Origin of the sequence: Lysinibacillus sp. NPDC047702 (genome assembly GCF_050272555.1) — a bacterium.
Lineage (GTDB): Bacteria > Bacillota > Bacilli > Bacillales_A > Planococcaceae > Lysinibacillus.
In genome coordinates, this window is the sequence record NZ_JBNNMG010000023.1 from 1 (window position 1) to 57,671 (window position 57,671).

Below are 57,671 nucleotides of genomic sequence, written 5' to 3' on the forward strand. Positions count from 1 at the left end.
ATCCCCTTTCGTACGAAGTCGGTTGACCAGACCTGATTTCATTGTACGGCTGGGGGTTTTTTCTTGTCCATAGCTAGAAGCTCTTTAGAACCCCTCGCATAGCAAGGGGTTTTCAAAAGATACAAAAAAAACCCTTTTAGCAATGGACTAAAAGGGATTTTAACATTTATTTCTGCCAATGATTCAGTTCTTTTAATAGCTCCGGTAGCTGCAATTTCTTTACATCAATCGGTGGTAAAGCTTTGATAAATTCCTTACCATACGATTTTGTCGTAACGCGACGATCCAGCACGATAAAGGCTCCTTTATCTTGAGACGAGCGTATCAGACGGCCAAAACCCTGTTTAAAGCGCATGATGGCTTCAGGTAATGATAACTCATTGAAGGAATTGCGACCTTGTGCGGTAATATGTTTTGCCCGTGCCTTAAATATAGGCTCTTCTGGAGAGGAAAATGGCAAACGTACCACAATAACTGATGCGAGCGCGTCTCCAGGTACATCCACGCCTTCCCAGAAGCTGTTGGTGCCAAAGAGCACAGCATGACTAAACTTTTGGAATGATTTCAGGATTCGCATGCGACTGCCTCCTGTTACGCCTTGTGCAAAAAGCATATAATCATCAAGAAGTTCACTGTCCTGAATCAACTCTACAGTTTTACGAAGCATATCTTGTGCAGTAAAGAGCACAAAGCATCGCCCCTCTGTCATACGTACTGTTCGAGTAATCGCGTGGGCAACCGCTTCAATATATTCATCCTGTGATACATGTTGAATATCAGGCATATCCGTGACAATATAGGCTTTGGCACCAGCATAATAAGCTGGAGGTGCTTGTAGCTTTGTGACTTCAACGCTATCAGTAATACCAAGCTGCCTTGTCACAAATCGCTCATTACCTGGCACCGTTAACGTTCCTGAAGTCCAAATTATACTTGCTTGCTTACGAAGCGGTGCAAGCACTTTTTGGATAATTGGCGTAACATTTACTGGCTTCTTAAAGGCATGAAGACTGCCTGGAACACTTCGTACATCAAATTCCAGCCATACAGAATTTTCAGTCTGAGAGGATAGGAAAATTTCTTCCCATTCAGCAATTTTCACCTTCATCTCACGAATCCAATAATGCCACTCCGATAATAGATAAAGCTCATTATTGTCCAATTGCTCAATATTATTCTCAAATATCTGACCAACTTCTGTCGCTAAATCAAGCCACTGCTGCGTAAGCTTGATCACCTTTAACAGTGGTTCTTTGGTTAGTGGCACATCCTCTAAAAATAAGGTGTATTTGCTACTTGCCTGTTTCCTTTTGATTTGCTGCTGTATTTGTAGAGCAGCTCGCTGGATTGTTTCATCAAATGTACGTTGCAGGCGTATAAATTGCGTATCTAATCGCTGTAAGCTTTGCATTGGTACTCGTTGTCTTTTCTTAGCAGCTTGACTAAATTGCTGAAATAATGCAGTTTCCTCCATTGTGCCAATTTGACCAAAAATATACTTCCACTGTGTATAGGAGAAGACAATTTCATCCTGCTGCATTGTAGCTTGTATAAATTGATGAGCTTCATCAATAATCCACCCATCAATTTGAGTAAAAATTGGTGTTTGCCGTACTAAATCACTGAGCACCATAGAATGATTGGTCACAATGCAATCAGCAGTTTCACTATTTTTTAATGCTTGCTCATAGAAATCAAAGCCCCTTGCTATTTTCTCATCAGGCATTTTACGGATTTTCTCGATAAATAATTGCCCTCCACCTGAAACATTGAGCTCACTCAGGACGCCAGTTTCGGTTTTAGTAAGCCAAACTAAAATCTGTAAAATCGTAAAAGTATCATCATAGGATTCATCTGCGTAGGCCATACATTGCTCAAAGCGTGCAACATCAATATAATGCTGCATCCCCTTTAAAACAGCAATATTGACTTTTGTACCAAGAATTTTTTCAATCTTTGGTAGCTCCTCCTCTACAAGCTGCTCCTGTAAGTGTGATGTATATGTGCTTATAGCGATTTTTTTATTCACTGCTTGCGCATATAAAATCGCAGGTAATAAATAGCCCACTGTTTTACCAATACCTGTGGAGGCTTCAATGACACATTCTTTTTTTGCATTCAAAGCCTGCCAAATTGTATCCATCATGCCAAATTGTGCAGGCCTTTCCTCAAAGTTTGGCATAGTCTTTGCCATTAACAATGTTTTTTCAGCTGCTGTTTGTGGAAAAGATACAATTTTCGCATTGCTAGTTTGCTGTTTTCGTCCAGCGCATATCGCTAAATTTCGGTAGTAGGAAACATTTTCATTACTCGTTACATGCTGCCGTTTAATTTGAAGAGCCTCAAAAAACAGTTGGGATATATTTGATTTTAATCTAAATGATCGTTTATGCATTTGCTCTAGGGTTAGCTGTGGAAGTGCGAGTAGCTCCTTCCAGCAACATTTAAAAAGTTCGGCTGTTGCCAGAGCATCATCATCCGCCCGATGTGCATTCGCTAATGGTATATTTAAATCTGCTGCTAAATCACCTAGCTTAAAGCTTAGTGACGTTGGAAACAAGATTTTGGCAAGCTCAACCGTATCCATCTTTTTGCCCTGCCATTTCGATAAGCCAGCACGCTTAAATTCTGCTTGTAAAAAGGATAAGTCAAAATCTGCATTATGCGCGACAAACACACATTCAGCAAGCAGTTCATATATGTAGTCGGCATGTGCCTCAAACGGCAATGCATCCTTTACATCCTTATCCGTAATATGCGTTAAATCCTGAATAAAAGGCGGAATAGCTTTACCAGGATTAATAAACTTTGTAAAGGTACGCTCAATTTGCCAATCTTTCATAATTACAATGGCGATTTGAATCATTCGGTCCCCATTTGCTGGAGAATGACCTGTTGTCTCCAAATCAACAATTGCATATTTTTGACTTTCCATCATACATCTCAACTCACAGTTCACATTAGATAGATGAATTTTATCATATTTTTGGTTTAGCAGCATCCCTTTGCCTTTTACAAGTAAACATAAAAAAGAAGCATGCACAATTTGTACACGCTCCCTTTTATACTACAGTATTGTTGCCTCTGGCTCATGGGTAATCATTTCTTTTATCGAATTGCCCTCACCCATAATTGCCACAGTTGGCTTATGCTCTTTGGCCTCTTTATGATCTACATACACATAAGAAATAATAATGACAATATCTCCACGCTGTACTAGACGTGCTGCTGCCCCATTGACACAAATAACGCCTGATCCACGCTCTCCTGCAATAATATAAGTTTCAAAGCGTGCTCCATTGTTATTATTGACAACATGCACTTTTTCATTTGGAAGCATACCTACTGCATCTAAAATATCCTCATCAATTGTAATAGAACCAACATAATTTAAATCTGCTTGTGTCACTGTTGCACGGTGGATTTTACTGTTCATCATCATTCTCAACATTTTATAATCCCTCTTTCACATTAAAGATACAATTATCAATTAAACGAGTGCTACCAATATAGACAGCCGCAGCCAATAATACTTGCCCAGTGTTAGCAGTGACTGGTGTTAAATCTGGATACGCTAATAGCTCCAGATAATCTATTTTGCCACTTGTCTTTGCAGCAATATGTGCTTTTGCCTTCGTAAGAGCGGTCTCTGCATCTCCATTCGTTAAGAAGCTATCGCGGGCCAGCTGTAGTGCTTCATAAATGGCAGGTGCCTCCAAACGTTCTGCCCCATTTAAATAGACATTACGCGAGGATTTTGCTAAACCATCCTCCTCACGTACAATTGGAACGACTTGCATTTCTAACGGATAGTTAAAATCACGAACCATTGTAGCAATTAGAGCAACTTGCTGTGCATCCTTCTGGCCGAAATATGCTTTTGTTGGTTGTACTAGGTGAAATAATTTTGATACAACCTGTAAAACGCCATCAAAATGCCCAGGGCGACTCGCGCCACAAAGAATGGTTGCTTGTTTACCCGCATGAATACGAATGCCGCCATCATAAGGATACATTTCCTCAACACTTGGTGCGAAAACGATATCTACCCCTGCTGAAGCTGCCAATTCCGTATCTCGCGGCAGGTCTCGTGGATAGCTTTCAAAGTCTTCGTTTGGTCCAAATTGCGTTGGATTAACAAAAATACTCATTACAACTACATCATTTTCAGCACGAGCTGTCTTTGCAAGAGTTAAATGTCCCTCATGTAAGTAACCCATCGTTGGAACTAGGCCAATTGATTGTTGATCTCGTTTTATTGCTTGGATTTCAGCCCTTAGTGCTTGAATTGTTGTGACTACTTTCATTACTTTACGCCCCCATATAGCTGATCCAATGCTTCCTCTTTCATCGTGAAGAAATGCTTCGGCGCTGGGAATGTTCCAGCTTTCACTGCAGTTACATAATCTGCAATTCCACGACTTGCCTCGTTCCCCATATCACCAAAACGCTCTACAAATTTTGGTACATGATGGGAGCCGTAGCCAAGCATGTCATGATAAACCAATACTTGCCCATCAGCCTCTACTCCTGCACCAATGCCAATCGTTGGAATGATTAGATTAGCAGATAGCAACTCTGTAAGCTGATGTGGAATACATTCGACAACAACAGCACAAGCTCCAGCCTCTTGGCATTTTTTTGCATCTTCTAGTAGCTTCGTTGCCTGCTCTGCGGTTTTACCCTGCACCTTATAGCCGCCTAGTACTCCTGCCGATTGTGGAAGTAACCCTAAATGAGCTACCACTGGAATACCAGCTGACGTTAATTTACGTATCGCTGGTATAACTTCATCAGCCCCTTCTAACTTTAGTGCATCCGCACCCGTTTCCTGCATCATGAATACAGCTGTTTTCAACGTCTCGTTTACATCACCGTGATAGGAACCAAACGGCATATCCACAACGACAAATGTATCCTTTGCACCACGGCGCACTGCTTTTGCGTGATGAACCATATCTGCTACAGTTACTGGCATTGTAGAGTTATAGCCCAGCACCACCATTCCTAGTGAATCGCCCACTAGAATCATATCAACATCCGCTTCCTCCGCGAATCTTGCAGCAGGATAATCATATGCAGTCAGCATGACAATTTTCTCACCTGCTCCCTTCATCTTTAAAAAATCTGAAGTAGTTTTCATCATGTAGTCCTCCTTTTTTTAAGGAAAGAAAACAGAAAAAACCCTTCTGGTCCTAAATTGGACAGAAGGATAGTGTTTCGTTCATGGTCAAAATTACCTCCTACATTGCAATTTCCATAAGAGGCAGTAACTTGATTATTTTATAGGCATACTTAATAGCCTATATCTGAATCAGGTTCCATTTTAGAACGTTCGTTTTCTTCCGTCCCTGTCTCTAAAAGATCAAGGCAGATATTTATTAGAAATAAGTCTTACGCTTTTGAAGGTGCCGTTCACAAAGGATACTGCCCTTCAGCACATACTATAACAGATTTCCCTACTAATCTTCAATTATTATTTTCTTATAATTACATCTACTTTATGATTTCAGTGTAAGAATCTTTATGTTCTTACTATGAGAAAACTCTTTTTTCGATAGGCTTCAAAAATTGTGAAAAGAAGGAAGGCCAATAAAAAAGTCCATAAGCCAGATGTCATATTTGTAACTGGAATAAAAACATCCCAAAGGGAATTAATGAAAGCATGGAAAATAATACAGAGAAAAATACTTTTAGTGGAAAGATAAATAATGGTTAATAAAAAGGATAACGCCAAAGCAGTTAAAGTGAACCAAAGGAAATTCATATTTATTTGATTAGAGCCCACGACAAACCATAATGGTAAATGCCAAATTGTCCAAATGGCGCCTACCATAAATGTACTGAGTAATGGAGACCATCTTTTTTGCAAAGTTGGCTGTAAAAATCCACGCCAGCCTATTTCCTCTAAACCTCCTCCAATGATCATAATTGGAAGTTCTATTAATGCTAGATATAGTGGTTTTTCCATTACAGCTCCACCCCAGAGAGTTGGTAAAAAGCAAGCGATAAATGCCAAGCTAATAACAAATATGTACCACGATAAAGGGTGTTTAGCATTTTTTATATTATGGACAAAAGATTGAAACTCTTCTTTCGTTGAATATTTCTTTTTCAACCAAATCTCACAAAATGCTGGCGTGACACCTCCTAGAATAAATAATATCATCGAAATCGCATTACCAAATTTTAAAAGATTTAGCTGTGTTAAGATGGCTAAGCCTCCCCATAAGAACCATGATGTAGCAAAGGTAAGTACTAAAAATCTTCTTATCTCTACTCTCAATGCTCTGTCCTCCCTTCTTTTGCACCTAGTAGTAATAACACAGATTTACATAGTGTATTCATCAATTTAATTTCATCAAACTGCATTTGATCAATCGGTAAAACGCCATAACATTTTTGCAATAAAACATCCCTAACAATGCCATCAATTGAGGTGACCATAAAGGTAGATAGGTCCTCAATCGAAATCGTTGGCTGAAAGTAGCCTGTAGTTATTCCCTTATGAATGACATTAGAAATATTGTGCATTAAATATTGGCCACTTTCATTCTCAGTGATGTTTGACAAAATTTTCTCCTGCCTTGCTGGATTGTTTGCAAATAAAATGGTGAGCTCAAATTGGAATTTTCCCACTGTTGATAAGTTTTCCTTTATATACTCTCCAAGAAAATTAAATAATTGAATCATTGATGTTTTGGGTGAATCGTTAGTTTCCATTATTTCATCAACAACATGTTTATAATCTGCGTTAGCATTAGATTGGTTTATGACCTCAACAAGTATTTCATCTAAGTCTGAATAATAACGGTAGATTCCCCCTTGACTCATACCTGAGGCTTTAATAATATCTCTCATCGTAATATCGTAGAGTGGCTTCGTTTTACAAACAGTTAAGGCAGATTCTAAAATCCCCATTTTCTTTTCCTTTACATATTCTTTGCTTACCTTTGGCACCCTATTATCCTCCTTTTCACAAAAATGACACTAGTATCATTTTTAGATTACTTTAACCAATTTTTTATTTCAAGTAAAATGACAGTATTGTCATTTATTTTTTATAAAATTTGACAAATCAATACTATACATCATATAATATCCACATACTATATGATATATAATATAGAACCTTGTATAAGTAAACATCGAGAGGTGGGAAAAGATGACATTTCAGCTTGGCTCAGCTTTGCTTGATGCTTGTGTGCTTGCTATTGTCGATAAAGAGGATGCATATGGCTATTTATTAACACAGCAAGTTCAGTCTGTGATGGATATTTCAGAATCAACGTTATATCCAGTGTTACGTCGATTACAAAAAGCAAACTACCTAACAACCTACGATCAGCCGTATCAAGGTAGAAATAGACGGTATTACCAAATTACTGAACAAGGTCGAATACGATTACTAGAGCTTTTAAAAGAATGGAAACTCTATAAGGAAAAGGTTGATTGTGTACTTTTAGGAGGTAATGTAAATGGATAGAGTAAGCTATTTAAAAAAGCTTCGAGGAAAATTACGTCGGCTTCCTGCCCATGAATTAGACGCTGCACTTGCCTATTATGAAGAATACTTTGAAGAGGCGGGAGAGGAGAATGAACAAAGGGTAATCACAGAACTCGGCTCCCCTTCACAAGTTTCCTCACAAATATTAGCTGATTTTGCACTGAAAGATTTAGAGACTTCTTCAGAAAAGTCAGCTAAAAAGAATATGACAGCCCTTTGGCTTATTATTCTAGCTATACTATCAGCACCACTTTCTCTGCCATTACTTGCAACGGCTATTGCACTTATTTTTTCATTAGGTGCGGTCATTATCAGTTTTATCTTTGCTATTGGAGCTGGCATCATCAGTATTTTTTTCGGTGGAATTGCGGCCCTTGTTTCAGGCTTCTTCATTTTAACAGAGGATTGGCCCACTGCTTTGCTCTTTATGGGGGTTGGCTTTATCATAACAGGCTTGGGTGTTTTACTCTTCCCAATCGTCGCTCGTTTTATCAAGAAAATCGTCCTTATTTCGGTTGAGACATTGGGGAGATTATTCCACAAAATAACGAAAAAACGAAAAGGAGGTTTGTAAATGACTTCCAAAAATACCCTTTTAGCGATGACAATGATTGCGTTAGGTATATTATTAGCAGTAGTCGGCTATTTTTCAGGTGGTCGATGGTTCTTTATCAAAGATGAGGATGGTCTGCATTTACCAGACAATAATACATTAGTCAGTCAATCATATGATTTGGATGCATTTACGAGTATAAATATAGTGAATGACTATGGCGATATTAACATTATCGCGAGTGATAGCGACTATAAATTAGAAGCAAATGTACTTGAGCAACAAGATATAACGTATCATATTGAAAATGGAACCTTGACGATTGAAGCAAAAGCGAAGAAAAAGAATCGCATGCAATTTGGTTTTGCTAGCTTTTCTACTCCTTCTATCAAACTCTATGTTCCAGCAGATAAACAACTAGATTTGATTGTGATAGACAGTAAATTCGGAGATACTTCCCTTCATGATTTACATTATCAACAGCTTAATCTTATTCAAGATTATGGTGATATTACATTTGCTAATACCACTGGTGAGAAAACCGAGATTACCCAGGATTTTGGTGATTTAACGCTCCAACAATATTTTAGTAACGGCACCAGCATTAACAGCAAGCATGGTGATATAAATATGGATGGAACTTTAAATGGTCAAACCACTATTACCTCTAGCTTTGGAGATGCAACGCTTCACTTACTGAATAAACAAAGTGAAATAGGTTATGAATTAAAAACAAGTTTTGGTGATGTTTCGATCAATGACGAAGAACAAAGTGGCACAGTTACTCAATTGAACAAAGGTGATCATCAATTGAATGTTTCCTTGTCACATGGTGATTTAGATGTGTCTTTAAAATAATGACATTAAAATAAGCTGCAAGAATGAACTTGCAGCTTATTTTTATTTTATTTTTATATCGCCTGCATAAATTGTTCGGATTGTACCATCATCTTGGGTAAGCTGTAGTACTCCATCGTCTGTAATTCCACTAGCAATACCTTCAAAACGTTCACGTATTGTCGTAACCTCAATACGTTGACCAATTGTACAGGACATTTGCTCCCATAGCGCTTTTATACTCGTAAAGCCCTCTTTGACATATAACTCTGTAAATTGCTCTAAGTACTGTAAGATTGTTGCAACAAGTGCAGCACGGTTAATCTCCTCACCCGCTTCTAAGCGTAGAGATGTTGCAATTTCAGATATATCTGGTGAAAAATCGGATGCCACCTGATTTGCATTTATGCCTATACCGACAAGAAGTGCTTGTACAAGATCTGCCTCCGCCTGCATCTCCGTTAAAATGCCTGTACATTTTTTTCCGTTAATGAGTAGATCATTTGGCCATTTAATAGCCGGTTCAACTTGTTTATATAATGTCTTAATTGCCATTGTCACTGCAACTGCCACGACAAGCGTATAAGATGAAGCCTGCTGGGGTGTAACATCTGGTCTCACAATAATAGTCATCCAAATGCCAGTGCCATTAGCAGATTCCCACATACGAGCCAGACGGCCACGGCCAGCTGTTTGCTCTTCTCCAATTATAACCGTACCTTGTGGTGCGCCCTCCTGTGCAAGCTTATGAGCAATAGTTTGTGTTGAATCTACTACATCAAAATAGTGGATTTCACGGCCAAACTGTTTTGTATTTAGAAAAAGCTCAATTTGTGTTGGACTTAAACTATTAGGTACTCCTGTCAGCACATAACCTTTTTTCTTAATCGTTTCAAATGTGTAGCCTTCCTCCTGTAATGTCTGCATATGCTTCCAAACTGCTGTACGCGACACACCAAGAGAATCTGCCAGCTCCTGACCTGAAACCGCTTCACCATTCGCTGCTAATATTCTTTTTAAAATTTCATCCTTCATGGAAATACTCATGCTCTATCCATTCCCTTATCTGTTGTCGGTCATTTTGTAGTTCGCCATTCACGACTGCTTCTAGCATCTTCTGTAATGCTTCTTTTATCCATGGTCCACCCTTTTTTCCAGACCATGTTAATAAGTCCGAACCGTTTACTACTAATTCCTGCTGATGTTTTATAGGAAGCTGAGCCTGTAATTCAGCTATACTTTGCTGTGGTATGTGAACGCTAAGTTGCCTCAGCTCTGCAAAATAGCGAGCTGTTTCAAGTTCTTGCTGCGTAAACATCAAGTAATCCATATTCGACCAACCTCTTTTTAAGGCCTCTAAAGCGGCTAGCACGGACTTAACAAATCCGGTTTCCTTATTCGATAATCGATAGTAGCGCAATATGTCTTGCCAACATTCACCCTGTAACACTGCAAAATATGCCCAGCCTACTAGCTTATTGTGAGCCTTAAAATCACTCCACTGATTAGCCTCAAAAGAGCCATGCAAATAATTGGCTAAACCACTTTCTTCAAGAATTTTAATACCCTTAAAAACATCTTTCCCTATCCACATCTTATCAAGCTCCGCCTTTATGCGTTCATTCGCAATCCAGGAAATATCAGCGGCTTTGTTCTGTATCGCCTGCAATGTTGCAGATTCAATTTCAAAACCAAGCTGGGCTGTAAACCGTACTGCTCGAAGCATTCGTAACGCATCCTCAGTAAATCGAATCTGAGGATTACCTACAGCTCGAATAACACCAGCTTCAATATCCTGATGTCCTCCGTAAAAATCAACGAATGAACCATCGCGGCACATCGCAATGGCATTCATCGTAAAATCTCGGCGCTGTAAATCTTCCTTGAGCGAACGCACAAACTGCACTTCCTCAGGTCTACGGTGATCCGTATATTGTCCATCGGTGCGAAATGTCGTTACCTCTACAGAACCGGCAGGCACGATAACAAGTACCGTCCCATGCTGAATACCTATATCAGCTGTATGATTAAAAACGGTCTTTACTTCTTCTGGCATGGCATTTGTCGCCACATCTACGTCGTGGGCAGGGCGGTCGAGTATTGTATCTCGCACCGCACCACCTACTATTACTGCTTCAAAGCCTGCGTTTTCTAATTGTTCTAAAACTGAATAGGCTATTTGCCATTCTTTATTGTTTTGCATGATTTCTTTCCGCAACCTTCTCATACAATTTTTCATATTGCTCAACGATTTTAGTTGAGTGGAATTTTTCATCGACAGCACGGATAGCAGCTTTACGGAAACGTTGTAATTTTTCTTCATCCTGCAATAAATTCACAGCGTACTCTGCAACGGCATCTGTATCCCCTAATTCCACGATATAGCCATCCACACCATGGTCGATAACCTCAGGAATTCCGCCAACATTTGAACCAATACAAGGCACACCACACGCCATTGCTTCCAATAATACCAGCCCGAATGATTCCTGCTGTGAAAGTAATAATTTTAGATCACTGATGGCATACAATTCAGCCAAGTTTTCTTGCTTGCCTAAAAATAAAACATCTTTTACATAAGGACTTTCCTTTACTTGGTCCATTACACGATGCTTTTCTGGTCCATCTCCTACTAATAATAATTTTGCCTTCATATTCGCACGAATTTTCATAAATGAATCCACAATATGCGGAAGATTCTTAATTTTACGGAAGTTAGAGACATGGATAATGACTTTTTCATCATCTTGAATACCAAATTGTTCCTTTAAATTACTAGAATTACGAGGGAAGTATTCACGTTCATCTACAAAGTTGTAAATCGTTTCAATAGGTTTTACCGTATCTATCAGTTCATAAGTTTGTTCCTTTAATGCTTTGGATACTGTAGTAACAATATCAGATTTATCAATTCCATACTTTATAGCTTGTGACAGAGTAGAATCCTGCCCTAGCACTGATATATCTGTGCCATGTAAGGTTGTGACAATGCCAATATCTCGCCCACTCATCTCACGTGCTAATACCGCACATACTGCATGTGGAATAGCATAATGTACATGCAATACATCCAGTTCTTCATCCTTAATGACATCAGCCATCTTACTTGCTAAAGCTATATCATATGGCGGATATTGAAATACCGAATAGTTGTTCACTTCAACTTCATGGAAAAAGACGGTTGGATATATTTTATTCAATCGAAATGGTACGCTTGAGGTGATGAAATGAATTTCGTGTCCTCTCTCTGCAAGCATTTTTCCTAATTCTGTCGCAATAACACCAGAGCCTCCAACAGTTGGATAACAGGTAATGCCGATTTTTAGCTTTCTCATTCGATGATCATCCTTTCTAAATCGCGTCTTTTTGTTAATTTCGTCTTTCTTGAATCAGTCTCCAATCCACAAAGCCCTCTTGCAGGCCTTTAAGTAATATTTCTGCAGTTCCCATATTTGTCGCCAGTGGCACTTGGTAAACATCACAAAGACGGATAAGTGCAGAAACATCCGGCTCATGTGGCTGTGCTGTTAAAGGATCACGGAAAAAAATAACCATATCCATATCATTATTGGCAATCATTGCGCCAATCTGTTGATCTCCGCCAAGTGGACCTGAACGAAAACGTGTAACCTCTAAACCTGTAGCTTCAATTACACGCAGTCCTGTTGTTCCTGTAGCGTACAAATGATGTTCATTTAAAATATCTTTGTAAGCAATAGCAAACTGTACTAAATTATCTTTTTTACGATCATGTGCAATTAGTGCGATTTTCATAAAGCGTCCATCCCCATCTTTAGATGATGTTTTCTAAACCATATACAAGCTGATCCATTTTCATAACCTCTTCTACGCAAAAGGCTATCCCTGACATAAAAGAATTACGATTTAAAGAATCATGGCGTATCGTTAATAACTGTCCATCCCCACCAAATAAAACTTGTTGGTGTGCCACTAAACCTGGCAATCGGACAGAATGTATGCGCATGCCATCAAACTCTCCCCCTCTAGCGCCAGCAATCGTTTCTTTTTCTTCAGGATGTCCTTGCACTTTTGGTGCTCGAACTTCTTGAATCAATTGTGCCGTTTTCACAGCCGTTCCAGATGGTGCATCTAGCTTTTGATCGTGGTGCATTTCAATAATTTCTACATCTGGTAAGTATTTTGCCGCCTCTTTCGCGAATTTCATCATCAATATTGCACCGATCGCAAAGTTTGGGGCAATAATGCAGCCTAGTTCTTTTTCTTTTGCAATTGCTGATAATTCCTCTAGTTGTCTATCTGTAAAACCTGTTGTACCTATGACAGGTCGTACATTTAAATGTAATGCTTCTTTTGTATGCTTATATACTGCATGTGGGTTCGTTAAATCCACTAGTACGTCTGGTGCGGCTGCCTCTACAAGATCATGCATTTCTGTAAATATAGGTACTGTATAGCTCGCTGGAAACATGTCTAAATCAGCTAACGTTTTTCCTACTTCCTTATAATCTAGTACAGCTACTAATTCCATTTTGTCATGTTTCATAACTGTATGTACAGCCTCAGCTCCCATTTTTCCCCTAGGTCCTGCAATTGCTACACGAATCGACATTATTCCTCATCCTTTCTAGTCCAGCGATCTTTATCTCTCGTTTCAAATTTATGTATGACGCGTAAAAGTGCTTCGTCTAATTTAATACCTTGTGCATTGGCAAAGCAAACTAACACAAAGAAAAAGTCGCCTAATTCTTCTTCGATGCTATTTGTTCCCTCTGTACTCTTTTTCTTTTTTTGTCCATAAACATCCTGTACCTCTCGTGATAATTCACCAAGTTCCTCTGTTAACCGTGCCAATAATTCAAAGGGTGGGAAGTAACCTTCCTTAAATTGTCCTATATAATCATCAACACGCTGCTGTAAAGCTTGCATTGTCACTTGTTCAGTCATTAAAATCACACTCCTACATACCATCGTATAAAATTTACACCATTGTTGTCAAAAACAATAAAATATCAGATAATAGATAGCACTACTTCATTTGTTGGAACTACAGGAGGATACATGCTAAAACAGATTAAAATTCGCAATATCATAGCAATTATGCTCGGAGCTGCCATTTTTAGCTTTGGCTTCGTCCACTTTAACATGCAAAATCAGCTTGGTGAAGGTGGCTTAAGTGGAATTACGCTTATACTTTATTTTACACTAGGTTGGGACCCTGCCTTAATGAATTTACTATTAAATATTCCTATGTTTATCATAGGCTATCGTTTACTTGGAAAAAAGTCATTTGTTTATACACTTGTGGGAACTTTATCGGTATCTGTATTTCTTAAAGTTTTCCAAAAATATCAATTTACGATTCATTTAGAGGACGATATGTTACTCGTTGCTCTTTTTGCAGGTGTATTTGTTGGACTAGGGCTTGGCATCGTCTTTCGCTTTGGTGGTACGACTGGTGGTGTGGATATTTTGGCACGACTTGGACATAAATACTTTGGCTGGAGCATGGGTAAAACAATGTTCATCTTTGATGCCATCGTTATTATTCTATCATGGCTAACATTTTTAGATGCACGTTCTATGATGTATACGCTTGTTGCGGTATTTGTTGGAGCGCGTGTCATTGATTTTGTTCAAGAAGGGGCTTATGCTGCACGTGGAGCACTTATTATCTCTGAAAAATCAAGTACGATTGCCGAAATGATTGCACTGCGAATGGAACGTGGTATCACAATTTTAGAGGGACATGGTCATTTTACAAAGCAACAAAAGGAAGTAATATATTGTGTTATTGGTCGAAATGAGGTTGTTCGATTGAAATCGATCATTCATGATGTAGATCCCCACGCCTTTGTATCAATTATAGAAGTTCGTGATGTTGCAGGGGAGGGCTTTACCCTTGACGATCAAAAGCAGCCAATACATTAGGCAAGAGCATTTCATTAAAAGGCAATGCAAGTTCCCACTGCATCTACATTTTAATTCCAAAAGAATTCAAACTGCTAGCTATCATTTCAGGCGAGCAGTTTTTTTCTCTGACTGATTATTGTTTATAGATCAATTTCGCCCTGGCGTAATTGCGTCCGGATTTTGAATTGAGCCCGCACAATTCATTCCTTTGAAAATCCGTGACATCCGCCAGGGGCTTTATCTTCATTCAGTAGGTGTTTGGACACCCACTGAAAAGGAACCAAAACCGCATTAATCTTACCCTGTAGAGGTGGGAGTCTTCTGCTGAATGAAGATAAAAAACTTGCCATAGTGGCGAATTCACCACTACAACAAGCTTTTACATTAATCATCACTACGCATATTTGTAAAGATTAACACTAAACGTAATAATTCTAAGACAGCTACCGCTGCGGCTGCAACATATGTTAATGCCGCTGCACTTAACACTTTTCGTGCTGGTCGCTCTTCCTCATTTGTAATAATACCTAGTGAATTCATCTGCACTAATGCACGCTTGGATGCATCAAATTCAACTGGTAATGTTACTAATTGGAAAACTACTCCTGCCGCTAATAATATGATACCTAACAACAAGAAATTCGAACTACTAGCAAAAATACCAATCATTACAAATATCCAAGATGCATTGGATGAAATATTTGCTACTGGAACTAGCTTACTACGTAATGTTAGCATGGAATAAGCTTCTTTATGTTGGATGGCGTGGCCCACCTCATGGGCAGCAACAGCAGCACCTGCAACACTCGCTTCATAAAAGTTACTTTCTGATAAAGCTACCGTTTTTGTTGCCGGATTATAATGGTCCGACAAAACTCCTTGCGTTGGAACAACTCGTACATCATATAAACCGTTCGCATCTAAAATCGCACGCGCTACCTCTGCACCTGTTTGTCCCTTCATTGTACGTTCTTTCGCAAACTTATTGTACGTGCCTTTGACCTTCATTTGAGCATATAGCGGCAGTAGCAATATAATCGCAAAATAAACAATATACATGGCTATTGACAATTTTCTAACCCCTTTCTACCTCGATACTATAATTCTATAATCAATACCCTAATTCGGCAAATATTTGCGCCACCTAATTGAGAAAATAGCTAAAAATATACATGCAATTGATAACCAAAACGTAAAATAGCCAATATAGTTAGTATAATCAGCTAAATCACGGTACATGGGCATTTGTCCAAAAACATAATCAATAACATCATTATGTAATGTCCATACTGCTGCCACAGCGATATGCCAATATGTAAAAACATATTTCCCAATATAAAGGATCGCTTGAACAGCCATTGCAAAATGGGAGCCTACGAGCATCCATCCTTGCCAGCCAATCGAGCCTGTTTCAATCAGTGTCCAGATATTCATAACATCTGCCCAAATCCCATATTTCACCAACGTGACAAGGGCAAGGACTTCCATCAATGGCCAACTCTTTCCCAAAATCCAGACTAACAAAACAAAACAAAAGAATAAACTGGCAGTTGGGCTATCTGGCACAAAAATATAAAAAATGGGCTTTGTTATTGCTAGCTGCCAACCATACCAATAATAGCCGTAAATAGTTCCAAGTAGATTAATAATAAGTAATACAACTAAAAATGATTTATGTGTAAGGAGATACCAGATATTTGCACGTGTAATTTGCATGTTTAACACTCCTTTGTCTTACGTCTTTACTAAGATGCCTTTTTTAACTGTTATTATGTATCATATCGTTTTAAACTCCCCATTTTGTGATGGGAAGACAATATCTATTCTAACAAAATGGCACAAACTATTCAGCTCGCAAACTGTCAAGCTTCTAAATTTATTGATACAGAAGTCTGACTTTGGATGGTTATGGAAGGGGTGTACACAAATAAAATATTATTGTAATAAAATATATTTCACAGGAACTTTATTGAAGCTGATACAGTCTTATATAAAGCGAGAAAAAAAGAGCCAGTTTCCTGACTCTTTTAAACTAAGCCTATTCTTTAGCTTTTAAGCTTGCAATAAATTCAGCTAATTGCTTCGCTTCTTCATCTGTACCATGGAATTGACCTTTTGGCATATCGCCACGACCATTAATCATAATTTCTTCAACTTCTTCAGCAGTTAGTTCATTACCAACTAATGCTGGAGCAGCTGGACCACCTTTTAAATCAGCAGCATGACAACCGATACAAGTCTTAGCTTGTTCACCAGTGTCACCATTCCATATTGCAAATCCTGGTAGAGATTCATCAATTTCAACTTCAACCTCTTCTACAATGGCACCCATAGCTTTTTGGGCTTCCCAGTCATGGTTCACAACTGACTCCCAAGTTAAGTAGAACATAGCAGCCAAAGTCAATAACATAAACGCAGTTGGTAACGGACGTTTAGATGGACGACGTTCTGGACCCTTGTCTAAAAATGGCATTAATAATAGCGCTCCAAATGCAAGACCTGGAATTACAAGGGTTCCAATGACTTGGTATGGACCAGAAGCAAATGAGTATTTTAAAAGTTGATACATAGATAAGAAGTACCAGTCCGGTAGTGGTGTATAGGATCTAGTTGGATCTGCCGGCCCTTCAAGTGGCGATGGATGAGCAACTGTTAATAATAAATAAGCAATTAAAAATACAGCACCTACCATCCACTCTTTAAGTAAGAAGTTCGGCCAAAAAGCTTCCGTCTTACCTGGATATTCGGAATAATCCTTTGGAACGTTCGGCATTCTGTGATTCGCTTTAATACGAGAATCGCCAACAAATTTCATTCCTTTTCCGCGATGCATAGTGTCCCCTCCTTTTAAAGATCATCGAACCGTCAAGACAATTACAACGGTCCTGAAATTCCTTGACGACGAATCATGATAAAGTGCGCTGCAAGTAACCCAAACAATACTGCAGGTAAGAAGAATACATGAATCGCAAAGAATCGTGTTAACGTTTGAGCTCCAAGAATCGTTGAGTCACCCGCTAATAAGACTTTAATCATCCCACCGATAAACGGTACAGATGCAGCAATTTCGATACCTACTTTTGTAGCGAATAATGCTTTCATATCCCAAGGTAATAAGTATCCTGTAAAGCCTAGACCCATCATTACCCCAAAAATACCTACACCAACCATCCAGTTTAATTCACGAGGTTTCTTATAAGAACCTGTAAAGAATACACGAAGAGTATGTAAGAACATCATTACGATTACTAATGAAGCTCCCCAGTGGTGCATACCGCGTACGATTTCACCAAATGCTACTTCGTTTTGTAAATAATAAACTGACTTCCATGCATTCACTACGTCTGGTACATAGTACATTGTTAAAAACATACCAGATAAAATTTGTATTACTGTAATGAAAAATGTTAATCCACCAAAACAGTAAACGAATGCTGAAAAATGATGTGCAGGGTTTACGTGCTCAGGCACTTCATGGTCTGCAATATCACGCCAAATTGGTGTAATATCTAGGCGTTCATCGACCCAATCATAAATTTTATTTAGCACTGTTGTCGTACCCCCTTACTTATTTAACTAGAGTATTTGCTTTAGTTGGACCAAGCATTAAGTAACCATCTTTTTCTGATACTTCGTATTCATCCAACGGACCTGTAGGTGGTGTACCTGGAACGTTTTTACCGTTTTTCTCGTAACGTCCAGCATGACAAGGACAGAAAAATTGATCTGGGTGTGCTGAATCTTGTGCCCAGTTCACCATACATCCTAAATGCTTACAAACAGGTGATAATGCAATTATTTGGTCGCCCTCTTTGTAAACCCATGCCATATTTGTTACTTCTGATTTGTACCATGCATCAACTTGTTCAAATTTTAAGTCAACTTTAACAGGTGTGTCAGTAATATCAGCGACTTTATGCTCCGTTTGTATAAAATTCCCATTACCATGATTTTGTAGCACTGGGTCAATTGCAAAGCGAACCATTGGCATCAGCATACCTGCCGCCATAAAGCCACCTACACCAGTTAGTGTATAGCTTAGGAATTGACGACGTGAAACTCGATTATTACTCATTTTTTTCCCCCCTCTAACTTAAAGGTCAGTCCAACGGACATATTTTTACAAATAGTAATACTAGGACATATCTATGATATATCAAGTCCATAGCTTGGTCAATATAGCATTCTGTGGAAAGCTGGAGAATGTGAACATTTATTGAAACAAATTGTTAAATCTGTGCCCATCTGGTCGAAAAAGTCGGAATCACTTGTCGTAGTTGATCCTCAAGAATAGTGTTTTTCACACCTTTTTCCATGCTTTCTAATGGAATCGCTGGCAGCCAAATAACATTTACTACATCTCCAATATTTGTCCAAAAATGGTCACAAGTAATGAAGAACACATGCTTAAAACCAGCATTATGTAATTGTGATTCTAGTTGTTGAGGTAACTCTTCGTTTTTCAAAGCTGCACTATACGAAAATGGCGGCAGCAGTAATAAACGACCTTTAAATTGCTGCTCAATAAATGACGTCAGTGATAACAAAAAATCAGCTTCTGCTCCGCTCTGTTTCATTTTTTCAGAAGTTAAATCAATAGATACGAGTGGAACAATTGCTGTATCGATAAATTCCTTCTGCGCCATAAACGATGTCACATCGTTTGCGTTAAAATACATTCATCAAACCTCCTTAATCTTACCAACATAAAAATGCCCTTCTCCACTCTTCAATTAGGATATCCAATAAAAAGTGAAAACAATCATTCACTAGTTATGTTACCATATTGAGGTGGATAAAGGACATTCAATTTTTACCTATCACTAATGTAAATTAGCCGTTTCCTTTAAAGCTTGTAACAAATTTGACAATTCATAAAAGCGCTCTTCATCTCCCTGATCAAGTGCTTCATCAATTTGTGCGAGTAATTTTTCTTCTTGGAATACGAGTAAGCTGTTGGAAAGCAGCTCTTCTGCCAGTAAACGGTCTTTTTCACTAACAATCAGTGTTTCTGGCATATAAGGGTTTTCTTCAAGAACTGCTAAGTATTGTGCACTTGGTGGTATATTCGGAAAATTCAATTGTATATACATATCTTCTTGTTCATGTAAGCGTAAATCATGAAAGGATTTCTCAGCATCTGCTGTCATTACATTGCCTTTATAAAAACGAAATGGCACACCTGTTGAGTCAACAGTTGACATCACCATTGCTCTTGGGCAATAGTGTGCTTCTTCAACAAATCGGATTCGCTTTAATAGCTCGTCATTACTTAAAAGGTAATTTAAAATCCATACACACTCACGACGTTTCAATTGATAATTTTTTAAAAACCATCGAACAAATGCTTTTTTATCGACAACTGATACAGAAGCAGTCATACCCACTCCCTCCTTTACTCAAATTCTAAGGATTCTAACTTCTCTTGCCACTCTGGTTCACCTGGTTGAATAGCTATTAATTGGCCGAGTACTTCCTTCGCTTCTGAACGCTTTCCTTCCTCTAACAAGAAGTAAACATATTTTTCTAAAAATGTTGCGTCTTCCTTAAAATCATTATATGCCAAACTGTAAAATTCGTATGCACGGTCGTACAATTCTAAATTTTCATATGCCTCTGCAGCAAACGGATATAGAGCGCTCCATTCAAAATCATTTTGCTGCAATGTCTCAAATAATTCGATGACATCTTCAAAACGTTCCTGCTGTGCTAAAAGAGAAATTAAGACTAATACTGCCTCCATGTATTCAGGATCTAACGCAATCGCTTCACGTAAATACTGTTCTGCCTCAGCCTGTAGTCCATTTTTCAGTGCCATTTTGCCAGCAAATAAATACAAGGATTTATCGTATTCATCACGCTTTAAACCTTCCAGAATAGCGCTATAGGCTTTTTTATTATCATCTGTCATGGCATAGCTTTCAGCAAGTAATAAATAGGCAGAAAAATAATCAGGATCTAATTCTTTTAATTCTTCTAATTGTTTTATCGCCATTTCATATTTTTGTGATTGAAATGCAGAATAAGCTGCGCCAAATAAAATATCTGGCTTCACTTCATCCTCAAGGGCTGCTAAATAATACTCTAAAGCTGTTTCATAGGCAGCACCGGCTCTATATACCTCAGCAAGACGTTCTAGAAGACTGACACCTGCAAACTCACCCTGTTGTGCATTTAACTCTTCATATAGTCTCGCAGCCTCTAAAAAACGACCTGTTTCAAATAATAGCTCTGCTTTGGCAAAATGTAATAATGGTTCATCAGGTAAAATAGCTAACGCCTCATTGATACGTTTTTCCGCTACCTCAAACAAACCTTGCATTTGATAATAATCCGCTAATACTAATAAAGCTTGTGGATATTCCGGTGAGGTCTCCTCAATTTCCAGTAATAAATCTAATGCCTCATCCTCATCACCAAGCTCCATTAATACATTTGCACGATCGATTTTTAACTGTGCCTCATCTGGAAATAAAAATTGCAAATGCTCCAGTACACGGTCAGCTTCTTTCATATACCCATACTGCATAAAAACCTCAGCTAGTGCATAAATTTCCTCGGGTAGCTCCTTTATTAAAAAAGATTCCAGCAGCTGATCAATTAAAGCTAAGTCCCCTTGTTCAAGTGCTTGCATCATTTCAGTCATCGCATTGTTCACAGTTATTCACCTATTCTTTCATTGATATCTTTATGCTACAAAACATTTTCTTTCGAAACAAGAAAAAACTCCCCAATTACTTGGGAAGTCATTCATCGTTTTTTACTTTACAGACTCGATATGCTCAAAAAATGTTGGATAAGACACTGCTATACAGTCAGCGTCATCTAATGTAACCGCTCCGTCTGTTATAAGTGCTGCTACAGCGCCCATCATACCGATACGATGATCACCATATGTTTTGAGGCTGGCACCTAGTAATGGCGTTGGTCCTTCAATCACCATTCCATCTTCGGTAGCTTCAATTTTTGCACCAAGCTTTCTTAATTCATCTACCACAGCCGTTATTCGGTCTGTTTCCTTCACTTTTAGCTCCTCTGCATCCTTAATGATGGTTTTGCCGTCCGCCTGTGTGGCTAATAAAGCAAGAATTGGAATTTCATCGATAAGTCGAGGAATAATCTCCCCCTCAATTGTAGTGGCTTTTAATGATGAAGTTTCAATTGTAATTGTTGCAGTCGGCTCTGCCTGACTATCTTCATTTGGAATCACTGTCATTGATGCACCCATATTTTGAAGAATTTCAATGATACCGTCGCGAGTTGGATTAATTCCGACATTTTCTAGTGTGATTTTACTATTATGACAGATAGCACCTGCCACTAAGAAAAAGGCAGCTGACGAAATATCACCAGGTACAGACACATGTGTCCCTGTCAGAGTTTGACCGCCTTCAAATGAGATTACACCATCCCGCACATCAATCTCTGCACCAAATTGACGGAGCATGCGTTCAGTATGATCTCTAGATATTTCTGTTTCTCGTACGATAGTGGTACCTTCCGCACGTAAGCCTGCCAGTAGAACAGCCGATTTCACTTGTGCACTTGCAACAGGCATATGATAATCAATCGCCTGTAACGGTGTCCCCTGGATAGCTAACGGGGTGTATTGACCATTGACTCTCCCTGTAATGTGTGCGCCCATTTGACGTAAAGGATCTATGACACGACGCATTGGTCGCTTGCCAATCGACGCATCCCCTGTCATTACTGAATGGACGTTGGAACCTGCTAGAATCCCTAACATTAGGCGTGTCGTTGTCCCTGAGTTGCCAGTATATAATACCTCTGTAGGTTCTTGCCATCCGTCTATTCCTGGACTGTCTAGGGAGACATTGGTGCCTTCCACATCTATTTTTACACCGAGTTTACGGAAGCAATCAATTGTACTTAAACAATCCTCTCCTAATAAAAAGCCATCTACTGTCGTTTTACCTGTTGCAATAGCTCCAAACATAACAGAACGGTGAGAAACAGATTTGTCACCTGGGATCGTTAAAGTTCCTTGTAAGGAAGGTTTATTATATTGTAATATTTTTTTACTCATTTTTTTCCCTCCAATATGAAGATAAAAAGCGCCGTAATTCGACGCTTTCTTTGTAATTAGGCATTTCTCTAACTATGGAGCACCTATGAAATATATGTTTCAAATTTTGCACGCTTTTGGATGCATGCTGCTGCACGTTCACGGTCACTTTCATTTTGCAGACTAATTACAAGAATCCCAAAAACATCCTCTCTGGACTCTACGATACGTAAATTCGTAATACTGATCGCTTCATCTGCAAGCAGGCCTGTTACTTCAGAAATGACCCCTGGATAGTCGGGAACATCTACATATAAGTCAAATGATGTAAACATTGCTCCTGCACTTATCGGTAATTCATCTCTAAGCTCTTTCGCTACCGCAAAATAGCCTTCAATATCATTCGAACTTCCATGTAGTAGGAGCTCCTTCACACGCCCCATTTCCTTTTCCCAGCCCTCTAGCTGGGCAATGAGTTCATCACGGTTTTGTAATGTAATATCTCGCCATAAAATCGGATTGGATGAGGCAATACGTGTTACATCACGGAAGCCTCCCGCCGCAAGTGAGCGTGTCATCGGATATTCCCCATTTTCACCGCCCAATTGATGCACAAGAGAGGCAGCTACTACATGTGGAAAGTGACTAACAACAGCTGTCATATGATCATGCTCGCGAGCTGAAACACTGACTACTTTTGCATGTGTGAATTTTAATAAACTTTCAAGCTGTGCCATGTTGATAATTTCTTCACCAGCCAGTGGTGTCAGCATATAATAAGCATTTTCAAAAAGATGGGCTTTCGCAGCTAATACACCGCTTTTATGAGAGCCCGCCATAGGATGACCCCCAATAAAGGTAATGCCTAGCTCTCGTAATTCCCCGGCCTTTTGCATAATCATTTTTTTTGTACTTCCTGTATCTGTTACAATAACTTTTTTCTTTAATGGCCATGTTTTCAATTGTTCCATCCACTCTAGTGTTGCGTTAACGGGCGTCCCAAAAATTATGACATCTACGTCGCCAGCAACTGATTTGGGATCTACCACAATGTCATGAACGATATTTAGCGTTTGGGCATGCTCACGTGTTTTAGCATCCATATCATAGCCAATAATTTTCGTTTCTGGTGCCTTCTGTAATGCCAATGCAATTGAGCCTCCAATTAGACCAAGCCCAATTACGAGTACTTTGCGTGTCATGCAAAAACCCCTTGCTCTTTAAGGACATTCTCAAGTTGACCGAGTAACGCTTCATTTTGAGCCTCAGTACCAATTGTTACGCGGATAAATCCAGGTAATCCTAAAGCCTTTCCACTTCGGACTATAAATCCTCGTTTCATCAGCTCTTGGAATACAACATCGCTATCAGCATTAATATTAAAGAAAATAAAGTTTGTATCAGTAGGGAAGTATTTCAAATTATGTTTTTCACAAAATTCAATATATTGCTTTTTACCGTTTTCATTCGCATCACGACATGCTTGTATATAATCTTGATCACTTAAAGCGATTGCCGCAACTGCTTGGCTTAATATAGTATTGTTAAATGGCGCTCTTACTGGGTCTAGCTTAGCAATGACATCTGGTTGTCCAATTGCATAGCCAACGCGGAATGAAGCAAGACCATATGCTTTTGAAAATGTGCGCAATAATAGTATATTTGGATACTCCTCGATTAATGGGAGCGTATCTTTATGTTCAGGATGTGTCACATATTCGATATAGGCTTCATCTAATACAACAAGGACATCATTTGGTACCTTTGCAAGGAAGGCCCGTAAGTCAGTATCCGGAATAACAACACCTGTTGGATTATTTGGACTACACACCCAAACAATAGATGTTCGCTCATCAATTGCCGCTGCCATTGCATCTAAATCATGTGCACCTTCAATACATGGAATTTTACGTACTTCTGCACCTTCTATTTCAGCATTATGCCAGTATTGGGAGAAGGATGGGTCAGCCATAACTGTATTTACCCCTGGATACAACAAAGCACGTGTAATAATAGCAATGATATCGTCAGAGCCGTTACCAAAAAGAAGCTGTGTTTCTTTCACACCTAGAAAATTTGCAACAGCCGTACGAAGATTTTGTGCATAGCCATCTGGATAAAGGGCATGATTCACTGCATTATTTTGTAAATAAGCCGTTACCTTAGGTGAGCATCCAAACGGGTTTTCATTCGATGCTAATTTAATGACTTCCTTTAAGCCATATTCACGTTGTACTTCTTCAATTGGTTTACCTGGCTTATAAGCTTGCATACCGTCCAATTGTTGTTTCCATTTCATCTCAAACATCTCCTCTACTTATTTAGCTTGGGCTAAATCTGGTCTTAATTTCACTGCATCATTGAGATACAAGTGCTTTACATCTTTTTGTGCTACTTCTACATCAGCATGAATTAATACACGAATACATAATGGTAATGCATTTGGTACATCCATTTCATGTGTGCACATAACAGGGACATATTGCCACCCGTCCATTAATCGTACGGCACGTGCTGGAAATGCAGACGTAATATCAGGTGTTGTGGAAATAAGAATTGAAGCAATATCATCCACCTCTACTTGATTTGCTTCTACTACTTCTCGCACTAATCTTGCTGTCTCATCCCATACAAGCTCCGGCTTGTCAGATTCAATTGTAATTGCTCCTCTAAGTCCACGAATCATACAAGCACCTCCGCTAATAGCTGTCGAAATTCTGCATCTACCTCTTTGCACTCTACTAGATCAATTGGCTGCACAAAAGGATTACCTACTTTTTTCAGTAAAACAAATTGCAAAATCCCATACTCTGCTTTTTTATCTTTCAGTAAATACTCTGTTAATTGGTCAAAAGTATAATCATTTACAGCCTCAAATGGATAACCATTCTTCACTGCAAAATGTAAAAATGATTTAGTAAAGTGGCGATCTAGCTCACCATATCGTTCACTTAATAATAAGCAATAGACAAGCCCAATCATAACTGCTTCACCATGCGCTACTTTCCCATAACCCGCTGCAGCTTCAATAGCATGTCCATACGTATGACCTAAGTTCAAAAACTTCCGTACAGATTGCTCTGTTTCATCTTCAGCAACAATTTGAGCCTTCACTTCAATACCCTTTCGAAGCTGTATTGCTAATTCTTCTGTACTGAAATGAATGACCGTTTCGGCTGCCATTAATTCCTCTAACCATGCGGCATTAGATATCATGGCATGCTTTATCACTTCTGCAGTACCCGAACGTACCTCACGTTCAGGTAAACTCTCAATAAATACAGTATCGTAAATAACCCCCTCAGGTTGATAAAACGCGCCAATCATATTCTTTCCTAGTGGATGATTAATAGCTGTTTTACCACCAACTGCTGAGTCGTGTGCCAAAATGGTTGTTGGGATTTGAATAAATGGTACTCCACGCATAAATGTAGCAGCAACAAAGCCAGTTAAATCTCCCACAGCACCTCCGCCAAATGCAAAAACAAAGGACTTGCGAGAGCATTTTTGCCGTAATAAAAATGTCTGTGCTGCATTGTATTGTTCGAAGGTTTTGCATGCCTCACCACTTGGTAAGACAAATACCTCAAACTCATATGGAAAATTTGCCTTGAAATAATCTCCTTGAGCTGCCCATACATTGACATCTGTAAAAACAATGAGTTTATCAGCTTTTTGAAGTTTATCCTCAAATGATTTTACTGCTTTCGTTAAAAAATTATGACCAAGAACAACCTCATATTGATGTGATTTTGTTGCAACTGGAACTCGCATAAATTAGAACCCCTTTGTATAACGACGTTGTTCTTCGATTTGAGCTTTTAGTTGTGGTAATTGATCACTATGGAATTGCTCTAAAATAGCATTCGCAATTTCCCAGGCAATAACGTGCTCAGCTACAACTGATGCTGCAGGTACTGCACAGCTATCAGAGCGCTCTACGCTTGCTTTAAATGGTTCTTTTGTTTCGATATCAATGCTTTGCAAAGGTTTATATAATGTAGGAATTGGCTTCATAACACCGCGTACTACAATTGGCATTCCTGTAGACATTCCGCCTTCTAAGCCACCTAGGCGATTTGTTGCACGTGTATAGCCTTGTTCTTCAGTCCAAGTAATTTCATCATGTACTTCAGAACCTTTGCGACGTGCCATTTCAAAGCCAATTCCAAATTCAACACCTTTAAATGCATTAATAGACAGCATAGCGGCTGCTAATTTGGCATCAAGCTTACGATCATAATGAACATATGATCCAACACCAGCTGGCATTCCTTCAACGATAACCTCTACAACACCACCAATTGAATCACCAGCTTTTTTCGCTTCGTCAATCGCCTCTACCATTTTGGCAGAAGCCTCTGGATCTACACAGTAGCATGGGTCTGCTTCAATAATTGCACGAATTTCATCAGCAGATTTTCCCTCCACTAAAGAAGTATCTGCCTTAATACCAATAATTTCTGTTACATGAGACACAATAGAGATGCCTAATTCATTTAATAAAGCTTTAGCCACTGAACCTACAGCTACACGAACAGTTGTCTCACGTGCAGAGGAACGTTCTAGCACATTCCTTAAATCACGATGTCCGTATTTCATGCCTCCTACTAAGTCAGCATGCCCTGGTCGTGGTCGTGAAATTTGACGTTTGATGTCTTCTGGATTCACATCTTCTGATAAAGGCTCTGCTCCCATAATTTTAGTCCAATGCTTCCAATCATCATTTGTGACTACGAGTGCTACGGGAGAACCAAGTGTTTGACCATGACGAACACCAGCAACTATTTCCACTGTATCTGTTTCGATTTGCATACGTCGACCGCGACCATGTCCTCCTTGACGACGCTTTAAATCGTGGTTAATTTTTTCTGTTGTAATTGGCAAGAGTGATGGTAATCCCTCAATAATTGTTGTTAATTGGGGACCGTGTGACTCTCCCGCTGTTAAGTAACGCATAAACGCTTTCTCCCTTCAACTCGCTAAAGTATGTATTTTTCACTATAACATATATTCTCTAAAAAAACAGTCCTTTTGCAAATGTCTTTCAGCCTCTCGTTCATTGTTTACAAATTTTGAAATGTTCTAGCAACTTATGAATTTAAAGCAATTCTATCCTAGACTGAAAACACTATTTTAAATGCGAATATTCTGAACGATTTACATACATCACATTTAAAACGTCATCTATCTAGTAGTGATTCTCAACATAATGAGATACAGCTATCGATTCAAACGTAAATTGTGATTTTTCATTCGCTCAACTATAAAATAAAAAATACGCCTTTTGCTTATGACAAGCGAAAAGCGTACGATTTATTTATGTCTGATGCCTTCAAATATGTACATGACATTCATACGGTCTATTGTACCAGTGCTTTTCTCATATTATTAATTATTTTCGTCTATAAAAGAACGTATCTTCCACGTCAAACTCATAGCGTGATGGATTAAAGATTTGCTCTGTTGAACCAACAAACAATACTCCATCCTTCCGCAATGCTTTACTAAAATTCCCATAAATCTGATCCTTTGCATCTTCTGTAAAGTAAATCATCACATTACGACACACTATTAAATCATAATTCGAATCGTAGGAATCATTCAGAAGGTTATGCTTTTTAAAAGTCACACAACGTTTAATTTCATCTTTGACTCTAAAGAAGGCGCCTTCTTGTTCAAAATACTTGGCTTTAATATCGTTTGGCACCTCTGCTAAAGAACGCTCTGGATACACACCTAACTTTGCCTTTTGAATGACATTTTCATCCAAATCTGTGGCAATAATTTGAATTTGAGATAAGGGTACTAATTGAGATAATACCATCACTAGTGAATACGGTTCTTCACCTGTTGAACAAGCAGCACTCCAAATTTTCAAACGCTTATTTGATTGCAATAATTTTGGGAATATTTTCTTTTGTAACACTTCCCAGCGTTTACCATTTCGATAAAATTCAGAAACATTGATCGTCATGCGATCTAAAAACTCATTCATTAAATCACGATCTTGTTCAAGTGCCCTTAGAAAGTCTACAAAATTACGATATCCTTTTTTCTCATATAGAGAAGTCAATCGTCTTTTCATTTGCGCTTCTTTATATAACGCTAAATCTATTCCTGTTTTGCGCTTGATACCTTCTATAAATTGTTCATAATCAGACATACGGTTATCTTCCCCTCTAGCGTCGTATTTCCATTATAGCGGAAAAGTGCCAATCCTGAAATAGTCTTTCAACTGTTATCCAAGTTACTTATTTGAATTTTGTTTTTCCTCTAGTAATAACACTTTCGATTGCTCTAGTTCTAGACGCATTTTTTCTGTCTCCATCGTATATGTTTCTAATCTGAGCTTTTCTAATTCCAGCTCTTTATCGATAGATTTTAGTTTAATTTTTTGCTGCCTTGTGCGGGCGTCCGTAAAAATGCCGGCTAAAGAAATTATGACTCCTCCAATAATCGCAACAATTGCAATTGACAATACGTCCACATCCTTTCGTTAATAATGATTATACGGCAAAATGGAAAAAATAGTTTCATTTTTTCTGTTCATTCTTACATCAATTTATGAATATTTTCCCAATCGAAATATTCCCATAAAAAATGAAGGTAGTTCATCACCACCTTCAAAGTCTTAGTTTATTGTACCTCTACTCGATAGTCCTTCAAGTCTTCTCGTAATTTTGCCTTTAAGAATTTACCGACAGAGGTCTTCGGTACCTCATCTAAAAATACGATGTCATCTGGAATCCATGTTTTATGGAATTGATTCTCCAAATCAGTTAGTAGCTCTTCCTTTGTGATGTTGTCTTTATATTCAGGCTTTGGCACAACACATGCTAAAGGTCGTTCAATCCACTTTTCATGAGGAATTGCGATTACTGCCGCCTCAAATACTTTAGGATGTGACATTAAGGCATTCTCAAGCTCCACTGACGAAATCCATTCCCCTCCACTTTTAATTAAATCCTTTGTACGGTCTGTAATTTTTATATAACCATCAGCTGTCATGACTGCAATATCCCCTGTGTAGAGCCAGCCATCTTTAAAGGCTTCGGATGTACGTTCATCATTATAGTACTCTCCAGCAACCCATGGACCTCTAATTGTCAGTTCCCCCATTGTTTTGCTGTCCCAAGGAACTTCACCATTTTCATTAACAACACGTGTTTCAATAAGCGGCACTGTTATGCCCTGTGTGATTCGTACATCCATTTTTTCATCCGACGTATAATCTTGCATATGTGTTAAATATGTGGACAAGCTAACTAGTGGAGACGTTTCTGTCATGCCATAGCCTGTAATGTAAGGAATTTTAAGCTCCTGTTCAAAACCACGAACGAGTCCCTGCGGTGATGCAGACCCTCCACAAACAATTAAACGCAATGAGGATAAATCACGTGAATTTTTTCGTTGCTCCTGTAATACGCCAAGCCAAATTGTTGGCACACCAGCAGTTAGTGTAACCTTATATGTTTCAAATAAATCTAATAGCAGCTGCGGTGTAAACATAGGTCCAGGTAACACCTGTGTTGCACCAAATAAAACGCTAGCGAATGGAAATCCCCAAGCATTTGCATGGAACATTGGGACAACAGGTAATACAACATCTGCTTCACTAATTGCAATACTATCAGAGAGTCCTGCAGCGATACTGTGAAGAACGATACTGCGATGCGTATAAACGACACCCTTTGGCATCCCTGTAGTTGCGCTTGTGTAGCACATGCCAGCTGGTGTATTTTCATCTAAGTCCTCAGGGAATGTAAAACAATCATTTGCTTTTTTAAGCAATTCTTCATAGGAAAGCGCATTTGGTAAGGGGATGGTTTCCGGTATGACTGCATCTCCCATTACGATAAAATGCTTCACGGTTTTCAACTGAGAGACAATTGGTGCAATAAGTGGCACCAAGTTATCGTCAATGAGTAATATTTCGTCCTCCGCATGATTAATAACATAGACCATATGTTCAGGTGCTAAACGAATATTAATCATATGCAAAACAGCTCCTGCACATGGGACAGCAAAATAGGCTTCTAAATGTCGGTGATGGTTCCAAGCAAAGGTCCCCACCTTCGTTCCACGTTCCATCCCTAATTTTGAAAGGGCGTCAGCTAATTGACGAGTCCGTTTTACATAGTCTTTGTAAGTAAACTCATGAATAGTTGCAGGGCTTGTCCGTGAATATATTTTCTTTGCATGGAAAAATCGTTCTGCTCGATTCAAAAAACTTGTTAATACTAAAGGTGTATCCATCATATTCATAACAATGCTCTCCCCTTTGTTCACAAAATTTTTGAAACATCCAAGGCTGACTGCTGCAAGCATAATATTTATGTTACTAATGTTTTGATAGAAATGTAGCTCTAGCTTTTCATGATATCCGCTACTTCGACTGCATACGAATAGCGCCGTCTAAGCGTATTACCTCACCATTTAATAAACCATTTTGAATAATACTTTCGACCAATTGTGCATATTCAGATGGTTTCCCAAGACGTTTAGGAAATGGCGTCATTTTTGCAAGTGCCTCTCGTGCTGGCTCTGGCAATGATGCAAACATTGGTGTCTCAATCAACCCTGGTGCAATGGTCATCACACGCACACCTATCTCTGCTAATTCCCGAGCAATTGGCAATGTCATCGCTGCTACACCGCCCTTTGATGCGCTATAGGCTGCTTGTCCTATTTGCCCATCAAACGCAGCTACCGATGCAGTATTGATAATAACGCCACGTTGACCATCCTCATTCGGCACATTATGCTGCATTTTCTCAGCTGCAAGACGAATAACATTGAAGGTACCGATTAAATTGACAGCAATGACCTTTTCAAATAAAGCAAGCGCATGGACACCACGCTTTGAAATTACTTTACTTGCATCCGCAATACCTGCACAGTTAACTGCAACGTTAATGGAACCGAACATAGTTAACGCTAGTTCTAGCCCTGCCGTTACATCCGCTTCTTTTGTTACATCAACGTGTGCATATCCAACACTATTTCCTAATTCCTCTGATAGAGCATGTCCTCGCTCGTCATTGACATCAAAAATAACGGCTCTACCACCCTCAGCAACGATTTTTCGTACAGTGGCTTCCCCTAATCCAGATGCGCCTCCTGTAACAATGGCTATTACTTCATGACATTTCATCCACTACAACCCCTTTTATATTTTTTCAATAATAGTGGCATTTGCCATGCCCATACCTTCACAGATAGCAAGTAATCCATAACGCAAACTTTCCCGTTCCATTCGGTAGAGCATCGTAGTTAGTAGCTTTGTACCCGTTGCCCCTAATGGGTGACCTAAAGCAATTGCTCCCCCATCTGGATTGAGCTTTTCTGGATCTGCTCCAATTTCATGCAACCAAGCAAGTGGCACAGGCGCAAAAGCTTCGTTCACTTCGTACGTATCAATGTCTTCAATCTTTAGACCTGACCGTTCTAGTGCTCTTCTAGTTGCCTCTATTGGACCAGTTAACATCAGAGTTGGATCTGAGCCGACGACAACTCTTGTGATGATTTTAGCAAGCGGCTTTATACCAAGTTCCTGTGCCTTCTCTAAGGACATAATGACGATTGCCGATGCACCATCACTCATTTGACTTGCATTACCAGCTGTAATTACACCATCCTCCTGAAAAACTGTTTTCAATCCATTTAATCGATCAATTGTCGTTTCAGCTCGTGGTCCCTCATCAACAGAAAATGTGGAAACAGAGCCATCCTCTTGTGTTACTTGAATTGGCAGTATTTCATCTGTAAAATAGCCAGCTCCTATCGCTGCTAATGCTCGCCTATGACTATTGCAAGCATAGTTATTTAACTGCTCCTTTGAGAAGCTCCATTTTTCAGCCATTTTCTCTGCTGATAAACCTTGGTGAATAATGGCATAGTTATCCTGTAAGCGTTTACCCTCATGAGCACTCTGCATATTCGTACCCATTGACACCCTCGTCATACTCTCAACCCCGCCAGCTATAACGATATCCATATCCCTCGCTAAAATGGCCTGTGCCGCAAAATGAACGGCCTGCTGACTTGAACCACATTGTCGATCAATAGTTACACCAGGAACAGTCTCAGGAAAGCCTGCCATTAATAAGGCTGTTCGAGCAATGTTAGCACCTTGTTCAGCCGTTTGTGTCACACAGCCTAAAATAACATCCTCAACCTGATTCTTCTGGATTCCTGCGCGTTGTACCACCTCTTGTAGAACATCTGCGGCTAAATCATCCGCTCGTACATTGCATAATGCCCCTTTTCTTCTACCAACTGCTGTACGAACAGCCGCTACAATCACCACTTCTCTCATCATGAAAAACCCCTTTGCAACGTAATTCTACTATTTCCTATCACTTTAAAGTGTATAGGGAAGTTATGAAATATATTCTTGATTATTAAACTATTGAAAAACTTTAATTATCAGAATATTATAGCATTTATTGTACATGAGTAAGAAGTTTTTAACAATTCTACATGTATCTAGAGACATTTAATTGAGATCTAGGACTCTATCCATTACTTTGATTGTTTTATCCATCAGTTTTGAGGTCCTATCCAGCACTTTGATGATTCTATCCGTCAGTTCGTGAATTCTATCAGTCACTCCTCTAAATCAGCGCAATAAAAAAGCAATCTCAAACTAAATTGAGATTGCCTAATCCATTTGCAAATTAAACTAAATCTTCACCGAAGAATAAGCCGATTTCGCGCTCTGCAGAAGCAAGAGAGTCAGAACCGTGGATGATGTTGTGAGAAACAGTTGTTGCATAGTCACCACGGATTGTACCTGGATTTGATTCTTCAGGTTTTGTTGCACCCATCATTGTACGAGCAAGCTTGATTACGTTTTCGCCTTCCCATACCATAGCGAATACAGGACCAGAAGTGATGAAATCAACTAATTCACCAAAGAATGGACGCTCAGCGTGCTCCGCATAGTGCTTTTCTGCTAAATCTTGAGAAATTACCATTAATTTAGCACCTTTCATTACAAAACCGCGACGTTCGAAACGGTCTACGATATCTCCTACTACTTGACGCTCTACGCCATCAGGCTTAACCATTAAAAAAGTTTTTTCGATTGCCATGTTAAAAACACTCCTTAAATTCGTCTAACAGGTTTTACACCTACCGATAAATATTAACAAAAAATGAGCCTTTGTACAACAAAAAGCTAGAATTTACGCTTGCCCATAAACAAAGCAACATCACGCAGCTTTTTCTTAACGGGATGTTTTGGTAAAGCTTCAATTTCTTGCAAAGCTTTTTTCAAATATTTATCACTCATATGATTAGCTTGCTCAATTGCACGAGATTTACGCACATACTGTAACATATTTTGTCTTTCTATCTCAGTTAATGTACCCGCAAATACCTTTACGAGGTAAGGCTGCATCTCTGGATCATCTTTTAATAATAAAATCGGTAAGGTAATATTTCCTTGTAATAAATCACTGCCTGCTGGCTTCCCTAATTCTTTATCCGTTGCCATAATATCTAAAACATCGTCTATAATTTGGAAGCTCATGCCTACAAAATAGCCGAAGCGTTTCAAATGTCTTACTGTCTTAGCATCGACACCTGCTGCTACTGCACCGAGCTCACAACTTGAAGAAATCAGCAATGCTGTTTTGCGTTTAATACGTCTAAAATAATCCTTTATACCCTGATCTAATCTAAACTTATCTTCGATTTGAATGACCTCACCGTTACAAATCTCCACCATTGTTCGCGCTAAAATTTGATGAACTAATGGGTCTTCAAGCTTCGTTATATATTCTAGTGCACGTGCAAAAATAAAATCGCCCGTGTACATTGCTACTCTATTATTCCATTGGGATTTGACAGTCGGGCGTCCTCTTCGCATATTGGAATCATCAATAACATCATCATGCACAAGTGATGCCATATGAATAAGCTCTAAAGGCACAGCAACATCCTTCATTTTCTGGATATCATATTCCCCAAATTTTGCACCAAGCAATACAAAAATTGGCCGTATCCGTTTGCCACCAGCTTGTAATAAATGGAGAGAAGCATCATTGATCAAATAGGAAGAAGAGTTCACTGCTTTTTCTAATTCTTGTTCAATGATATCGATATCTGATTTCAAATCGGAATAGAGTAGTTTTAACTTCATCTTTTCCACGCGTGAAAACCTTCCCCCATTAACGTATCTTTTTAAAGCCCATATGCATTGCCGCAGCACCGCCACTGTATGCTTTGTACGTTACTTTTTCTAAACCTGCCTGCTGAAACATTGCCGCTAACTTTTTCATACCTGGGAAATCATTTGCAGATTCCTGTAGCCAAGAATATTCTTTATAGCTTTTCGCAAATATTTTACCAAATATCGGCATTATAAATTTAAAATAAAAACGGAATAATTGTCGATAGCCTGGAATTTCTGATTGTGATGTCTCTAAGCAAACAACCATTCCTCCAGGTTTTACAACTCGATTCATTTCTTTTAGCACTTGTAAATAATCCGGAACATTACGAAGACCAAAACCAATCGTCACATAATCAAATGTATTGTCTGGAAAAGGTAGTTCCATGGCATTCCCATGTATAAGCTCAATTTGAGGATATGGCTTTACCTTTTGCTCCCCAACATTCAGCATATTTTTACTGAAATCAAGCCCCTTTACCTCTCCATTTTCACCCACTGCCTGTGCCAGGGCAATAGTCCAATCTGCTGTCCCACAACAAACATCCAATGCCTTTGATCCAGGTTTTACAGCCATGTGCTTCATCGTATCATTACGCCAGCCAATATGCATCTGGAAACTAATAACGCCATTCATTTTGTCGTAGTTATCCGAAATACTTTCAAATACTTCGTGAACGTGTTCTTCTTTCGTTTTAGCCATTTTGAAAAACCTCTCTTATCCATTAGTAGAAGCAATAGATGCCTCTACACGTGCTTGTAGAGCTTGTTTCACATCACCTTGTATAAACGATGCCTCAGTAATCTCCTGTAATAGCTCTTTTTTTAATTGCACAATTTTATCCTGGATGACACTGTAATAGGTAGTGCCATCATACTTTGCACTCTCTTCAAGCGCCTTGCTCATTAAAGACACTTGTCCACGATGATAAGCTACCCATTCTCTCTCTAAACGTAAAATAATTAAGCTTTTTTCCACTATTGGAATATACTTTTCGAATGAATAAAGTTCAAAAAATTTGGCGATTAACCCTGATTCTATAGTGCTCATTGAGGCAATCCATTGCTCAATCGATCTTTTTGTTGCCTCATACACCTTTATTTGGTGTTCACAGCGTGCCACAATTCCTTGTGACAAATTTCGAATCAAAGCGACATTTCCAGACATCGCTAAAATCTCATAATAGCGCCCACTATAAAAGTCTCCAGCTAAAACGGTTAGCTGCTGTTCTTTAGATGTGGCATCTAATTCTTTTATATGATCGTGCGCCGCAAGGGCTGCGTACACAATTCCCACTGTAATCGCAGCTTCTCTTTGCTCCTGCTGCCACTCCTCACCATTCAAAAAAGGAACTAACAAGTAAAACAATTGATTTTCATCAAGCACAGGAACCCCTGTGTATTTTTGCAAAGTTCTATGACGAACATCCATGAAAATCTCTGTTTTTAACTGTGCAATTGAATTTTGAATGTATGTTGCATTCATAGTCCTTACTCCATTCATTTCAAATACGTTAGTTGCTTCTATCTCCTAACGTTTGCTTACTGAGTCATTATAGCATACGCGACGATTTGTCATAAAAAAATTTCGTTTCCATCAACATATTAGGCAGCAGACTTTTCACCATCAAAATGGTTGAAATCCAACTGCCTTTAAAATCGGATTAAAACAATACTAAGTTTACACATCTAAGCAAGTTATATGTGCCATGTAATGGACCATACAGCTTTTATTTTTTAGCTTCACTATGAATAACACCATGAGCTGTATGAATTTGCGCTTTCCCACGAATTTTCATAGCAGATGTATGTTCAGTGAATTGAGCAATCATCACTTCGCCTGCATCTAATTTTTCAGAATGGTGAAATTTTGTATCTGTTCCACGCGTTAAACCGATTACATGCACGCCATCTTCCTCTGCTTGAATAACAATATAATCTTGTGACATTATTTGTACACTCCTTAAATCCGACAAATTCTTAGTCCATCATAACATAATTAGACATGCAATTTAAGACATTTGAATAAATGACAATACTTCTCTTCGTTTTACTTCATCTTCCTCATAAATGCCACGTGCAACCGATGTCACAGTTTTAGAGCCTGGCTTCTTTAAGCCACGCATCGTCATGCACATATGTTCCGCTTCAATCACCACATACACTCCTTTTGGAGATAGCATTTCCATAATTGTATCAGCTACAGAGGAAGTTATACGCTCTTGTAATTGCGGACGGCGAGCAATTGTTTCTACAGCACGCCCTAATTTACTTAGGCCTGCAACTATTCCATCGTTAGGTATGTATGCCACATGAGCTTTTCCATAAAAAGGAACCAAGTGATGCTCACACATTGAATAAAATGGAATATCCTTCACAAGCACTAATTCCTCATGATCTTCATGGAAAACTGTTTTAAAATAATCTCTTGCATCTTCATGTAAGCCACTAAACATTTCAGCATACATTTTAGCAACTCGTTTTGGTGTATCGAGTAAACCTTCGCGATTTACATCTTCTCCTACAGCTTCTAATATCATTTTTACTGCTTCTTCTATTTTCAATAAATCAACATTCGACATTCGTAAAAAACCTCCTGCTATCAAAACATTACACATTTCCCTATGCATCGTAGCATATACAAAAGGTTAGCGCAAAACGACTTACCTGATTGAATAAAATTCAATGCTTTACGAGCAATGACACCATTCTGAATTTCTGAAAAAGAGCATATTCTTGAATTATGCATACTCTATCTAGAATGCTTCATTTACAAAAAAACATCCCTTTTCAAATCCACTATGTATAATAATTATCTTGCATATAATTGCAAGCCTTCAGTAAAAGTTAAAAAGAGCAGCCTCCATGTTCGATTACATGAAGACTGCTCTATGTAACTACTAGACGTGTATTATTTTACAGCGTCTTTGAGCTGTTTACCTGGTTTAAAAGCAGGTACCTTGCTAGCAGCGATTTCGATTTCTTTACCAGTTTGTGGGTTACGACCTTTACGAGCCGCACGTTCACGTACTTCAAAGTTACCAAAACCAATTAATTGTACTTTGTCACCCTTTGCAAGAGCATCTTGAATTGTATCAAATACAGCTTCAACTGCTTTAGAAGCGTCTTTTTTTGAAAGACCTGCAGCTTCAGCAACAGAGTTTACTAATTCTGTTTTATTCACACCATTCACCTCCTCTCAAAGGGTCATGAATCAATTCTGTAAAAAGAGTAACACATAGAAAACCGCGACGCAACTGTATTCATTCATGATTATAACCAAAAAGTCAGTTTTTCACCCAAAAAACAAAAATAACAGGACTTTTCGCATAAAAACGAAAAGCCCTGCACTAATTTTTTGCGCTTTATTTTTCTTTTTATTTCTACAAAATAAACGTAACTAATCCTCTGTCACCCTCGTTCACCATTCGTTCGATTGTTTGACGCATACGTTTTTTGGCTGTAGATGGAACAGCATCCATTTTATAGCGAATTCCTTCTTTTAACACTTCATGCAATGGTGTTCCAAAAAGCTGTGTATTCCATAATGCATCTCGATCATGTAAATAAGCATGATTTAAATCCTTAAGTAACTGTTGACTATGGAATTCAGAGCCAATTAACGGAGCAAATTCAGATTCCATGTCTACTCGAATGATATGATAAGATGGTGCTTTTGCTTTCATACGGACACCAAAGAAATTATTTTGTTTAATGAGCTCAGGTGCTGTTGGCTCAAATTCCTGCATCATCGGCAATGTTACACCATAGCCAGTGGAATCGGCATCGTTAATAGCTGATTTAAAACGTTTTTGTGCTTCCTTTGCCTCAGCCGCTTCTTTAATAAATAGCAGCCAATCTTTCTTTGTTTCAATTGGTTCTTCTAGCCATTCATTACAAACGGATTTATATAGCTCCCCCTGTAAAGATACCCGTATAACTGCAGTTCCAGCCCCAGAGTCTACATGCACCACTTCACTTTGATCGATATAATCGATAGCTTTAAAGGCATCTGACGCCTGTTGTACATCTCGAATTCTCATAACTGAGGATAATACTTCTTCCATCGAATCAATAAGTGCTACATTCAATGGATGTGATGCATCTAAAACATCTAACCAATCTGGCTTTTCTACCTCAATTGTACGAATTGGAAATTCAAATAACGCTTCTTGCAGAATATACTGAACATCTGTTTCGCGCATTTGATCAATTGAAATCGCAATTACAGGGACATTATAACGTTCAAATAATTCATTCCGAAGCTGAACGGTCTCCTCTCTTGCTGGCATTTGACAATTTAACACAATGACAAATGGCTTTCCAATTTCAGTAAGCTGCGCAACAATTTCTTCTTCTGCCTTCTCCGCTGCTCGACGACTAATACCATTCACTGTACCATCCGTTGTGACAACAATTCCAATGTTGGCATGGTCTCGAATTACTTTATCTGTACCAATTTTCGCTGCTTCCTGGAAAGGAATTGGATCTGTGTGCCAAGGTGTATGCACATACTTTGGACCATTTTCGTCCTCATATCCCTTTGTCCCATCAATAATATAGCCAACGCAATCTGCTAAACGAATTTGGAATGTCATTTCATCTTCACCGACCGCAATACGTGTTGCTTGGGCAGGCACAAACTTCGGCTCAGCAGTCATAATGACTGGCCCCGGTGAGCTTTGCGGCAATTCATCTTGTGCTCGCATTCTTTCCGTTTCATCCACAATATTCGGTAACACAACTGCTTCCATAACCTTTTTTACAAATGTAGATTTACCTACACGTACTGGACCGACAACACCAATATAAACATCGCCATTTGTGCGCTCTGCAATTTCTTTAAATACTGCTTCACTCAAGGTTTCTGCCTCCTTTATCTACGCTTTTTCACTATATGCAAGTCCTTAGTCAGATATGAAAAAGCCCCCTACAAATGTAAGGAGCTTATCAACTATTATTTATTAGTTTGAGATTCGGCCTCTTTCTTGGCCTTTTCTATCGCTTTTTCTCTAGCTTTTTTTGCATCACTATCATAGGCTTCCATAAAATAGATTGGTTCGCCATTTTCATCGACTGTATATGGTACTGAATATGCTGGTACTACTGGATATTTATCAATAAGCAGCTGGCGAATATCTTCACCAGGTTTAACATCAGGATTGTCTCCTTTTAGTAGTTGACCTAAATCGATTGAATAGTCGACATGCATTTCACCATCACCTGTCATAAATAAAGGTAATTCGGCACCAGAATAAGGACTTTTGACAGTTACATCTTTTTTATAGCCTAATTGTTGAAAATCAATTTGAAACACATTATCTGCAGTATTTCCTTTTATCGGTAAATATTGAGAAGATATTTTACGAATATTAATCTCACGGATACGCTCCGCTGCATTTAAATCGACTAGTTTAACTGTTGCCTTATTCTCAGGATCCCAAATAATATATTGGAAAATACCACCTTTTTCATAGGCATTCCCAGGAATTTGTGCAAGATATTTCGGCATTAGTTTCTCAAAATCAATTAAATATTTTATATAAATATCAGTATCTAGTTCACTATTTTTAATAGGAACTAGCCCACCAGTTGCTTCACGATATTCATCCACCGCACGCTGAACCGCCGCTAATTGATCTACATCCGGGACTACTTTAGCCCTCTTCTCGTCTTCAGGAGTTACACACCCTACTAGAAGTATCGCGGTTGCAAGCACCATTACAATAGCACTTAATTTCTTCATGTCACTTCCACCTCATTATTTTTTATGCTGGCCATGTGGCAACAATCAGTACCATTAAGAAAGTACCAAGCCCAAACAATATGTATGCTGATAAATTTACGATTGTACGTAAAAAAACATTTGAAATCTTATGCCGTGCTAAATAAATTAAACCGACTGAGATAATCATAAAGCCGATACAATAAAATGATACCCACATTACGTCTAAGGCAGGCATATGTGCTAACGGACCCATTTAAGACAACCACCTTTCTTTAATGTCACAAAACAATCAAAGTTTATTATACTATGTGCTTTCGCTAAAAAGAAATAGTTGTCCATTAACTATCATCAAATCGACAACCTTTTGATTAGCACACAATAAAAGTGTCCCAGCATTACCGCTGGGACACCTTATTTATGTCCATATTATGACAAAACTATTCAATAATTTAATTTATGAAATCTCATCAATTTCTCGCTTTTTCATACGCATCATTAATGCATCAACAGCTATTTTCGGTTCTACATCATTAAAGAGCACACTATAAAGCTCTGTTGATATCGGCATGGCAACATTATATTTCTCTGCTAATTGATAGGCAGCCTTCGTTGTACGCACACCTTCTACCACCATGCCCATTTGATCAAGGACCTCTTGTAGCTTCATCCCTTTTCCAAGCAAATGACCTGCGCGCCAATTTCTAGAATGCACACTTGTACATGTTACAATCAAATCACCCATGCCTGTTAGTCCTGCGAATGTAAAGGGATTCCCCCCCATTTTAACACCAAGGCGTGTAATTTCAGCTAATCCTCGAGTAATCAGTGCTGCTTTAGCATTATCACCATAATTTAAGCCATCTGTAATCCCAGCAGCTAATGCAATAACATTTTTTAGCGCACCGCCAATTTCAACGCCGATGACATCTTCATTCGTGTAAACACGGAAAAATTGATTCATAAATAGGTCCTGTACTTTTTCAGCAGCCCCAATATTAGCACAGGCTGCTGTCACAGTTGTTGGATGATGTAATACAACCTCCTCTGCATGACTTGGACCAGAAAGTACAACAATTTCCTCTATGAATTCAGCTGGGAGACTCTCTGCTAGAATTTCTGAAATTCTTTTTAGTGAATCTGGCTCTATTCCCTTAGAAACATGAACAAATAGAATTTTTTTATCGAGAGATACAACCATTTTTTCACATACTTCTCGAATGGCCTTAGTTGGTACAGCAACTATAATTATTTCCGAATGAGCAACTGCCTGAGCAATATCATTTGTAGCATGCAAATTTATTGGTAATATCGTTTCTGGTAAATACTTTTTATTCGTATGCAGGCTGTTTATTTCTTCAGCTTGATCAGCTCGATGAGTCCATACAAGCGTATCATGTCCATTTTCTGCAAGTACCATTGCTAGTGCAGTTCCCCATGAACCTGCACCTAACACACAAACTTTTTCCATTCAAAATCCTCCCTTTTCATAGCGCCTGTAATAGATTTTCAATGATGCATGACCTTTTTTGTAAAAAGACGCCATCCAACAAAAAACGTCGGATAGGCGTACTGTCTGTGTATCATTTTTCTAGGCACGAGCACGAGTAATTAAACGAATTGGCGTCCCTTCAAAATCAAATGTTTCTCGAATACGATTTTCTAAAAAACGTTCATAAGAGAAATGCATCAGTTCAGGTTCATTTACAAAAATCACAAACGTTGGTGGCTGTATTGCAACCTGTGTTGCATAGTAAATACGTAAACGGCGACCTTTATCTGTCGGTGCTGGATTACGTGCCACAGAATCTTCAATTACTTCGTTTAAAATGGATGATTGAATTCGCATTGAATGATTTTCACTTACACGCTGGATAATCGGTAAAATTTGATGTACCCGTTGTTTGGTATTAGCCGATACAAAAATAATCGGTGCATAGTCTAAGAATAAGAAGTGCTCTCGAATTTGTTGTGTAAAGACGTTCATTGTCTTCTCATCTTTTTCAATTGCATCCCATTTATTCACAACAATGATAACAGCTTTTCCAGCCTCATGCGCATAGCCAGCAATTTTTTTGTCCTGCTCTTGTATGCCCTCTTCTGCATTTAGCACAACTAGCACAACATCAGAGCGTTCAATGGCACGTAAGGCGCGCAATACAGAATATTTCTCTGTCGTCTCATAGACCTTTCCCTTTTTGCGCATACCCGCTGTATCAATAATGACATATTCATGTCCATCGTACTCATATGGTGTGTCAATCGCATCGCGCGTTGTACCAGCAATATTACTAACAATAACGCGTTCCTGTCCTAAAAATGCATTCACTAACGAGGATTTCCCTACATTAGGACGACCAATGAGCGAGAATTTAATAACATCATCCCCATATTGCTCCTCATCCTCTTTTGGGAAGTGTTTAGCACATTCATCTAATAAATCCCCTAAGCCTAAGCCGTGAGAGCCTGAAATCGGCCAAGGCTCACCAAAGCCAAGTGCATAGAAATCATAGATCATCTCACGCATATCTGGATTATCAATTTTATTTACTGCTAAAACGACTGGTTTCTTTGTTTTGTATAAAATTTTTGCCACTTGCTCGTCTGCAGCTGTTACACCCTCACGACCGTTTGTCATAAAAATAATAACATCTGCTTCTTCAATCGCAATTTCAGCCTGCTGGCGAATTTGCTCTAAAAACGGCTCGTCTCCAATCTCGATACCACCTGTATCAATAATATTAAAGTCATGTGTTAACCACTCTGCCGAACTATAAATACGGTCACGTGTTACTCCTGGGATATCTTCCACAATCGATACACGTTCCCCAACGATACGATTAAAAATCGTCGACTTACCTACGTTCGGACGACCTACGATGGCTACTACTGGTTTCGTCATCTGTACTTCATCCTTCCAAACTTCTTGTCTTTCGCTATTATACACGAAAAATGCCATTATATCATATCATATCCATTAAATAGAGCGCTATGTATCATGACTCTGTCAATTTGAAGATCATATCCCCAATTTCGGGAGTTCTATCCACCACATTGAAGGTTCTTTCCGCTACTTTACATTCTATCCATCACTTTGAAGATTCTATCCTGCACTTTATAAGTTCTATCCTCCCTGTTCAAAGATTCTATCCGTCACTACTCCAACAACAAAAAAGCGAGGACACAACATGCATCCTCACCCGATTAGTTTATTTAAAGTTCTTTAATTTATCACCTATGACATCACCGAAAGAGAAGCCTGTGTTTTCTTCTGGTAATTCATAGTCAATTACTTCTTCTGCCTCAGGATTTTCGAGTAAATCTTTAATGCTTAGAGCTAGACGCCCTTCCTCGCCATTGACGTCAAGCACCTTTACTTGTACCACTTGTCCTTCTTTTAATGCCTCATGTGGTGTATTAATATGCTTATGTGCGATTTGCGAAATATGCACTAAGCCTTCTACGCCTGGGAAAACCTCCACAAACGCGCCAAATGACGTTAGACGTTTTACTTTGCCATCTAATACAGTTCCTTTAGCGGCACGCTCTTCGATATTCGACCAAGGCCCAGGAATCGTTTCTTTAATAGACAATGAAATACGCTCGTTTTCTGGATCAACTGAAAGAACTTTTACTGTTACCTCTTGTCCCTCTGATAAAACCTCACTCACATCGCTTACATGCTCATGCGACACTTGTGAAATATGCACAAGACCATCAATACCTCCAAGATCAATGAATGCCCCAAATGATGCTATTCGTTGAACTTTTCCATTTAACACGTTGCCTGCTTGAATTTCATTAATGACTTGTTTCTTTTGTGAAGCTTTTTCTGCTTCGACCACAGCACGATGTGATAAAATTAAACGATTTTTTTCCTTATCAAGCTCAACAATTTTAAAGCTTAGTGATTTGCCTTTATAGCCTTCAAAATCGTCAACAAAGTAGTCTTCTACAAGTGATGCTGGTACGAAGCCACGTACACCTAAATCTACGACAAGACCACCTTTAACAATATCTTTGACTTCCGCTTCGAATACTTCTTCAGCGGCAAATTGTTGCTCAAGTGTATCCCATGCTTTTAAAGCATCTACTTTACGTTTTGATAAGACATAGTTCTCTTCTTCAACCTTTGTGATCATCAACTCTAATTCATCTCCAACAGAGATAACATCAGAAGCTTTTTCAATGTGTAAGCTTGATAATTCACTGATTGGTACGATACCATCAAACGGTGCACCTGGAATTGAAACAGTTACCGCTTTTTCATCAACCTGCTCTGCAATACCTTTGACGATATCACCTTCGTTAAACGTTTGTTCTGCATAGTTCATTTCTTCAGACATATGTAACCCTCCTTCGCATCTTCCCTTACTATTTTATTCGATATTGAAGACAAAGACAAAAATAAATCCTTTAAATTCAAAAAATGTCTGAAATTTTAGGATTTATACCATTTTATCTTGCGCTAATCTTAAAATAGCTTGTGCTGCATCGTCAATGGACAATGATGTCGTATCTAAAAATATAGCATCCTCTGCTTGAATTAGTGGTGATGCTTCCCGTTCACTATCCATTTTGTCGCGCAGAGCAATTTCTTCCTGAAGCTTTTCAATGGATGACTCTATCCCTCGTTTTTGATTGTCGATTAAACGGCGTCTTGCCCGTTCCTCTACTGTTGCAGACATAAAGATTTTTAATTCTGCATTTTTTAACACATGTGTAGCAATATCGCGCCCATCCATCACAACGCCACCATTAGCCGCAAGCTTTTGCTGCTGTGCTACTAACAGTTCTCGAACCTTTGCATGGGCGGCTACTTGTGAAACAGAGGAAGTTACCTCATTTGATCGGATTTCCGCTGAAACATTATTGCCATCCAAAAAGACAAGCTGACCTTGCGGAGATGGCTTTAATTCGATTGTGCTTGCTGCAAGCATTTCTGCTAATTTTGTTTCATCATCTAAATGTATGTTCTGTTGCATTGCTTTATACGTAACTGCACGATACATTGCACCTGTATCGATATAAGTAAATCCTAGAGTTTCTGCAACTATTTTAGCGATCGTACTTTTCCCGGCACCAGCAGGACCATCAATCGCAATTTGAATGTTTTTCATCATAATTTCCCCTACTTTCTATCACACCATATTGTAACATATAAAGATAAAAAAACCCTCTAACTCACAGAGGGCTTTTCTTAAATCCATGACAATAATATGCCACCATATTTCACAACATTTCTCACTCGCTCAAAAATTAGGTTCAAAAGTCAAAGGGGTTTAATTCTTTACGTCGATTGACTAGCTGACGTTCAAAACAGAAACGTACGATATGTTGCTGATCGACATCATCTGTATCAATTAATCGAATGGTTGCAATGATTTTGTCATCTTTTTCAAAAATCCGCACGATAGTTGCTTCTGTAATAACATATTTTACATCCCCATTGGCATATGGTAATACGATTGTGATCTTAACCTCATCACCGTCTTTAAAAGCAACTTCTCCTTTTAACATAACTGCTATACCGCCAGCACTAATATCTTCTGTTACAAGCTGATATTTATAATCCTTAAACTGTATTGCCACATCTACAGGCGTTTCCACACGTACATACTCACGACGTTGAATTTTGATAAATTCTTCTGCCTTTGGACAATGCAACATAATCATAGGTACATTGCCAGCTTTACGCCCAATCACTTCTGTACTAAAAGCAAAGGATTGTTTGTCTTCGGTACGAAAAGTTGCTCTAAATTCAGAGCCATCTATTAAAAATGCTGTTTTTTTTGTTGCAATATTTATCGGATAATCAATGTAAAGAATATTATCTTTTTGTTCTACAACTTTACAGCGGAATTTTTCAACACGCTCTGTATAAGTAGGTTCAAGTTGTAAAAGTGTACCAATTTTTATTTCCATGAGCATCTCCCCGAACAAAAATATAATTTCATTATCGCATGAGATGCTCATTTTGGCTATACGAATTGGTAGTTTTTTCTTGGATTAAGTTAAATATTCCACCTTTAAAACGTTGTGATTTTCAGCATCAATGACAATCCTGAAGGTTTCAGGTGATTCACCATCTCGAACCGCAATCACTTCATAACAAAGACGCTGTTCAAATTGACCATTATCAGTATAAATATTTTTTACTTCCTCCACTTTAACATCCTTGTCGAAGAATGTTTTCCAGTCAATTGGTTTTGCGGTTTGTTGTTTAATTGTCTCTTCCTGAATATATTCCATTGCATTCACACCAAGCAACTCCCCAGTATCCTTCGCTAGTTTTAACTGAACGCCATCAGCATAAATGACTGCGTTATCCCCAGGATGTACACGTGCAAATGTGACATGCCATGCTTGATGGTTTTCACGAGATTCAACAAATGCCACATCATTTATACCAAGTCGCTTTAAATGTTCCTCAGCCTTTTTCATAATCTCATCCTGCGAAAGCCTTGCCTCATCTACAGGTCGCTCAACTAAATAGGATAATAAATGTCCACCCTTTTCAGTAAGGTCCACATATCCTAGACGAATACCTTGGTGGAATTGAATATGATAAAACGGATATGGTGCTGTATCACTGCTTTTCGTCACTGTAAATGTGGCATCTTTAATGATAGGGAACATATTTTTCACTTTTTCTAATGCTTCTTTTTCCGTAATAACGGAATCCTGTAATGCTTTTAGCTCTATTTTTTTCTGCCAATCAGATTCACTTAATGTCAGTGGGAAATCTTTTTCACTGTAATCCTTTAGCGTCTTTTGAACATTATCAAATGTTGTATTTGGATTTTTTTGATCTACTTGTCTCAACCAGACATCCATATTACCGTTATTCTTATAAAAATCGACGGTTGCCGCTGTCCATTCATCCGAAAGTGATTGCAAATTTGTAGAAATCTGTGGCATTTTTTCACGCCACGCTTGGTAATCCCCTGTTTTAGCTGTTTTCTTTGCTTCATCTCCCAGACGTCCTAAGTAACTTAGCCATTGGTTAGAAAGTTCCTGACCAATAGGAATATTAGATATAGATGAACGAACATCGGAGCTTAATCGCCACACAGAATCTAACTCATTGTGAATGGCTTGATCATTTTGAAATAACAGAGATTGTGAAACAGAGCGTTGTAGATGAGATAACTTCTCTGAGGCATCCGTTAATTTATCAGTATATTGGGCAAGCACAGTACGTTGTAAACTTTCCTTTTCTCCGTGTAAATTAATGCTGTATGCACCTAAGCCAATAACGGCTGCTGTAAGTATAGCAAGCATGGTTTTCATTTATTTTCCTCCTTTCTATGAACAGAAAATATGTTCTCCAATTTGTTTAATTTGAGGTCGTGACCAAATCCACTTACTTGTAGCTGTTTTCGGATTAAAATAATAAAGTGCATTTTCTGAAGGGTCCCAGCCATTCATAGCATCAATGACTGCCTCTTTTGCTCGTTGGTTTGGTTCAAGCCAAATTTGCCCATCTGCCACTGCAGTAAACGCTAAAGGTTGGAATATTATACCAGAAATTGTATTTGGGAAATCAGGACTTTCCAAGCGATTTAAAATAACGGCTGCTACCGCTACCTGCCCCTCATAAGGCTCACCTCTTGCTTCACCATAAACCGCATTCGCTATTAGCTGTAAATCTCTTTCTGTATACTTAGGAGGAACTTGTGTTTGAGTGCCATTATTATTACTGCTACCACTGCTTTTACCGCCACCGCCTCCACTGCTGCTGGTAGTATTCTTAACCTGCTGTTCCAGCGGTACGCCGCCATAATAGGTAAATTGATTTCCTGCATTTAATTGGGCTTTTACCCATCCTTCATCATAATCAGAATATCCAGACAATGTTTTCTTCGTTTTAGACCCAGCTATTCCATCCACCGGTAAGCCATATTTTTCTTGAAAATTTCGCAAAGCCCAATATGTGTTATAACCAAATTTGCCATCAATTTTACTTTTATAAAATCCTAAGTATTGTAGCCTTGCTTGTAACTCAATGACATCATCTCCATAAGCACCACGAGTAATTTGCTGCTCAGTAAATGCGATAGCGTCATTTTGCGGAATCGTAAATATACTTATTGCTAGTATCAAAGCAAAAACTATGCTTAATAAACGCATGATTATCACTCCTTTTTTTCATAGCTTGAAACAAACGACTCATTTTATACATAAAAAAAATAGAAAAGCGTAGAAATCTTTTATTGATTTCTACGCTTTATATTTTTTTATGCATATGCAAATGCTGCACAAGGTGATAGTGAGCAAGTTTCACTTTTCTTAGGCCAAACCACCATAAAAATAGCATAAACGGTATCATTAAATATACCCAATAACCTTTAAATGATAAAATTGTATTATATAAAATGTGTAATACTACCGGTGCACAAAGCGCCATAGCAATCATTTCATTCGTCTTTGCAAGCTTCGAGAACTTGGCACGTCCATAATAATAGCCCATTACAACACCGAACAAGGCATGACTTGATACAGGTAATAAAGCTCGCATAAATGCCGTATCTAAACCGAATGAAAATAAATATAATATATTTTCAACCGTTGCAAAACCAAGTGATACACTTGCACCATACAGTATGCCATCATAGGGATCATCAAATTCAACATGATTGTAGATGGCAATTAAAAGCACAAACCATTTAAAAAATTCTTCAACTACACTAGAAAAAACAACATCTTGTAGATAAAGATATTGAAAAACCCCTTCCTCTGTTAGGACATATTGTAAAAACAAAATAGGAAATGTTAAAAATGCACCATACAAAAACGTTTGAAGTAAGGTTTTTCTTGGCTCCGTTGCCATCTGATTGCGCAAATAGAAATAACTAAAAAGCGCTAGACCGGGAGCAATGGCAGCTGATAATAAAATGATCATGTTGCCGGCTCCTTTCAACATCAATTTCGCATTGACATAATTATGTTCAGTTTTTAAATTATGTTAGCATAATTTAAAAATCGACATCCTCTTGAGGCTTTGGGACAGCAAAAATTGATCACATTAGCGCCCTCACAGGATGTTAAATTCTATACCTGAGTTAATTTTATAAGTCATAAATACCATCTATTGAAAAATACATTTGTAAATCTCAGATGGAAAATACCTACGACATTAAACTTCCATTTTCGACAAAAAAATATCTATTAGCTGAAGTTAAACTGCTATTATTATACCATGTAATGACAAAATTTTTTTAAAAGGAGCTATTATTTTTATGAAAAAAACAATTTTATTAATTCATACAGGTGGCACAATATCTATGGCGATGAGTGAAGAGGGTGCTGTCATGCCAAATAAGGAAAATCCTCTTATGCAAGAAAGCAGCAAGCTCAACTCATTAGCAACGATTATTGAAACGGAAGCCTTTAACCTTCCATCACCACATATCACACCAAAAGAAATGCTACTCTTACGCAATCTAATAATTGATAAAGTATCAGAGGAAACAATTGATGGCGTTGTGATCACACACGGAACAGATACATTAGAAGAAACAGCTTATTTTTTAGAGCTGACAACTGATTTATCGATTCCGATTGTCTTAACGGGTGCAATGCGCTCCTCCAATGAACTTGGTGCAGATGGGATTTATAATTTAATGGAAGCAGTTCGTGTAGCTGTAGATGAAGAAGCTCGTGAAAAAGGTGTGCTAGTTGTCATGAATGATGAGGTCCATCTTGCTGTCAATACGACAAAGACAAGCACTAGTTCTGTAAACACCTTCCAATCACCTCAATATGGACCCATCGGCCTTATTACAAAATCAAGAATACTATTTCACCATGCCCCTATCCGCCGCCAATATGTTGATATACAAGGGTTATCAAAACGAGTGGCCATGCTAAAAGTCTATGCAGGCATGGAAGTTGATTTACTCGATGTTGTCCTCGCATGTAAATATGATGGCGTAGTATTAGAAGGACTTGGACAGGGCAATGTACCTCCAACCGTTGTGAAGGGGATTGAAAGCTTATTAGAACGTGGTATTCCTGTTATACTCGTTTCCCGTTGTTTTAATGGTATTGCAGAAGGTGTCTACGGCTATGTAGGCGGTGGCAAAATGCTGGAAGACCTAGGCGCAATATTTGCCACTGGCATTAATGGACAAAAGGCACGATTAAAATTATTAATAGGGTTAAATAAATCAGGTACTCCACTTAACCTAAAGGATTTTTTCATGTAAATCAATGTATTCCATTCTCCTTGTATCTTATGCTTCAACAATCTGTTGATAATAGCACAAAATCTCTTGGAGACGAGCAATGGCTTGTTCAAAATCTGGTTGGATTATCGATAGCTGAATGAAATCATGTTCACGTAAATAACGGCTATCTCCATGAACAAATAGTTGATTTAACCTTAAATCTGTATGTAAATGTGATAGAGCCTTCGGACATTTTAACGTGATGAGCATTGGATAATAAGTTGTTGATAATTTATAGTGCATGAACGGTAGCTGCAGTAGAGTCTCAAAGCGCTGCTGTAGCAGTTCATAGCGTGCTGGATATGCCTGAAGTGCCGCTTCTACATTTCTAACCAAGGTTGCAGGTAATGTGAATGGAATGGCTCCCTGCTGATAGTTCGCTAAATCCAAATAGGCTGGTAACGAGGTTGATGGCTTCATAAGTTTCTGTGAAAAAACAAATGCTAGGCCGCTTAATGCACCTATTGCCTTGCCACTCACAGCTGTCGCTAGATAACAATCCATTAAAGAGAATGGTAACGCTCCAAAAGTGCTAATACAATCAACGCAGAGCTTGATATCGTAACGTTTTGTTAGCTGCACAAGCTGCTCTAAGTTATTACAAGTACCTGTTGAAGTTTCACCATGTACAGTAAGCAACCACTGATAACATCCCTTTTGTAGCAATGCCTCAATATTCGCAACTTCAAAAGCTTGACTCCATTCCTGCTCTACTACATCAAAATTTAATGTCCATCGCTCCGCCTGCTTGCGTAAACGTTCTCCAAATTCTCCATTTGTTAAAATAATCCCTCGTCCTAATTGCTGTGCTTTTAGTTGTCCAAGCATTACCTCATTCGCTAACGTACCAGTCCCAACAACAATAGCAACATGGTGAGCCTCAGATAGTAGCAGGAGCTTAGATATCACACGTCCATAAAGGGATTGAAATGCGGCAGTGCGATGAGATAGATCTGAATATTCTATCGAGCCCTCCTGCTTTACTGGACCTGGATAAAATGTATGACCTCCAGTTACAAGTCTATGCTGGAAGGACTGTTCAAATTGCTGTCTAGTTAATAACATTGGTAAAAACATAGCATCCTTTGTACCGACAGCAGGTGCAAATTGCTTGAATCCTATTTGTTTATATAGCTTCTCTTCACGAGTTGTGCCAGAAATGACAGCTGCAGTATACCCCTTTTCATAGGCAAAAGCATTCAGGGCCTGCGATAATTTTAATAGTACTCGCCCTGTTCGATAAGCCTTCTTTACAGCAAGTAAACGAATTTCGCAAAGCTTGGCACATTGTGCTGGTGATAAATATTGTTCCACCTTTCCAATTTTTTCATCAATGGAAAATGGTCGTTGATCTCGAAAGGCTACCATCCCGATTAATTCAATTCCTTTATAGACAACGAGATATGTATTTTCCTGATGAAAGCGATCGACCTTCTTTTTTGCAGAATTAGGTTCATGTTGCGGAATTTCCTCCACAAAGGTTTCATAATTTAAACGAGCAATCGCTTCAAATTCTTTATCAGTATGGGCTATTTTGCACCAGTACATCTTGTCACTTCCCTTTTTCTAAAGATTCCTTAATATTCGGCATATGCTTAATCAGCATACAAAGCATCGCTATGAGTATCGGTATGTATAGTTGAAAATTTCCCGTTAGGACAATAGCCGCACTATATAAAACAAAGCCCCCAACCATACCAAGGGTAAGACTTCTAGTAAGGGCAAGCACAAGAGCAGTTCCTAAAATCATCCAAAAAAATAGATCTGGCGAAAGAGCAAGACCGACCCCAATAAAAGTAGCTACTCCTTTTCCACCGTTAAATTTCAACCAAACAGGGAATAAATGGCCGATGATGACACAGGTCACTCCCACAATTATTATCCACTCTTCAAGGTGCCATAATCGTCCTAGGAGAACGACTGCCACACCCTTCAGTGAGTCGCCGAAAAATGTCCATACGAATGCCGTTTTGCCAATTACACTCCCTGCATTACGGGCCCCTAAGTTTTTACTTCTTTCTTCTTGAAGGTTAATCCCATATGCTTTTCCAACGAAAAAAGCTGTCATAAAGTTTCCTATTAAATAACTTAAAAGCCAGTACAACCCACTCAAATGGACACCTCCAATCATCGTTATGTAGCAAAATTCCCTCCATTTACTTAAAAAAGCTGTATAGACCACATGCCTATACAGCCATAAATTTATTTTGTTCTTTTAGCAATGGTTTGTGCAATACAATTGCCATGGAAGCGACCATTTTCGATAAAAATCTCATTAGCATTATTTCCTGCTGCAATCACACCAGCAATAAATAATCCTTCTATATTCGTTTCCATCGTCTCTGGCGTAACAAATGGACAACCTGTTTCATCATCAATAGATACGCCCATAGCTCGAATAAACGAATGATCTGGATGATAGCCAGTCATGGCAAATACAAAATCATTTTTAAAAATTTCTTCTTGGCCATCTGTCTCTAAAACAACCTCATGCTCACGAATCTCTAGCACATTTGTATTGAAAAGCATTTTCACTTCTCCATTGCGTACTACCCCATCAAATTCTGGCAATACCCATGGCTTGATGCTAGATGAGTACTCATTACCACGATAAACAACCGTTACACGTGCGCCAGCTTTATTTAGCTCAAGCGCTGCATCTACAGCTGAATTTTTCCCTCCTATCACTAACACATCCGTATCAAAAAATTCATGTCCTTCTTTAAAATAATGGAAGACTTTTGGCAATTCCTCTCCCTTTATATTTAAATAATTGGGATTGTCATAGTAACCAGTTGCTATCACAACATAGGGCGTTTCATATATTTCTTTATCTGTAGTTACTGTAAACAAAGCGTCATTTTTCTTCACGCTATTTACTTTTTCAAAGCGATGAACCTGAATATTTTTCAAACGCACAACTTCTCGATAATACACAAGTGCTTGATTTCGTTTTGGTTTGCGTCCTTCAATAATAAAAGGTACATCTCCGATAGCTAGACGTTCACTTGTACTAAAAAAGGTTTGATGTGTAGGATAATTGTAAATCGCGTTAACAATGTTTCCTTTTTCAATCACTATTGGCTGTAATCCAATATTTTGCAAAGCTATTGCTGCTGCTAATCCACATGGGCCGCCTCCAACAATTATGGCATCTGCTTGCTGCATTTCTTGACACTCCTATCAAATTCGATTAGCGAAGGGTGCTAATCTTTTGCTTTTACACAGTCAATTTCGCCTTGGCGTAATTGCGTCCGGATTTTGAATTGTGCTCAGGCCTGCACGATGCAGGTCAGTTAGCCGTTTTCGCAGGCTAACATCCTTTTTTCATTCCTTTGAAAATCCGTGACATCCGCCGGAAGCTTTGGGCCGACATGATGTTGGTCACTCAGTCGTGTGTTGCTGTCGCTTCTCTTTCGCACAGATAAATTGCCACAGGACGTGGCGTTCTTAGATTGAGTTCCGCTATTTCAGTAGGTGTCTGAACACCCACTGAAAAGAAACGAAAAACCGCATTCATCTCACCACCTGTAGAGGTGAGAGTCTTCTGCTGAATGAAGATAAAAATTAGATGATTCATTTTCATTATACGCCTTCTATCAGAATTTGGTTGTTTATTTACCCGAAATTTCAATGTCAATAATATGACACTGTGGTTTTGCACCAAGTCTAAAAGGTAATAATGTTGTACCATAGCCGTTACTTACTAATGTCATGACACCTTCACGCTTCCGATAAGAGCCATTCGGATGGGCACCATAAGGACCAATTCTAATTTGCCCGCCATGTAAATGTCCGCCAATCATTAAATCAGCTCTAAATTTTGCACGTACCCTCGCAAAAACACCAGGATTATGAGAAATAAATACAACTAAATCATTCTCATCAACTTTTTCAAATGCTTTATCAAAGCTATATTTTTTTGTTGATGTGTCTTCAATCGCACTTAACCAAAAACGATTTTTCTTTGGCAAGAGAACAGCATCATTCGCAATAATTTGGACAGCGTGCTCATTTAATATGCTACGTAGCCGCTCCTCACCAACCTCTCTGTCATTATTTCCCCAGACAAAAAAAGTCGGACCTAAAGAGGTTAGCAATTTTAGATTGTCATGAATACGTTTAATCGGTGTACGTCCATCAGCAAAATCTCCACCAATTATAACCGCATCAAACTGATTATCTAATTGTTCAATCATTTGTCGATTAATTTTGCGTAAATGTGTATCCGAAATAAAAAATAGTTGAATCTTTTCCTGTTTACCCTTTAATAGCAATTGATGATGTAAGACATTGTTTTCATGTGCCACCTTCCACATATAGAGCAGGAACACGATGACTACTAAAACCAATAGTCCAATATAAATCATTCTCTCACATCTCCTTACGAAAGCAAAAAGACGATTCGTTTTTTATGAAGAATCGCCTTTTTACTAAATTAGACGTACGCCTCAACCTTTTTGTTGTTAACGGCGTTTGTCCATTATTTTATACTAGAAAAACTTCATTGCCAAAGAATGACACCCGTTTTTCTTACGGTAATTTAATGACTTGCCCAACCATTACTGTATCTGAAGACATGCCATTTGCTGCACGAATTTTCGCTAGCGTTGCTTCACTTCCATCACCGTAGTGATTCAAGGCAATACGATATAAATTTTCTTTTTCCTTCACTGTATGTGTACTTGCTTTTGCAGCATTCTTTGCTTCTTCCGCCTTACGTGCTTGTTCAGCCTTTTTAGCCTCTTCCGCTTTTCTTGCTGCCTCTGCTTGCTGTTGTGCTAGTTTAGCCTGCTCAGCCTTTTTAGCTTCCTCGGCCTTTTTAGCTTCCTCAGCCTTTCTAGCATCTTCAGCTTTTTTAGCCTCCTCAGCCTTCTTTGCTTCCTGAGCAGCTTTTTGCTCAGCTGCTAATTTTTCAGCGTCCTTTTTAGATTGATCCTCTGCTTCCTTATTCGCTTTATCATCTTCTTTATTATTGCCAGTTGACCCAGAGGCATCCGTTTTATTTCCTGATTTATCAATCTCTAAAACTTGTCCAGGAGTATTTTTTTCAGCCTCTTCAATCGTTTTGCCTGGTTCGTAGAATTTTAAAAAATAGATTAAAATTGAAAATGGAATTAGGATAAAGATTACAAAGAGAATCGTCATTAAGGGCATTTTGCGTTTTGTCTTTTTTGGCTTTTTATCAGGAGTTCCATTTTTATTCATTCTGGAAACCCTTGACAAAGTTTGCTGATCCTTTTGTTCATCTTCAAATGATTGTCGATGCTCTTCAATTTTATCGCGGTAATCTTCTTTACTCATTCGACCTTCCCCCAACCTTACTACGCTTTCTATCATTCTATTATGACGAATTTTGCGAAAAAAGTAAATGACCGTCAGTTGTAGCCTAAAATCCCATTAGGAGATGCTTTAAACGGCCTTCCCATGGCATCATTTCTATTTTCCTTTCTTCCTTCAAGCGTACTTTATTGATTTCATCATAATGGATTCCACAATTTTCACAACAGTTTTCCGGTTTTTTCTGCAATTTTTGCCCAAAATACCCGACTAGTTGTGCGCGAATGCAGTCTTTTGTCTGAGAAATTTTTTTCATTTCATCAACAGCTCTATATTTTTCTAATGCCAATTGATTTAATCGTGCCTTTACTTGTTCCATACTTTCTTGCTGTAACCAATAATCCAGCACACGGAAGGCTGTTTCACTTAGCTCACCATTTTTCAGCATTTGGGATGGCTGAATACGTTGATTTAGTAATTCCTGATAGCGTTCGACATGACCAGAAGACGGTAAATCTCCTGTTACAACAAATTTCGCAAGCTCCTCGTCACCTTCACAATACAGTAAAATGGCTAGAGCTGGCTGACCATCACGACCCGCTCGACCTATTTCCTGCATATAATTTTCTACATTCGCAGGCATCGTTTCATGGATGATCTGCCGAATATCTGGTTTATTAATCCCCATACCAAAAGCATTTGTTGCCACAATCCAATCGAGCTCGCCATCAATAAATTGTTGCTGGATAAACTGACGATCCTCTGCACCGTAGCCAGCATGATAAGCTGCCGTACGTATACCTGCTTGAATCAGCACCTCACAGTATTGTTCTGCACGCTTCCTTGAGGATATATATACTATACCTGGTCCCGCCGTCTTTTTGATATGCTGCAATATCCACTGCGCTTTATCACCTTTATCCTCAAAGGTAACACGTCCTAAATGTATATTAGGGCGATCTACATCATACATAAATTCAAACGGGTCATTTAAGGACAATGTTTTACATATATCCTTTACAACCTTATCAGTTGCAGTTGCTGACAGGGCTAAAACTGGGGGGCGATTCACCTGAGAAAACCATTGACTAATCCGTAAATAATCTGGTCGAAAATCAAAGCCCCATTGCGAAATACAATGTGCTTCGTCTACTACAATTAGATCCAACTTCATTTGTGAAAGCTTTTCCTGAACCTGCGTCTGGAGCAGCATTTCTGGTGAAGTAAAAATAAATCGATATTGCTCTAAAAAATGCAGGGCGTATCGTTTTTCAGTGAAGGTTAAAAAAGAGTTTAGGGCGACGACTCTCTTTTCACCAAAGCGTTTTAGCTCCTCAACCTGATCCTGCATTAACGAAAGTAAAGGAGAAATAACAAGTACTGGTTTTTGTAAAATGTAGCCCGACAATTGATAGCAAAGTGACTTTCCCATCCCAGT

General features: G+C 38.7%; 61 protein-coding genes (1 of these 61 running past the window's edge). 5 read left to right on the plus strand and 56 right to left on the minus strand.

From position 1 onward, the window contains the following. Window positions 1-166 precede the first annotated feature (166 nt). The 6 genes from dinG to ACQKIM_RS12740 all read right to left on the minus strand — a co-directional run bounded on the left by dinG (window position 167) and on the right by ACQKIM_RS12740 (window position 6,960). Window positions 167-2,938 carry an ATP-dependent DNA helicase DinG gene (dinG, locus tag ACQKIM_RS12715; RefSeq protein WP_427544342.1) on the minus strand — a complete coding sequence of 924 codons (2,772 nt, stop codon included), beginning with the start codon at window positions 2,936-2,938 and terminating at the stop codon, window positions 167-169. A 129-nt stretch (window positions 2,939-3,067) separates the two neighbouring features. Continuing rightward, entirely contained in the window at window positions 3,068-3,451 is a 384-nt protein-coding gene (panD, locus tag ACQKIM_RS12720) for an aspartate 1-decarboxylase (protein ID WP_427544345.1), read from the minus strand. 1 nt (window position 3,452) lies between these two features. Next, a complete protein-coding gene (gene panC / locus ACQKIM_RS12725; RefSeq protein ID WP_427544348.1) occupies window positions 3,453-4,307 on the minus strand; it encodes a pantoate--beta-alanine ligase in 855 nt (284 codons plus the stop codon). Continuing rightward, window positions 4,307-5,143 carry a 3-methyl-2-oxobutanoate hydroxymethyltransferase gene (gene panB, locus ACQKIM_RS12730; protein WP_427544351.1) on the minus strand — a complete coding sequence of 279 codons (837 nt, stop codon included), beginning with the start codon at window positions 5,141-5,143 and terminating at the stop codon, window positions 4,307-4,309. Before panB ends, panC begins: the two co-directional genes overlap by 1 nt. 381 nt (window positions 5,144-5,524) lie before the next feature. Continuing rightward, window positions 5,525-6,286 carry a CPBP family intramembrane glutamic endopeptidase gene (locus ACQKIM_RS12735; protein WP_427544354.1) on the minus strand — a complete coding sequence of 254 codons (762 nt, stop codon included), beginning with the start codon at window positions 6,284-6,286 and terminating at the stop codon, window positions 5,525-5,527. Continuing rightward, window positions 6,283-6,960 carry a TetR/AcrR family transcriptional regulator gene (locus ACQKIM_RS12740; RefSeq protein ID WP_427544357.1) on the minus strand — a complete coding sequence of 226 codons (678 nt, stop codon included), beginning with the start codon at window positions 6,958-6,960 and terminating at the stop codon, window positions 6,283-6,285. Before ACQKIM_RS12740 ends, ACQKIM_RS12735 begins: the two co-directional genes overlap by 4 nt. A 205-nt stretch (window positions 6,961-7,165) precedes the next feature. On the opposite strand from ACQKIM_RS12740, the gene ACQKIM_RS12745 reads away from it, so the two are divergent. Genes ACQKIM_RS12745 through ACQKIM_RS12755 form a run of 3 tightly spaced genes read left to right on the plus strand, consistent with a single transcriptional unit; the run spans window position 7,166 to window position 8,918 of the window. After that, window positions 7,166-7,486 (plus strand): PadR family transcriptional regulator, encoded by a 321-nt coding sequence (locus ACQKIM_RS12745; protein ID WP_054770306.1) that lies wholly within the window; start codon window positions 7,166-7,168, stop codon window positions 7,484-7,486. After that, complete coding sequence (locus ACQKIM_RS12750; RefSeq protein WP_427544360.1) at window positions 7,479-8,081, plus strand: DUF1700 domain-containing protein; 603 nt, start codon at window positions 7,479-7,481, stop codon at window positions 8,079-8,081. The genes ACQKIM_RS12745 and ACQKIM_RS12750 overlap by 8 nt, the downstream gene beginning before the upstream one ends. Continuing rightward, complete coding sequence (locus ACQKIM_RS12755) at window positions 8,082-8,918, plus strand: DUF4097 family beta strand repeat-containing protein (RefSeq protein WP_427544363.1); 837 nt, start codon at window positions 8,082-8,084, stop codon at window positions 8,916-8,918. A 42-nt stretch (window positions 8,919-8,960) separates the two neighbouring features. On the opposite strand, the gene ACQKIM_RS12760 is transcribed toward ACQKIM_RS12755, so the two are convergent. The 6 genes from ACQKIM_RS12760 to ACQKIM_RS12785 are packed head-to-tail and all read right to left on the minus strand — an operon-like array spanning window position 8,961 to window position 13,823. Further along, window positions 8,961-9,944: a biotin--[acetyl-CoA-carboxylase] ligase gene (locus tag ACQKIM_RS12760; protein ID WP_427544366.1), complete on the minus strand. Its 984-nt coding sequence runs from the start codon at window positions 9,942-9,944 to the stop codon at window positions 8,961-8,963. Beyond that, the gene (locus ACQKIM_RS12765) at window positions 9,922-11,100 is read right to left on the minus strand and encodes a CCA tRNA nucleotidyltransferase (RefSeq protein ID WP_427544369.1); all 1,179 of its coding nucleotides are present in this window, start codon (window positions 11,098-11,100) and stop codon (window positions 9,922-9,924) included. Before ACQKIM_RS12765 ends, ACQKIM_RS12760 begins: the two co-directional genes overlap by 23 nt. Next, on the minus strand, window positions 11,087-12,232 hold the full coding sequence (gene bshA, locus ACQKIM_RS12770) for an N-acetyl-alpha-D-glucosaminyl L-malate synthase BshA (protein ID WP_427544372.1): 1,146 nt from the start codon (window positions 12,230-12,232) through the stop codon (window positions 11,087-11,089). Before bshA ends, ACQKIM_RS12765 begins: the two co-directional genes overlap by 14 nt. 34 nt (window positions 12,233-12,266) lie before the next feature. Further along, window positions 12,267-12,671: a methylglyoxal synthase gene (gene mgsA, locus ACQKIM_RS12775; RefSeq protein ID WP_369595134.1), complete on the minus strand. Its 405-nt coding sequence runs from the start codon at window positions 12,669-12,671 to the stop codon at window positions 12,267-12,269. Between the two features lie 19 nt (window positions 12,672-12,690). Continuing rightward, window positions 12,691-13,488 (minus strand): 4-hydroxy-tetrahydrodipicolinate reductase, encoded by a 798-nt coding sequence (gene dapB / locus ACQKIM_RS12780; RefSeq protein ID WP_427544376.1) that lies wholly within the window; start codon window positions 13,486-13,488, stop codon window positions 12,691-12,693. Further along, complete coding sequence (locus ACQKIM_RS12785) at window positions 13,488-13,823, minus strand: nucleotide pyrophosphohydrolase (protein WP_283871546.1); 336 nt, start codon at window positions 13,821-13,823, stop codon at window positions 13,488-13,490. The genes dapB and ACQKIM_RS12785 overlap by 1 nt, the downstream gene beginning before the upstream one ends. Before the next feature lie 114 nt (window positions 13,824-13,937). Between ACQKIM_RS12785 and ACQKIM_RS12790 the strand changes: the two genes are divergently transcribed. Continuing rightward, on the plus strand, window positions 13,938-14,807 hold the full coding sequence (locus ACQKIM_RS12790; RefSeq protein ID WP_427544381.1) for a YitT family protein: 870 nt from the start codon (window positions 13,938-13,940) through the stop codon (window positions 14,805-14,807). Between the two features lie 366 nt (window positions 14,808-15,173). On the opposite strand, the gene ACQKIM_RS12795 is transcribed toward ACQKIM_RS12790, so the two are convergent. The 37 genes from ACQKIM_RS12795 to prsW all read right to left on the minus strand — a co-directional run bounded on the left by ACQKIM_RS12795 (window position 15,174) and on the right by prsW (window position 49,626). Then, the gene (locus tag ACQKIM_RS12795; protein ID WP_427544507.1) at window positions 15,174-15,848 is read right to left on the minus strand and encodes a zinc metallopeptidase; all 675 of its coding nucleotides are present in this window, start codon (window positions 15,846-15,848) and stop codon (window positions 15,174-15,176) included. Between the two features lie 60 nt (window positions 15,849-15,908). Continuing rightward, entirely contained in the window at window positions 15,909-16,505 is a 597-nt protein-coding gene (locus tag ACQKIM_RS12800) for a DUF1405 domain-containing protein (protein WP_427544384.1), read from the minus strand. Window positions 16,506-16,827: 322 nt separating this feature from the next. Next, window positions 16,828-17,622 (minus strand): c-type cytochrome, encoded by a 795-nt coding sequence (locus ACQKIM_RS12805; RefSeq protein WP_427544387.1) that lies wholly within the window; start codon window positions 17,620-17,622, stop codon window positions 16,828-16,830. Between the two features lie 41 nt (window positions 17,623-17,663). Beyond that, window positions 17,664-18,338, minus strand: coding sequence for a menaquinol-cytochrome c reductase cytochrome b subunit (gene qcrB / locus ACQKIM_RS12810; RefSeq protein ID WP_054770303.1), 675 nt, complete (start codon window positions 18,336-18,338; stop codon window positions 17,664-17,666). A gap of 19 nt (window positions 18,339-18,357) precedes the next feature. Continuing rightward, window positions 18,358-18,864, minus strand: coding sequence for a ubiquinol-cytochrome c reductase iron-sulfur subunit (locus tag ACQKIM_RS12815; protein WP_427544390.1), 507 nt, complete (start codon window positions 18,862-18,864; stop codon window positions 18,358-18,360). 154 nt (window positions 18,865-19,018) lie between these two features. Next, window positions 19,019-19,468: a DUF2487 family protein gene (locus tag ACQKIM_RS12820; protein ID WP_427544393.1), complete on the minus strand. Its 450-nt coding sequence runs from the start codon at window positions 19,466-19,468 to the stop codon at window positions 19,019-19,021. A 144-nt stretch (window positions 19,469-19,612) separates the two neighbouring features. Further along, window positions 19,613-20,170, minus strand: a complete 558-nt coding sequence (locus ACQKIM_RS12825) for a ReoY family proteolytic degradation factor (protein WP_427544396.1) — start codon at window positions 20,168-20,170, stop codon at window positions 19,613-19,615. A gap of 14 nt (window positions 20,171-20,184) precedes the next feature. Beyond that, window positions 20,185-21,435, minus strand: coding sequence for a tetratricopeptide repeat protein (locus tag ACQKIM_RS12830; protein ID WP_427544509.1), 1,251 nt, complete (start codon window positions 21,433-21,435; stop codon window positions 20,185-20,187). Window positions 21,436-21,549: 114 nt separating this feature from the next. Beyond that, a complete protein-coding gene (aroA, locus tag ACQKIM_RS12835; protein WP_427544398.1) occupies window positions 21,550-22,836 on the minus strand; it encodes a 3-phosphoshikimate 1-carboxyvinyltransferase in 1,287 nt (428 codons plus the stop codon). An 83-nt stretch (window positions 22,837-22,919) separates the two neighbouring features. Continuing rightward, window positions 22,920-24,017, minus strand: a complete 1,098-nt coding sequence (locus ACQKIM_RS12840) for a prephenate dehydrogenase (protein WP_427544401.1) — start codon at window positions 24,015-24,017, stop codon at window positions 22,920-22,922. Beyond that, entirely contained in the window at window positions 24,014-25,114 is a 1,101-nt protein-coding gene (gene hisC, locus ACQKIM_RS12845; RefSeq protein ID WP_427544404.1) for a histidinol-phosphate transaminase, read from the minus strand. Before hisC ends, ACQKIM_RS12840 begins: the two co-directional genes overlap by 4 nt. Before the next feature lie 18 nt (window positions 25,115-25,132). Continuing rightward, window positions 25,133-25,501: a chorismate mutase gene (gene aroH / locus ACQKIM_RS12850; protein ID WP_427544407.1), complete on the minus strand. Its 369-nt coding sequence runs from the start codon at window positions 25,499-25,501 to the stop codon at window positions 25,133-25,135. Further along, window positions 25,498-26,589, minus strand: a complete 1,092-nt coding sequence (aroB, locus tag ACQKIM_RS12855; RefSeq protein WP_427544410.1) for a 3-dehydroquinate synthase — start codon at window positions 26,587-26,589, stop codon at window positions 25,498-25,500. The genes aroH and aroB overlap by 4 nt, the downstream gene beginning before the upstream one ends. A gap of 3 nt (window positions 26,590-26,592) precedes the next feature. Continuing rightward, a complete protein-coding gene (gene aroC, locus ACQKIM_RS12860; RefSeq protein WP_427544413.1) occupies window positions 26,593-27,774 on the minus strand; it encodes a chorismate synthase in 1,182 nt (393 codons plus the stop codon). 436 nt (window positions 27,775-28,210) lie between these two features. Next, window positions 28,211-28,981, minus strand: a complete 771-nt coding sequence (locus ACQKIM_RS12865; protein ID WP_427544416.1) for a CheR family methyltransferase — start codon at window positions 28,979-28,981, stop codon at window positions 28,211-28,213. Window positions 28,982-29,065: 84 nt separating this feature from the next. Continuing rightward, complete coding sequence (locus ACQKIM_RS12870) at window positions 29,066-29,296, minus strand: hypothetical protein (protein ID WP_283871531.1); 231 nt, start codon at window positions 29,294-29,296, stop codon at window positions 29,066-29,068. Window positions 29,297-29,454: 158 nt separating this feature from the next. Beyond that, on the minus strand, window positions 29,455-31,083 hold the full coding sequence (locus ACQKIM_RS12875; protein WP_427544419.1) for a long-chain fatty acid--CoA ligase: 1,629 nt from the start codon (window positions 31,081-31,083) through the stop codon (window positions 29,455-29,457). Between the two features lie 121 nt (window positions 31,084-31,204). Then, window positions 31,205-31,972: a 3-hydroxyacyl-CoA dehydrogenase gene (locus tag ACQKIM_RS12880; protein ID WP_427544422.1), complete on the minus strand. Its 768-nt coding sequence runs from the start codon at window positions 31,970-31,972 to the stop codon at window positions 31,205-31,207. Between the two features lie 15 nt (window positions 31,973-31,987). Next, window positions 31,988-33,136 (minus strand): thiolase family protein, encoded by a 1,149-nt coding sequence (locus ACQKIM_RS12885; RefSeq protein WP_427544512.1) that lies wholly within the window; start codon window positions 33,134-33,136, stop codon window positions 31,988-31,990. A gap of 361 nt (window positions 33,137-33,497) precedes the next feature. Next, window positions 33,498-33,914, minus strand: a complete 417-nt coding sequence (gene ndk / locus ACQKIM_RS12890; protein ID WP_427544425.1) for a nucleoside-diphosphate kinase — start codon at window positions 33,912-33,914, stop codon at window positions 33,498-33,500. An 86-nt stretch (window positions 33,915-34,000) separates the two neighbouring features. Next, window positions 34,001-34,975, minus strand: coding sequence for a heptaprenyl diphosphate synthase component II (gene hepT / locus ACQKIM_RS12895; protein ID WP_427544428.1), 975 nt, complete (start codon window positions 34,973-34,975; stop codon window positions 34,001-34,003). A gap of 19 nt (window positions 34,976-34,994) precedes the next feature. Further along, window positions 34,995-35,699, minus strand: a complete 705-nt coding sequence (locus ACQKIM_RS12900) for a demethylmenaquinone methyltransferase (protein WP_427544431.1) — start codon at window positions 35,697-35,699, stop codon at window positions 34,995-34,997. A gap of 15 nt (window positions 35,700-35,714) precedes the next feature. Further along, window positions 35,715-36,482, minus strand: a complete 768-nt coding sequence (locus ACQKIM_RS12905) for a heptaprenyl diphosphate synthase component 1 (protein WP_427544434.1) — start codon at window positions 36,480-36,482, stop codon at window positions 35,715-35,717. A gap of 244 nt (window positions 36,483-36,726) precedes the next feature. Continuing rightward, complete coding sequence (mtrB, locus tag ACQKIM_RS12910; RefSeq protein ID WP_008180408.1) at window positions 36,727-36,945, minus strand: trp RNA-binding attenuation protein MtrB; 219 nt, start codon at window positions 36,943-36,945, stop codon at window positions 36,727-36,729. Window positions 36,946-37,008: 63 nt separating this feature from the next. Continuing rightward, a complete protein-coding gene (gene folE / locus ACQKIM_RS12915; RefSeq protein WP_054770293.1) occupies window positions 37,009-37,578 on the minus strand; it encodes a GTP cyclohydrolase I FolE in 570 nt (189 codons plus the stop codon). 329 nt (window positions 37,579-37,907) lie between these two features. Further along, the gene (locus ACQKIM_RS12920) at window positions 37,908-38,180 is read right to left on the minus strand and encodes an HU family DNA-binding protein (protein WP_054770292.1); all 273 of its coding nucleotides are present in this window, start codon (window positions 38,178-38,180) and stop codon (window positions 37,908-37,910) included. A 199-nt stretch (window positions 38,181-38,379) separates the two neighbouring features. Then, on the minus strand, window positions 38,380-39,858 hold the full coding sequence (spoIVA, locus tag ACQKIM_RS12925) for a stage IV sporulation protein A (RefSeq protein WP_427544438.1): 1,479 nt from the start codon (window positions 39,856-39,858) through the stop codon (window positions 38,380-38,382). A 95-nt stretch (window positions 39,859-39,953) separates the two neighbouring features. Then, the gene (locus ACQKIM_RS12930; protein ID WP_427544441.1) at window positions 39,954-40,742 is read right to left on the minus strand and encodes a hypothetical protein; all 789 of its coding nucleotides are present in this window, start codon (window positions 40,740-40,742) and stop codon (window positions 39,954-39,956) included. A gap of 22 nt (window positions 40,743-40,764) precedes the next feature. After that, complete coding sequence (locus ACQKIM_RS12935) at window positions 40,765-40,977, minus strand: DUF2768 domain-containing protein (protein WP_427544444.1); 213 nt, start codon at window positions 40,975-40,977, stop codon at window positions 40,765-40,767. 201 nt (window positions 40,978-41,178) lie between these two features. Next, entirely contained in the window at window positions 41,179-42,192 is a 1,014-nt protein-coding gene (locus tag ACQKIM_RS12940; protein WP_427544447.1) for an NAD(P)H-dependent glycerol-3-phosphate dehydrogenase, read from the minus strand. Between the two features lie 120 nt (window positions 42,193-42,312). Further along, window positions 42,313-43,623 carry a ribosome biogenesis GTPase Der gene (der, locus tag ACQKIM_RS12945; RefSeq protein WP_427544449.1) on the minus strand — a complete coding sequence of 437 codons (1,311 nt, stop codon included), beginning with the start codon at window positions 43,621-43,623 and terminating at the stop codon, window positions 42,313-42,315. A gap of 307 nt (window positions 43,624-43,930) precedes the next feature. After that, complete coding sequence (rpsA, locus tag ACQKIM_RS12950; protein ID WP_427544452.1) at window positions 43,931-45,067, minus strand: 30S ribosomal protein S1; 1,137 nt, start codon at window positions 45,065-45,067, stop codon at window positions 43,931-43,933. Between the two features lie 102 nt (window positions 45,068-45,169). Further along, on the minus strand, window positions 45,170-45,844 hold the full coding sequence (cmk, locus tag ACQKIM_RS12955) for a (d)CMP kinase (protein ID WP_427544454.1): 675 nt from the start codon (window positions 45,842-45,844) through the stop codon (window positions 45,170-45,172). Window positions 45,845-45,986: 142 nt separating this feature from the next. After that, window positions 45,987-46,646: a flagellar brake protein gene (locus ACQKIM_RS12960; protein WP_427544457.1), complete on the minus strand. Its 660-nt coding sequence runs from the start codon at window positions 46,644-46,646 to the stop codon at window positions 45,987-45,989. Between the two features lie 84 nt (window positions 46,647-46,730). Then, window positions 46,731-48,014: a PepSY1/2 domain-containing protein gene (locus ACQKIM_RS12965; RefSeq protein WP_427544460.1), complete on the minus strand. Its 1,284-nt coding sequence runs from the start codon at window positions 48,012-48,014 to the stop codon at window positions 46,731-46,733. A gap of 15 nt (window positions 48,015-48,029) precedes the next feature. Then, on the minus strand, window positions 48,030-48,854 hold the full coding sequence (gene sleB / locus ACQKIM_RS12970) for a spore cortex-lytic enzyme (RefSeq protein WP_427544462.1): 825 nt from the start codon (window positions 48,852-48,854) through the stop codon (window positions 48,030-48,032). A gap of 97 nt (window positions 48,855-48,951) precedes the next feature. Beyond that, window positions 48,952-49,626 carry a glutamic-type intramembrane protease PrsW gene (gene prsW / locus ACQKIM_RS12975; protein ID WP_427544465.1) on the minus strand — a complete coding sequence of 225 codons (675 nt, stop codon included), beginning with the start codon at window positions 49,624-49,626 and terminating at the stop codon, window positions 48,952-48,954. 337 nt (window positions 49,627-49,963) lie between these two features. Here prsW and ACQKIM_RS12980 point away from each other — a divergent pair, with 337 nt between their 5' ends. Further along, on the plus strand, window positions 49,964-50,932 hold the full coding sequence (locus ACQKIM_RS12980) for an asparaginase (protein ID WP_427544468.1): 969 nt from the start codon (window positions 49,964-49,966) through the stop codon (window positions 50,930-50,932). A 27-nt stretch (window positions 50,933-50,959) separates the two neighbouring features. Here ACQKIM_RS12980 and ACQKIM_RS12985 read toward each other — a convergent pair whose 3' ends face one another. The 7 genes from ACQKIM_RS12985 to ACQKIM_RS13015 all read right to left on the minus strand — a co-directional run. After that, complete coding sequence (locus tag ACQKIM_RS12985) at window positions 50,960-52,501, minus strand: aminotransferase class V-fold PLP-dependent enzyme (RefSeq protein ID WP_427544471.1); 1,542 nt, start codon at window positions 52,499-52,501, stop codon at window positions 50,960-50,962. A 4-nt stretch (window positions 52,502-52,505) separates the two neighbouring features. Then, window positions 52,506-53,066, minus strand: a complete 561-nt coding sequence (locus tag ACQKIM_RS12990) for a glycerol-3-phosphate acyltransferase (RefSeq protein ID WP_427544474.1) — start codon at window positions 53,064-53,066, stop codon at window positions 52,506-52,508. An 89-nt stretch (window positions 53,067-53,155) separates the two neighbouring features. Then, entirely contained in the window at window positions 53,156-54,121 is a 966-nt protein-coding gene (locus ACQKIM_RS12995; RefSeq protein ID WP_427544476.1) for a YpdA family putative bacillithiol disulfide reductase, read from the minus strand. 220 nt (window positions 54,122-54,341) lie between these two features. Beyond that, window positions 54,342-54,539: a hypothetical protein gene (locus tag ACQKIM_RS13000; protein WP_427544479.1), complete on the minus strand. Its 198-nt coding sequence runs from the start codon at window positions 54,537-54,539 to the stop codon at window positions 54,342-54,344. Between the two features lie 28 nt (window positions 54,540-54,567). After that, window positions 54,568-55,323, minus strand: a complete 756-nt coding sequence (locus tag ACQKIM_RS13005) for a metallophosphoesterase (RefSeq protein ID WP_427544482.1) — start codon at window positions 55,321-55,323, stop codon at window positions 54,568-54,570. A 163-nt stretch (window positions 55,324-55,486) separates the two neighbouring features. Further along, complete coding sequence (locus tag ACQKIM_RS13010) at window positions 55,487-56,257, minus strand: LysM peptidoglycan-binding domain-containing protein (RefSeq protein ID WP_427544485.1); 771 nt, start codon at window positions 56,255-56,257, stop codon at window positions 55,487-55,489. A gap of 85 nt (window positions 56,258-56,342) precedes the next feature. Continuing rightward, window positions 56,343-57,671 carry the 3' portion of a RecQ family ATP-dependent DNA helicase gene (locus tag ACQKIM_RS13015; protein ID WP_427544487.1) on the minus strand. The gene runs 114 nt beyond the window's last position, so the window shows 1,329 of its 1,443 coding nt (coding positions 115-1,443); its start codon lies off the right edge, out of view — the gene reads right to left on this strand; the stop codon is at window positions 56,343-56,345.

Excerpts from the sequence above, each read along its gene's own strand:
- dinG (WP_427544342.1), bottom strand. The coding sequence starts at position 2,938 with ATGATGGAAAGTCAAAAATATGCAATTGTTGATTTGGAGACAACAGGT.
- panD (WP_427544345.1), bottom strand. The coding sequence starts at position 3,451 with ATGTTGAGAATGATGATGAACAGTAAAATCCACCGTGCAACAGTGACA.
- panC (WP_427544348.1), bottom strand. The coding sequence starts at position 4,307 with ATGAAAGTAGTCACAACAATTCAAGCACTAAGGGCTGAAATCCAAGCA.
- panB (WP_427544351.1), bottom strand. The coding sequence starts at position 5,143 with ATGAAAACTACTTCAGATTTTTTAAAGATGAAGGGAGCAGGTGAGAAA.
- ACQKIM_RS12745 (WP_054770306.1), top strand. The coding sequence starts at position 7,166 with ATGACATTTCAGCTTGGCTCAGCTTTGCTTGATGCTTGTGTGCTTGCT.
- ACQKIM_RS12750 (WP_427544360.1), top strand. The coding sequence starts at position 7,479 with ATGGATAGAGTAAGCTATTTAAAAAAGCTTCGAGGAAAATTACGTCGG.
- ACQKIM_RS12755 (WP_427544363.1), top strand. The coding sequence starts at position 8,082 with ATGACTTCCAAAAATACCCTTTTAGCGATGACAATGATTGCGTTAGGT.
- ACQKIM_RS12760 (WP_427544366.1), bottom strand. The coding sequence starts at position 9,944 with ATGAGTATTTCCATGAAGGATGAAATTTTAAAAAGAATATTAGCAGCG.
- ACQKIM_RS12765 (WP_427544369.1), bottom strand. The coding sequence starts at position 11,100 with ATGCAAAACAATAAAGAATGGCAAATAGCCTATTCAGTTTTAGAACAA.
- bshA (WP_427544372.1), bottom strand. The coding sequence starts at position 12,232 with ATGAGAAAGCTAAAAATCGGCATTACCTGTTATCCAACTGTTGGAGGC.
- mgsA (WP_369595134.1), bottom strand. The coding sequence starts at position 12,671 with ATGAAAATCGCACTAATTGCACATGATCGTAAAAAAGATAATTTAGTA.
- dapB (WP_427544376.1), bottom strand. The coding sequence starts at position 13,488 with ATGTCGATTCGTGTAGCAATTGCAGGACCTAGGGGAAAAATGGGAGCT.
- ACQKIM_RS12785 (WP_283871546.1), bottom strand. The coding sequence starts at position 13,823 with ATGACTGAACAAGTGACAATGCAAGCTTTACAGCAGCGTGTTGATGAT.
- ACQKIM_RS12790 (WP_427544381.1), top strand. The coding sequence starts at position 13,938 with ATGCTAAAACAGATTAAAATTCGCAATATCATAGCAATTATGCTCGGA.
- ACQKIM_RS12795 (WP_427544507.1), bottom strand. The coding sequence starts at position 15,848 with ATGTATATTGTTTATTTTGCGATTATATTGCTACTGCCGCTATATGCT.
- ACQKIM_RS12800 (WP_427544384.1), bottom strand. The coding sequence starts at position 16,505 with ATGCAAATTACACGTGCAAATATCTGGTATCTCCTTACACATAAATCA.
- ACQKIM_RS12805 (WP_427544387.1), bottom strand. The coding sequence starts at position 17,622 with ATGCATCGCGGAAAAGGAATGAAATTTGTTGGCGATTCTCGTATTAAA.
- ACQKIM_RS12815 (WP_427544390.1), bottom strand. The coding sequence starts at position 18,864 with ATGAGTAATAATCGAGTTTCACGTCGTCAATTCCTAAGCTATACACTA.
- ACQKIM_RS12820 (WP_427544393.1), bottom strand. The coding sequence starts at position 19,468 with ATGTATTTTAACGCAAACGATGTGACATCGTTTATGGCGCAGAAGGAA.
- ACQKIM_RS12825 (WP_427544396.1), bottom strand. The coding sequence starts at position 20,170 with ATGACTGCTTCTGTATCAGTTGTCGATAAAAAAGCATTTGTTCGATGG.
- ACQKIM_RS12830 (WP_427544509.1), bottom strand. The coding sequence starts at position 21,435 with ATGACTGAAATGATGCAAGCACTTGAACAAGGGGACTTAGCTTTAATT.
- aroA (WP_427544398.1), bottom strand. The coding sequence starts at position 22,836 with ATGAGTAAAAAAATATTACAATATAATAAACCTTCCTTACAAGGAACT.
- ACQKIM_RS12840 (WP_427544401.1), bottom strand. The coding sequence starts at position 24,017 with ATGACACGCAAAGTACTCGTAATTGGGCTTGGTCTAATTGGAGGCTCA.
- hisC (WP_427544404.1), bottom strand. The coding sequence starts at position 25,114 with ATGAAATGGAAACAACAATTGGACGGTATGCAAGCTTATAAGCCAGGT.
- aroH (WP_427544407.1), bottom strand. The coding sequence starts at position 25,501 with ATGATTCGTGGACTTAGAGGAGCAATTACAATTGAATCTGACAAGCCG.
- aroB (WP_427544410.1), bottom strand. The coding sequence starts at position 26,589 with ATGCGAGTTCCAGTTGCAACAAAATCACATCAATATGAGGTTGTTCTT.
- aroC (WP_427544413.1), bottom strand. The coding sequence starts at position 27,774 with ATGCGTTACTTAACAGCGGGAGAGTCACACGGTCCCCAATTAACAACA.
- ACQKIM_RS12865 (WP_427544416.1), bottom strand. The coding sequence starts at position 28,981 with ATGTCTGATTATGAACAATTTATAGAAGGTATCAAGCGCAAAACAGGA.
- ACQKIM_RS12875 (WP_427544419.1), bottom strand. The coding sequence starts at position 31,083 with ATGAATATGATGGATACACCTTTAGTATTAACAAGTTTTTTGAATCGA.
- ACQKIM_RS12880 (WP_427544422.1), bottom strand. The coding sequence starts at position 31,972 with ATGAAATGTCATGAAGTAATAGCCATTGTTACAGGAGGCGCATCTGGA.
- ACQKIM_RS12885 (WP_427544512.1), bottom strand. The coding sequence starts at position 33,136 with ATGAGAGAAGTGGTGATTGTAGCGGCTGTTCGTACAGCAGTTGGTAGA.
- ndk (WP_427544425.1), bottom strand. The coding sequence starts at position 33,914 with ATGGCAATCGAAAAAACTTTTTTAATGGTTAAGCCTGATGGCGTAGAG.
- ACQKIM_RS12900 (WP_427544431.1), bottom strand. The coding sequence starts at position 35,699 with ATGGCTAAAACGAAAGAAGAACACGTTCACGAAGTATTTGAAAGTATT.
- ACQKIM_RS12905 (WP_427544434.1), bottom strand. The coding sequence starts at position 36,482 with ATGAATGCAACATACATTCAAAATTCAATTGCACAGTTAAAAACAGAG.
- mtrB (WP_008180408.1), bottom strand. The coding sequence starts at position 36,945 with ATGTCACAAGATTATATTGTTATTCAAGCAGAGGAAGATGGCGTGCAT.
- folE (WP_054770293.1), bottom strand. The coding sequence starts at position 37,578 with ATGTCGAATGTTGATTTATTGAAAATAGAAGAAGCAGTAAAAATGATA.
- ACQKIM_RS12930 (WP_427544441.1), bottom strand. The coding sequence starts at position 40,742 with ATGAAGAAATTAAGTGCTATTGTAATGGTGCTTGCAACCGCGATACTT.
- ACQKIM_RS12935 (WP_427544444.1), bottom strand. The coding sequence starts at position 40,977 with ATGGGTCCGTTAGCACATATGCCTGCCTTAGACGTAATGTGGGTATCA.
- ACQKIM_RS12940 (WP_427544447.1), bottom strand. The coding sequence starts at position 42,192 with ATGGAAAAAGTTTGTGTGTTAGGTGCAGGTTCATGGGGAACTGCACTA.
- der (WP_427544449.1), bottom strand. The coding sequence starts at position 43,623 with ATGACGAAACCAGTAGTAGCCATCGTAGGTCGTCCGAACGTAGGTAAG.
- rpsA (WP_427544452.1), bottom strand. The coding sequence starts at position 45,067 with ATGTCTGAAGAAATGAACTATGCAGAACAAACGTTTAACGAAGGTGAT.
- cmk (WP_427544454.1), bottom strand. The coding sequence starts at position 45,844 with ATGATGAAAAACATTCAAATTGCGATTGATGGTCCTGCTGGTGCCGGG.
- ACQKIM_RS12960 (WP_427544457.1), bottom strand. The coding sequence starts at position 46,646 with ATGGAAATAAAAATTGGTACACTTTTACAACTTGAACCTACTTATACA.
- ACQKIM_RS12965 (WP_427544460.1), bottom strand. The coding sequence starts at position 48,014 with ATGAAAACCATGCTTGCTATACTTACAGCAGCCGTTATTGGCTTAGGT.
- sleB (WP_427544462.1), bottom strand. The coding sequence starts at position 48,854 with ATGCGTTTATTAAGCATAGTTTTTGCTTTGATACTAGCAATAAGTATA.
- prsW (WP_427544465.1), bottom strand. The coding sequence starts at position 49,626 with ATGATCATTTTATTATCAGCTGCCATTGCTCCCGGTCTAGCGCTTTTT.
- ACQKIM_RS12980 (WP_427544468.1), top strand. The coding sequence starts at position 49,964 with ATGAAAAAAACAATTTTATTAATTCATACAGGTGGCACAATATCTATG.
- ACQKIM_RS12985 (WP_427544471.1), bottom strand. The coding sequence starts at position 52,501 with ATGTACTGGTGCAAAATAGCCCATACTGATAAAGAATTTGAAGCGATT.
- ACQKIM_RS12995 (WP_427544476.1), bottom strand. The coding sequence starts at position 54,121 with ATGCAGCAAGCAGATGCCATAATTGTTGGAGGCGGCCCATGTGGATTA.
- ACQKIM_RS13000 (WP_427544479.1), bottom strand. The coding sequence starts at position 54,539 with ATGAAAATGAATCATCTAATTTTTATCTTCATTCAGCAGAAGACTCTC.
- ACQKIM_RS13005 (WP_427544482.1), bottom strand. The coding sequence starts at position 55,323 with ATGATTTATATTGGACTATTGGTTTTAGTAGTCATCGTGTTCCTGCTC.
- ACQKIM_RS13010 (WP_427544485.1), bottom strand. The coding sequence starts at position 56,257 with ATGAGTAAAGAAGATTACCGCGATAAAATTGAAGAGCATCGACAATCA.